The 48,237-nt window shown below is 73.4% G+C and carries 41 protein-coding genes, 1 tRNA gene and 2 riboswitches; of the genes, 22 read left to right on the top strand and 20 right to left on the bottom strand.

The window, feature by feature from the left end; all coding sequences use genetic code 11:
• Positions 1-18 precede the first annotated feature (18 nt).
• The 4 genes from ME121_RS22115 to ME121_RS22100 all read left to right on the top strand — a co-directional run bounded on the left by ME121_RS22115 (position 19) and on the right by ME121_RS22100 (position 4,124).
• Positions 19-95: transfer RNA gene (locus ME121_RS22115), tRNA-Met, on the top strand.
• A gap of 527 nt (positions 96-622) precedes the next feature.
• A complete protein-coding gene (locus ME121_RS22110; RefSeq protein WP_012318500.1) occupies positions 623-1,105 on the top strand; it encodes a Ros/MucR family transcriptional regulator in 483 nt (160 codons plus the stop codon).
• Between the two features lie 130 nt (positions 1,106-1,235).
• Positions 1,236-2,693, top strand: a complete 1,458-nt coding sequence (locus tag ME121_RS22105; RefSeq protein ID WP_024830494.1) for a Do family serine endopeptidase — start codon at positions 1,236-1,238, stop codon at positions 2,691-2,693.
• 87 nt (positions 2,694-2,780) lie between these two features.
• Positions 2,781-4,124, top strand: coding sequence for a replication-associated recombination protein A (locus tag ME121_RS22100; RefSeq protein ID WP_012318502.1), 1,344 nt, complete (start codon positions 2,781-2,783; stop codon positions 4,122-4,124).
• A gap of 6 nt (positions 4,125-4,130) precedes the next feature.
• Here the strand turns inward: ME121_RS22100 and ME121_RS22095 are convergent, their stop codons facing one another.
• Positions 4,131-4,595 carry an Lrp/AsnC family transcriptional regulator gene (locus tag ME121_RS22095; protein ID WP_041372296.1) on the bottom strand — a complete coding sequence of 155 codons (465 nt, stop codon included), beginning with the start codon at positions 4,593-4,595 and terminating at the stop codon, positions 4,131-4,133.
• Positions 4,596-4,796: 201 nt separating this feature from the next.
• Between ME121_RS22095 and ME121_RS22090 the strand changes: the two genes are divergently transcribed.
• Positions 4,797-5,807 (top strand): 1-aminocyclopropane-1-carboxylate deaminase, encoded by a 1,011-nt coding sequence (locus tag ME121_RS22090; RefSeq protein ID WP_012318504.1) that lies wholly within the window; start codon positions 4,797-4,799, stop codon positions 5,805-5,807.
• Positions 5,808-6,027: 220 nt separating this feature from the next.
• Positions 6,028-7,797 (top strand): gamma-glutamyltransferase, encoded by a 1,770-nt coding sequence (gene ggt, locus ME121_RS22085; RefSeq protein ID WP_059409595.1) that lies wholly within the window; start codon positions 6,028-6,030, stop codon positions 7,795-7,797.
• A 122-nt stretch (positions 7,798-7,919) separates the two neighbouring features.
• Here ggt and purD read toward each other — a convergent pair whose 3' ends face one another.
• From purD to ME121_RS22070, 3 genes are all read right to left on the bottom strand, one after another.
• Entirely contained in the window at positions 7,920-9,194 is a 1,275-nt protein-coding gene (purD, locus tag ME121_RS22080) for a phosphoribosylamine--glycine ligase (RefSeq protein WP_012318506.1), read from the bottom strand.
• 109 nt (positions 9,195-9,303) lie between these two features.
• Complete coding sequence (locus ME121_RS22075; protein WP_024830490.1) at positions 9,304-9,630, bottom strand: hypothetical protein; 327 nt, start codon at positions 9,628-9,630, stop codon at positions 9,304-9,306.
• 86 nt (positions 9,631-9,716) lie between these two features.
• Positions 9,717-10,943, bottom strand: coding sequence for an oxalate decarboxylase family bicupin (locus ME121_RS22070; protein ID WP_012318508.1), 1,227 nt, complete (start codon positions 10,941-10,943; stop codon positions 9,717-9,719).
• A gap of 204 nt (positions 10,944-11,147) precedes the next feature.
• Between ME121_RS22070 and ME121_RS22065 the strand changes: the two genes are divergently transcribed.
• Positions 11,148-12,419, top strand: coding sequence for an efflux RND transporter periplasmic adaptor subunit (locus tag ME121_RS22065; protein ID WP_012318509.1), 1,272 nt, complete (start codon positions 11,148-11,150; stop codon positions 12,417-12,419).
• Positions 12,420-12,596: 177 nt separating this feature from the next.
• Positions 12,597-15,026 carry a membrane-bound PQQ-dependent dehydrogenase, glucose/quinate/shikimate family gene (locus tag ME121_RS22060; protein WP_059409594.1) on the top strand — a complete coding sequence of 810 codons (2,430 nt, stop codon included), beginning with the start codon at positions 12,597-12,599 and terminating at the stop codon, positions 15,024-15,026.
• Positions 15,027-15,108: 82 nt separating this feature from the next.
• On the opposite strand, the gene ME121_RS22055 is transcribed toward ME121_RS22060, so the two are convergent.
• The 6 genes from ME121_RS22055 to ME121_RS22030 form a co-directional block, all read right to left on the bottom strand.
• Complete coding sequence (locus ME121_RS22055; RefSeq protein ID WP_012318511.1) at positions 15,109-16,044, bottom strand: dihydrodipicolinate synthase family protein; 936 nt, start codon at positions 16,042-16,044, stop codon at positions 15,109-15,111.
• A gap of 148 nt (positions 16,045-16,192) precedes the next feature.
• A complete protein-coding gene (locus ME121_RS22050; RefSeq protein WP_089231052.1) occupies positions 16,193-18,469 on the bottom strand; it encodes a xanthine dehydrogenase family protein molybdopterin-binding subunit in 2,277 nt (758 codons plus the stop codon).
• 166 nt (positions 18,470-18,635) lie between these two features.
• Complete coding sequence (locus tag ME121_RS22045) at positions 18,636-19,679, bottom strand: FAD binding domain-containing protein (RefSeq protein WP_012318513.1); 1,044 nt, start codon at positions 19,677-19,679, stop codon at positions 18,636-18,638.
• Positions 19,676-20,170 (bottom strand): (2Fe-2S)-binding protein, encoded by a 495-nt coding sequence (locus tag ME121_RS22040; RefSeq protein ID WP_012318514.1) that lies wholly within the window; start codon positions 20,168-20,170, stop codon positions 19,676-19,678. The genes ME121_RS22045 and ME121_RS22040 overlap by 4 nt, the downstream gene beginning before the upstream one ends.
• Positions 20,171-20,286: 116 nt before the next feature.
• Positions 20,287-20,517: a hypervirulence associated TUDOR domain-containing protein gene (locus ME121_RS22035; RefSeq protein WP_029360789.1), complete on the bottom strand. Its 231-nt coding sequence runs from the start codon at positions 20,515-20,517 to the stop codon at positions 20,287-20,289.
• 78 nt (positions 20,518-20,595) lie between these two features.
• Positions 20,596-20,859, bottom strand: a complete 264-nt coding sequence (locus ME121_RS22030) for a hypothetical protein (protein WP_012318516.1) — start codon at positions 20,857-20,859, stop codon at positions 20,596-20,598.
• Between the two features lie 171 nt (positions 20,860-21,030).
• Here ME121_RS22030 and ME121_RS22025 point away from each other — a divergent pair, with 171 nt between their 5' ends.
• From ME121_RS22025 to ME121_RS22015, 3 genes are all read left to right on the top strand, one after another.
• On the top strand, positions 21,031-22,275 hold the full coding sequence (locus ME121_RS22025; protein WP_012318517.1) for a sensor histidine kinase: 1,245 nt from the start codon (positions 21,031-21,033) through the stop codon (positions 22,273-22,275).
• A 94-nt stretch (positions 22,276-22,369) separates the two neighbouring features.
• Complete coding sequence (locus tag ME121_RS22020) at positions 22,370-23,503, top strand: hypothetical protein (protein WP_024830483.1); 1,134 nt, start codon at positions 22,370-22,372, stop codon at positions 23,501-23,503.
• Positions 23,504-23,593: 90 nt separating this feature from the next.
• A complete protein-coding gene (locus ME121_RS22015; protein ID WP_012318519.1) occupies positions 23,594-24,538 on the top strand; it encodes an alpha/beta hydrolase in 945 nt (314 codons plus the stop codon).
• 824 nt (positions 24,539-25,362) lie between these two features.
• Here the strand turns inward: ME121_RS22015 and ME121_RS22010 are convergent.
• The 6 genes from ME121_RS22010 to ME121_RS21985 form a co-directional block, all read right to left on the bottom strand.
• Complete coding sequence (locus ME121_RS22010; RefSeq protein ID WP_012318520.1) at positions 25,363-27,072, bottom strand: DEAD/DEAH box helicase; 1,710 nt, start codon at positions 27,070-27,072, stop codon at positions 25,363-25,365.
• Positions 27,073-27,081: 9 nt separating this feature from the next.
• Positions 27,082-27,870 (bottom strand): precorrin-6A synthase (deacetylating), encoded by a 789-nt coding sequence (gene cobF, locus ME121_RS22005; protein ID WP_012318521.1) that lies wholly within the window; start codon positions 27,868-27,870, stop codon positions 27,082-27,084.
• Positions 27,871-27,912: 42 nt separating this feature from the next.
• Complete coding sequence (locus ME121_RS22000; RefSeq protein ID WP_053622101.1) at positions 27,913-28,851, bottom strand: ornithine cyclodeaminase family protein; 939 nt, start codon at positions 28,849-28,851, stop codon at positions 27,913-27,915.
• A 144-nt stretch (positions 28,852-28,995) separates the two neighbouring features.
• Complete coding sequence (locus tag ME121_RS21995; RefSeq protein WP_012318523.1) at positions 28,996-30,117, bottom strand: DSD1 family PLP-dependent enzyme; 1,122 nt, start codon at positions 30,115-30,117, stop codon at positions 28,996-28,998.
• 44 nt (positions 30,118-30,161) lie between these two features.
• A complete protein-coding gene (locus tag ME121_RS21990; RefSeq protein ID WP_053622102.1) occupies positions 30,162-31,301 on the bottom strand; it encodes a pyridoxal-phosphate dependent enzyme in 1,140 nt (379 codons plus the stop codon).
• A gap of 156 nt (positions 31,302-31,457) precedes the next feature.
• Complete coding sequence (locus ME121_RS21985; protein ID WP_012318525.1) at positions 31,458-32,720, bottom strand: D-amino acid dehydrogenase; 1,263 nt, start codon at positions 32,718-32,720, stop codon at positions 31,458-31,460.
• A 65-nt stretch (positions 32,721-32,785) separates the two neighbouring features.
• Positions 32,786-32,896: riboswitch (glycine riboswitch) on the bottom strand.
• 3 nt (positions 32,897-32,899) lie between these two features.
• A riboswitch (glycine riboswitch) is annotated at positions 32,900-33,002 on the bottom strand.
• 206 nt (positions 33,003-33,208) lie between these two features.
• On the opposite strand from ME121_RS21985, the gene ME121_RS21980 reads away from it, so the two are divergent.
• From ME121_RS21980 to ME121_RS21970, 3 genes are all read left to right on the top strand, one after another.
• Positions 33,209-33,544 (top strand): ethyl tert-butyl ether degradation protein, encoded by a 336-nt coding sequence (locus ME121_RS21980; protein WP_012318526.1) that lies wholly within the window; start codon positions 33,209-33,211, stop codon positions 33,542-33,544.
• A 190-nt stretch (positions 33,545-33,734) separates the two neighbouring features.
• Positions 33,735-33,992: a hypothetical protein gene (locus tag ME121_RS21975; protein ID WP_012318527.1), complete on the top strand. Its 258-nt coding sequence runs from the start codon at positions 33,735-33,737 to the stop codon at positions 33,990-33,992.
• Between the two features lie 96 nt (positions 33,993-34,088).
• On the top strand, positions 34,089-34,694 hold the full coding sequence (locus ME121_RS21970) for a glutathione S-transferase (RefSeq protein ID WP_012318528.1): 606 nt from the start codon (positions 34,089-34,091) through the stop codon (positions 34,692-34,694).
• Positions 34,695-34,717: 23 nt separating this feature from the next.
• Here ME121_RS21970 and ME121_RS21965 read toward each other — a convergent pair whose 3' ends face one another.
• Entirely contained in the window at positions 34,718-35,191 is a 474-nt protein-coding gene (locus ME121_RS21965; RefSeq protein WP_012318529.1) for a DoxX family membrane protein, read from the bottom strand.
• A gap of 481 nt (positions 35,192-35,672) precedes the next feature.
• On the opposite strand from ME121_RS21965, the gene ME121_RS21960 reads away from it, so the two are divergent.
• Complete coding sequence (locus ME121_RS21960; protein WP_012318530.1) at positions 35,673-36,470, top strand: glycosyltransferase family 2 protein; 798 nt, start codon at positions 35,673-35,675, stop codon at positions 36,468-36,470.
• A gap of 63 nt (positions 36,471-36,533) precedes the next feature.
• On the opposite strand, the gene argE is transcribed toward ME121_RS21960, so the two are convergent.
• On the bottom strand, positions 36,534-37,766 hold the full coding sequence (gene argE / locus ME121_RS21955) for an acetylornithine deacetylase (protein WP_053622226.1): 1,233 nt from the start codon (positions 37,764-37,766) through the stop codon (positions 36,534-36,536).
• Between the two features lie 254 nt (positions 37,767-38,020).
• Here argE and ME121_RS21950 point away from each other — a divergent pair, with 254 nt between their 5' ends.
• The 7 genes from ME121_RS21950 to ME121_RS21920 all read left to right on the top strand — a co-directional run bounded on the left by ME121_RS21950 (position 38,021) and on the right by ME121_RS21920 (position 45,274).
• Positions 38,021-38,341 carry a hypothetical protein gene (locus ME121_RS21950; protein WP_012318532.1) on the top strand — a complete coding sequence of 107 codons (321 nt, stop codon included), beginning with the start codon at positions 38,021-38,023 and terminating at the stop codon, positions 38,339-38,341.
• Between the two features lie 67 nt (positions 38,342-38,408).
• Positions 38,409-39,275: an alpha/beta hydrolase gene (locus ME121_RS21945; protein ID WP_083461098.1), complete on the top strand. Its 867-nt coding sequence runs from the start codon at positions 38,409-38,411 to the stop codon at positions 39,273-39,275.
• A 193-nt stretch (positions 39,276-39,468) separates the two neighbouring features.
• Entirely contained in the window at positions 39,469-41,424 is a 1,956-nt protein-coding gene (locus ME121_RS21940) for a sensor histidine kinase (RefSeq protein WP_024830475.1), read from the top strand.
• A gap of 323 nt (positions 41,425-41,747) precedes the next feature.
• On the top strand, positions 41,748-42,089 hold the full coding sequence (locus ME121_RS21935) for a hypothetical protein (RefSeq protein WP_043073518.1): 342 nt from the start codon (positions 41,748-41,750) through the stop codon (positions 42,087-42,089).
• Between the two features lie 209 nt (positions 42,090-42,298).
• Complete coding sequence (locus tag ME121_RS21930; protein ID WP_012318536.1) at positions 42,299-42,976, top strand: carbonic anhydrase; 678 nt, start codon at positions 42,299-42,301, stop codon at positions 42,974-42,976.
• Between the two features lie 2 nt (positions 42,977-42,978).
• Entirely contained in the window at positions 42,979-44,547 is a 1,569-nt protein-coding gene (locus ME121_RS21925) for a SulP family inorganic anion transporter (RefSeq protein WP_059409593.1), read from the top strand.
• 352 nt (positions 44,548-44,899) lie between these two features.
• Positions 44,900-45,274, top strand: a complete 375-nt coding sequence (locus ME121_RS21920; protein WP_053622227.1) for a hypothetical protein — start codon at positions 44,900-44,902, stop codon at positions 45,272-45,274.
• Between the two features lie 262 nt (positions 45,275-45,536).
• Here the strand turns inward: ME121_RS21920 and ME121_RS21910 are convergent, their stop codons facing one another.
• Both ME121_RS21910 and ME121_RS21905 read right to left on the bottom strand, forming a co-directional pair.
• On the bottom strand, positions 45,537-46,187 hold the full coding sequence (locus ME121_RS21910) for a hypothetical protein (RefSeq protein WP_053622229.1): 651 nt from the start codon (positions 46,185-46,187) through the stop codon (positions 45,537-45,539).
• A gap of 117 nt (positions 46,188-46,304) precedes the next feature.
• Positions 46,305-47,399: a replication protein RepA gene (locus ME121_RS21905; protein ID WP_012318541.1), complete on the bottom strand. Its 1,095-nt coding sequence runs from the start codon at positions 47,397-47,399 to the stop codon at positions 46,305-46,307.
• Positions 47,400-48,237 lie beyond the last annotated feature (838 nt).

The raw sequence follows: 48,237 nt of genomic DNA, 5'->3' as shown, positions 1-48,237 counted from the left end.
CCAGCCGCACACACTTGGCGCGGGGTGGAGCAGCCCGGTAGCTCGTCAGGCTCATAACCTGAAGGTCACAGGTTCAAATCCTGTCCCCGCAACCAAATCCCGACACACAGAACCCGCCGCGCCCCCAAGCGCGGCGGGTTCTGCGTTTGTCCGCACCCGGACCGGGCCGGAACGCCTCATCCGGTTCGCCGTCGGTCCCCTTCCAGATTCTCCGTCGCTCGCCGCGCAGGTCCGATCGCCGACAGGCTCTCTGAGGTTGTCCTCTCGCCCTTGAGGTATCGACCGGCGACGCCCTCCGAATGCACAATCGACGGGCAGAAACGGACTCGGAAGCTCTATAGCCTGCGCCGCATCGCACCTTCGGCTGTAGAGCGAGGACCCTTCCCGATCGTAAGGACAATCTGGCAATATCGATTGCGCACAAGCGAGAATCTGGCAGGCATTATTCCTTGAGGTTGAGCGATCAAGATCACTCTTCTTACGCTATTTGGGACCGTATACCCCAATTCCGAATTTAAGACTTGACCCATCTTCCAGATGCGATTGTATCAGGCGTCCGAATCGCGACGCAGTGCTTGCGTTCTGGCGAGTTTCGTCATCACGAGAAGGCAACGCACACGACATGGCCCAGTCGAACGGCGGCTCTCTCCGCTTCGTCACGCTCGCCTCCGAGATCGTCTCGGCCTATGTGAGCCACAATCACGTGCAGAGCGCGGATCTGCCCGGCCTCCTCAACGAGGTGCACGCGGCGATCCGGGGGATCTGCGACGCCGGCCAGAGCCAGCCGATCGCCAAGGCGACGGCGCAGGAGATCCGGCGCTCGATCAATCCGGATTTCCTGATCTCGTTCGAGGACGGGAAGCCCTACAAGACGCTGCGCCGGCACCTCACCCTGCGCGGCCTGACCCCGGAGGCCTACCGCGCCAAGTGGGGCCTCGCCTCGGACTACCCGATGACGGCCCAGAGCTATTCCGAGCAGCGCTCGCAGCTCGCCCGCTCCCTGGGCCTCGGTCAGCCGCGCGCCGCCGCGGCGGCCGCGCCCGAGAACGAGCCCGCGCCGCAGCCCGCCGGGAAGCGGCGGGCGCGCAGCAAGGAAGCCGTCTGACGGCGACCGCCCCCCCTGCGGCGAAGGTGTCGTCGACCTGCCGCAATCGACCCCGATAGCGTGAGGCCGCACGGTGCGCCTGCCTTCTCTCGGCCTGGACGGCGCGCCCGCCCAGACGCCGGAGCCCTGCATGCTGACCCGCCTCACCCTGCCCGCCCTCGTCGCAGCCCTGCTGGCCGCCAGCCCGGCCGCGGCGCAGATGGCGCGGACGGAGACCCGGGAGCCTGCGAAGGACGGCACCGCGAAGGTCGTGCCGCTCAGCAAGGCCGACGTGCAGCTCTCCTTCGCACCCGTGGTGAAGCGGGCCGCGCCGTCGGTGGTGAACGTCTACGCCTCCCACGTGGACAAGCGCTCCAGCGCGCGCACCAGCGCCATGGAGGAGTTCATGCGCCGCTTCTTCGGCGAGCCGGAGGGCGGTCGCGGTCCCCGGGGTGACCGGGCGCAGCGGTCCCTGGGCTCGGGCGTCCTGGTCGATGCCGACGGGCTCGTGATCACCAACAACCACGTCATCGACAACATGAACGAGGTCCGGATCGCCCTGGCGGATCGCCGCGAGTTCGAGGCCACGATCGTGATGCGCGACACCCGCACCGACCTCGCGGTGCTCAAGATCAAGGAGCCGCCGAAGGGCCTCGTGCCGATGCCGTTCGGCGATGCCGACGCCCTGGAGGTCGGCGACTTCGTGATGGCGATCGGCAACCCGTTCGGCGTCGGCCAGACGGTGACGCAGGGCATCGTCTCGGCCCTGGCGCGCACGCAGGTCGGCTCGGCGGACTATCAGTACTTCATCCAGACCGACGCGGCGATCAACCCGGGCAATTCCGGCGGCGCGCTGGTGGACCTGCGCGGCCAGCTCGTCGGCATCAACACCGCGATCTACTCGCAATCGGGCGGCAGCCACGGCATCGGCTTCGCGATCCCGGTGGGCATGGTCAAGGCGGTGGTCGACGCCGCCCGCGACGGGGCGAGCGTGGTGCGCCGGCCCTGGCTCGGGGCGCGGATCCAGAGCGTGACCCCCGACATCGCCGACAGCATGGGTCTCGACCACCCGACCGGCGTGCTGGTGGCGAGCCTCCAGCCCAAGAGCCCGGCCGAGGAGGCGGGCCTGAAGCGCGGCGACCTGATCCTCACGGTCGACGGCCAGGAGGTGGCCGACCCGGAGGCCTTCGGCTACCGCTTCGCCCTGAAGGGCGTGCAGGGCCACGCCCGGTTCGGGATCCTGCGCGGCACGGCCCGGCAGACGGTCTCGGTCAAGCTCGCCCCGGCTCCCGAGACGCGCCCGCGGGACGTGCTCAAGGTGAAGACCCGCTCGCCGTTCGTCGGCGCGACCCTCGTCAACACCTCGCCGGCGGTGGCCGAGGAGATGCAGGTGGACTTCCCGGCTGAGGGCGTGGCCGTGCAGGCGGTGGACGAGAACTCCATCGCGGCCCGGGTCGGGCTGCAGAAGGGCGACGTGATCGTGGCGGTCAACGGCGTGCCGATGTCGACCACCAAGGATCTCGACCGGGTCACCCGCAACAGCCTCAATTCGTGGGAGGTCGCGATCAACCGCAACGGCGAGATCCTGACCTCGGTGTTCGGCGGCTGATCCCGTCCGGGGGCGCCAGGTCCGTGGCCGTGGGCAAGCCCCGGCTCCCGGCTTGCGCCCCCGGCCGCGCCCGGTGTTGATGCGCGGATGTCCGACCTGTTCGCCTCCGCGGAACCGCCTCCCGCGCCGGATCCCGGCCGCGCCCCCGGTGCCGAGGCCGCCCGCCCGCTGGCGGACCGGCTGCGCCCGCAGACCCTCGCCGAGGTCGTCGGCCAGGAACACCTGACCGGGGAGGGCGGGGCGCTCACGCGCCTGCTGCGGGGACGGACGCTCGGCTCGCTGATCTTCTGGGGACCGCCCGGCACCGGCAAGACCACGGTGGCGCGGCTGCTCGCCCAGGGCACGGACCTGCATTTCGAGCAGATCTCGGCGATCTTCTCCGGCGTGCCCGACCTGCGGAAGGTGTTCGAGGCCGCCCGCAAGCGCCGGGCGACCGGGCAGGGGACCCTGCTGTTCGTCGACGAGATCCACCGGTTCAACCGGGCGCAGCTCGACGCCTTCCTGCCGGTGATGGAGGACGGGACCGTCACGCTGGTGGGCGCGACGACGGAGAATCCGTCCTTCGAGCTCAACGCCGCGCTCCTGTCCCGCGCCCGGGTGCTGCTGTTCCGGGCGCTCGACCCGGGCGCCGTCGCGCGGCTCCTGGTCCGGGCCGAGGCGCTGACGGGCCAGGCCCTGCCGCTCACCGAGGAGGCCCGGGGCGTGCTGGTCCGCATGGCCGACGGGGACGGTCGGGCGGCCCTGACGCTGGCGGAGGAGGTCTGGCGCTCGGCCCGACCCGGCGAGACCCTCGACGCCGAGGCGCTTCAAGAGATCGTGCAGCGGCGCGCGCCGATCTACGACAAGGCGCAGGAGGGCCACTACAACCTGATCTCGGCGCTCCACAAGACCGTCCGCGGCTCGGACCCGGACGCGGCGCTCTACTATCTCTGCCGGATGCTCGATGCCGGCGAGGACCGGCTGTTCATCGCCCGCCGGCTGGTGCGCATGGCGGTGGAGGATATCGGGCTCGCCGACCCGCAGGCGCTGGTGGTGGCCAACGCCGCCAAGGACGCCTTCGACTTCCTCGGCAGCCCCGAGGGCGAGCTGGCCCTCGCCCAGGCGGCGATCTACCTCGCCTGCGCGCCGAAATCGAACGCCGTCTACACCGCCTACAAGGCCGCGACGCGCCTCGCCAAGGAGGCGGGCTCCCTGCCGCCGCCGCGCACCATCCTCAACGCGCCGACCAAGCTGATGAAGCGGATCGGCTACGGCGAGGGCTACCGCTACGACCACGACGAGCCCGACGCCTTCTCGGGCCAGGATTACTGGCCCGACGCGCTGGGGCGCCAGCACCTCTATCAGCCGACCGAACGGGGCTACGAGAACCGCATCGCCGAGCGGCTCGACCGCTGGGAGGCGTTGCGGAAGGAACGGCGCGGGGAGGGGTAGGCGGCCTCACAGATCGAGGGGCGCGTTGTCGATCACCTCCTTCATCACGAAGAAGGTCCGGGTCTGGCGCACCCCCGGCAGGCCGATCAGCGTGGCGCTGTGGAGGCGGTTGAAGTCGGCCATGTCGGAGACCCGGATCTTCAGCATGTAGTCGAAGTCGCCGGCCACGAGGTGGCAGTCGAGGAGCGCGGGAATCGCCCGCACGGCCGCCTCGAATTCCGAGAAACTCTCGGGGGTCGAGCGGTCGAGCACGACGCCGACGAAGACCAGGGTGCCGCGTCCGACCCGCATCGGATCGATCAGCGCCCGGACCGCCCGCACGAACCCGTCCGCGAACAGGCGCTGGATCCGGCGATGGCAGGTGGCCGCGCTGGTGCCGACCCGCTCGGCGATCTCGGCATTGGCCATGCGCCCGTCCGCCTGGAGGAGGCGGAGGATCTTCTGGTCGATCCGGTCGAGCCCTGCGGACATGGACGATTCTTTCAGGGTCACAGCTCAATCCGGAATTCTCTGCAGCTGAGGCGCCCAGCAACGCAAGTGGCGGGATGTCTGAGCTGAAAGATCGAGAGCACCTTTCATCGCGGATCGGGTAGTTTTCCCCGCGCCTCGAAGACGGAGCCGGGCCTCGCGCCGGGCCGTCCCCGGCCGCGCCCCGAGACCCAGAGAGACCCGATGCTGGACAAATTCGAGCGCTATCCCCTGACCTTCGGCCCGACGCCGATCGAGCCGCTCAAGCGCCTGACCGCGCATCTCGGCGGGGAGGTCGAGCTCTACGCCAAGCGCGAGGATTGCAATTCCGGCCTCGCCTACGGCGGCAACAAGCTGCGCAAGCTCGAGTACATCGTGCCGGACGCCATCGCGAGCGGCGCCGACACGCTGGTGTCGATCGGCGGCGTGCAGTCGAACCACACCCGCATGGTCGCGGCGGTCGCCGCCAAGATCGGGATGAAGTGCCGGCTGATCCAGGAGGCCTGGGTGCCGCACGAGGACGCGGTCTACGACCGGGTCGGCAACATCCTCCTGTCGCGGATCATGGGCGCGCAGACGCAGCTCGTCGATGACGGGTTCGACATCGGCATCCGCGATTCGTGGAAGCGGGCGCTCGCCGAGGTCGAGGCCGAGGGCGGCAAGCCCTACGCGATCCCGGCCGGCGCCTCCGTGCACAAGTACGGCGGGCTCGGCTACGTCGGCTTCGCGGAGGAGGTCCGCAAGCAGGAGGCCGAGATGGGCCTGCGCTTCGACTACGTGGTGGTCTGCACGGTGACGGGCTCGACCCATGCCGGCATGCTGGTGGGCTTCTCGGCCGACGGGCGCGCCCGCAACGTCATCGGCATCGACGCCTCCTGCACACCGGCCCAGACCAAGGCCCAGGTCCTCGACATCGCCCAGAACACCGCCGCCCTGGTCGGCGCGGGCGACATCGTGGCCGACGACGTGGTGCTCAACGAGGATTACGCCTACCCGGTCTACGGCGTGCCCTCCAAGGAGACCGTGGAGGCGATCCGGCTCTCGGCCCGGCTCGAGGGGATGATCACCGACCCGGTCTACGAGGGGAAGTCGATGCAGGGCATGATCGACCTCGTGAAGAAGGGCTTCTTCCCGAAGGGCTCGAAGGTGCTCTACGCCCATCTCGGCGGCGCACCGGCGCTGAACGGCTACAGCTACACGTTCCGCAACGGCTGAGGCGGGATCGGAAGGCCTGCCCGGCCTCTCCCTTCCACCCGCCCCTGTCCTGAGGTGCGGCGAAGCCGCCCCGAAGGAGCCCTCCTTCGGGGCCTGCGCTCCGGCGCCTCAGGACGGGGTCGCGCGTGGGACCGGTCGGCCGGCACCCGCGTCGTCCCACCTGCCCTATATGGCGGCCTGCGCCAGCAACGGCGCGGGACCCGAACCGGAGAGGGCAAGGATGATCGCACCGGCACGCGCATTGCTCCTGACGGCCCTGCTCGCCCTGGGCGCGCCCGCCGCGCGGGCCGCCTCGGGACCGGCCGTGGAGGCCGAGAACGGGATGGTGGTCTCGTCCCAGCGCCTCGCCTCGCAGGTGGGCGCCGACATCCTGAGGGCCGGCGGCAACGCCGTCGACGCCGCGGTGGCGGTGGCCTACGCCGAGGCGGTGGTGAACCCCTGCTGCGGCAATCTCGGCGGCGGCGGCTTCCTGGTGCTCCACAGCGCCGACGGGCGCAGCCGATTCATCAACTTCCGCGAGACGGCTCCGGCGGCCGCGACCCGAGACATGTATCTCGACGCCGCCGGCAACGTCGTGAAGGGCGCGAGCCTGCGCGGCTGGAAGGCGGCCGGCGTGCCCGGGACGGTGCTCGGCCTCAACACCGCGCTCGCCGCGTACGGGACCCTGCCGCTGGCCCAGGTGATGGCGCCGGCGATCGCGCTCGCCCGGGACGGGTTCGTGCTGACCCGGGGCGATACCGACATCCTCGAATCCGGCACGAAGGTGTTCGCGGGCCAAGCGAACGTCGCCCGGATCTTCCTGCGCCCGGACGGCAGCCCCTGGCGGCCCGGGGACCGGCTGGTCCAGGCCGACCTCGCCCGCACCCTCCAGGCCATCGCCGACCGCGGCGCGGACGCGTTCTACAGGGGCGCGATCCCGGCCGCCGTGGAGGCGGCCTCCCGGGCGGGCGGCGGCCTGCTGACGGCGTCCGACTTCGCCGCCTACACGGTGACGCAGTCCGAGCCGCTCACCTGCCGCTACCGGGGCGCGACGATCCTGTCGGCGCCCCCGCCCTCGTCGGGCGGGACCACGCTCTGCGAGATCCTCACCGTCCTCGACGGCTACGACCTGCGGGCCGCCGGGTTCAACTCGGCCCGGACCGTGCACCTGATGGTCGAGGCGATGCGGCGCGCCTACGCGGACCGCAACCTGCTGCTCGGCGACCCGGCCTTCGTGGAGAACCCGGTCGACCGGCTGCTGTCGCCGGCCTACGCGGAGACGCTCCGGGCCTCGATCCGCCCGGACCGGGCGACCCCGTCGGCGGAGATCCGGCCGGATCCCGGCCCGGAGACGCGGGAACGGCCCGAGACCACCCACATCTCGGTGATGGACAGGGCCGGCAACGCGGTCGCGCTGACCTACACGATCAACGGCTATTTCGGCGCCGGGGTGATCGCCGGCGACACCGGGTTCTTCCTCAACGACGAGATGGACGACTTCACGGTCAAGACCGGGGTGCCGAACCTGTTCGGCCTCGTGCAGGGGACGAAGAACGCGATCCAGCCGGGCAAGCGCCCGCTCTCGTCCATGGCGCCCACGATCGTGCTGCGCGACGGCAGGGTCGCGCTGGTGGCGGGCTCGCCGGGGGGCTCGCGGATCATCACGATCAACGCGCAGACGCTGATCAACATGCTCGACTTCGGCATGGAGCCGCAGGAGGCGGTGGACGCCCCGCGCATCCACCACCAGTGGCTGCCCGACACGATCTACGCCGAGCCCTTCGCGCTCTCGGCGGACACGCAGGTCCTCCTGCGGGGCATGGGCCACACGATCGTCGAGCAGAAGCCCTGGGGCGCACAGGAACTCATCGCGGTCCGCGCCGCGGCGCCCGCCCTGCCGGAGGCCGCGTCGTCGGGCAACGACGCCTCGCGCACGGAGCGGATGCGGCCGGGCCTGCTCTACGGCGCCAACGACAACCGCCGGCCGGCCGGCGCGGCTGTGGGGGAGTAGGGGAGGGTCCCGGAGGCCGCGCGGCACCGCGCGGGCTCGGGTCCCGGATCAGCCTCCGCGGCGACCCGGGCGTCCGGGGCAGGGGGCGCACGGCCCGCCGCGGCGTCGAACACGGGCGCCGCTCAGCCCTCTCCCGCCTCCCGCGCCACGGCGCGGAACCCGATGTCGCGCCGGCAGAAACCCTCCGGCCAGTCGATCCGGGCCACCGCCGCGTAGGCGCGGGCCTTGGCGTCGGTGACGCTGTCGCCGAGGGCCGTCACCGCCAGGACCCGGCCGCCGTCGGCGAGCAGCTGCCCGTCCTCGGCGCGGGTGCCGGCCTGGAACACGTGGACCCCGTCGCCCTCAGCGGCGTCGACGCCCCGGATCACCGAGCCCCGGACCACGGCGCCCGGGTAGCCGGCCGCCGCCATCACCACGGTGAGGGCCGCCCGGTGGGGATCGAATTCCAGGCCCACGCCGGACAGGTCGCCGTCGCAGGCCGAGAGCAGGGCCGGCACGAGGTCGGAGGCGAGGCGCGGCATCAGCACCTGCGCCTCGGGGTCGCCGAAGCGGGTGTTGTACTCGATCAGCTTGGGGCCGTCGGCGGTGAGCATCAGGCCGGCGTACAGGATGCCGGTGAACGGGCAGCCGCGGGCCCGCATGCCGGCGAGCGTCGGCGCGATGATCTCGGCCATGACCCGGGCCTCGATCTCCGGGGTGACCACCCGGGCCGGGGAATAGGCGCCCATGCCGCCGGTATTGGGACCGCGGTCGCCGTCGAAGACCCGCTTGTGGTCCTGGGCGGTGCCGAGGGGGATCGCCCGCGTGCCGTCGCACAGGGCGAAGAAGCTCGCCTCCTCGCCGAACAGGCACTCCTCGACCACCACCTCGGCGCCGGGCTCGGCGAAGAGGGCGGTCAGCGCGTCCTCGGCCTGGTCGACGGTTTCGGCCACGGTGACGCCCTTGCCGGCGGCGAGGCCGTCGGCCTTCACGACGATCGGGGCCCCCTGCTGGCGGACATAGGCCAGCGCCGGCTCCAGTTCGGTGAAGCGCGCGAAGGCGGCGGTGGGGATGTTGCAGGCGGCGCAGAGATCCTTGGTGAAGCCCTTCGAGCCCTCGAGCCGGGCGGCGTCGCGGGTCGGCCCGAAGGCGCGGATCCCGGCGGCCTTCAGGTCGTCCACCAGGCCGGCGACGAGGGGCGCCTCGGGCCCGACCACCACGAGGCCGATCGACTCCGCCGCGCAGAAGGCGGCCACGGCCGCGTGGTCCGTGACCTTGAGGTCCGGTCGGTTGGTCCCGTGGCGGGCCGTGCCGGGATTGCCCGGCGCCGTGAACAGGCGGGTGCAGAGCGGGCTCTGGGCCAGTCGCCAGGCCAGGGCGTGCTCGCGGCCGCCGGAGCCGATCAGCAGGATGTTCATGCGCACGCCACCATGGGCCCAGCTTCTGGGGGAAGCGTGCCCGCGGGAAAAGGTTTTTTTCGGGCTTTCCCCGCTCTGCGCGGATATCCCGGCGGCTCGGAGGCCGATGTCAGCAGCCGATGCAGACGCTCGTGTTGAGGCCGCCCCCCCGCCGCACGACCCCGTTGCGGCCGATATGGCGGCCCCGGTACACGTCCCCGCGGACGCCCCGATAGGGCAGGTAGGGCCCGAAGGAGTCGGCCTGGACGTTGCGCTGGATCGTCTGGTTCAGCGTGTTGAAGTCCGAGACCCGCTGCTGGTTGAGCGACCGGATCTGGCCCTGCAGGGCAAACGAGGCGTTGGCGGCGTTCGGGTCGTTCTGCTGCACCTGCGCCCGGGCGGAGCTCGCCGGGAGGGCGAGCGCCAGGACGAGGAGCGCGCGGGACGCGGCGCGCATGGGTCCCTCCGTGGGAGATTCGAGCGGTCTTCGGAAACGCTTGTCCGAAGTCGACGCGCCAGGATCGGTCCGGGTTCCCGGGCGCGTCAACCCGGCACGACGGGGGATTTCGTCTCCGGCAGGGCCTCGACGAGCTTGGGATCCAGACCGGTATGGGCCTGGACCAGGGGGTGCGGTGTGAGGGCCAGCCACTGCGTCAGGGAGATGTCGGCGTAGCGCGGGCTCTTGAACATCTCCAGGAAGGTCAGGGTCGTGTCGCCGGTATTCTCGATATAGTGCCCCATGGCGAAGGGCACGTAGCCGACGTCGCCGGCCCGGTAGTCGAAGGTGCGGGCCTTCGATTCCGAGCCGAACACCGTCATCCGGCCCTGGCCGGAGAGGTAGTACTGCCACTCGTCGCTGTTCGGGTGCCAGTGCAGCTCGCGCAGCCCTCCGGGCTCGACCTCGACCAGCGCCGCCGCGATCGTCACGGAGGCCGGGAACACCGTGGAATCGGTGACGCGCACGCTGCCGCCCCGGGTGCGGACCGGCTCCTGCGCCAGCATCCGGTGGCTGAAGGTCTTCGGCACCGGCCCGGAGCCGCCCATCTTGTCGGCCGCGAGCGGTCCCGGCTTGGGACCGGGGAAGATGTAGAGTTCCTTCTGCGGAACCTCGGCGAAGGCGGCCTCGGGCAGGCCGAAGTTCTTGGCGAGCACGTCCGTCGGCGTGTGCGCCAGCCAGTCGGTCAGCAGGAAGGTGGAATCCTCCGAGAAGCCGCCGTCGTCGAACACGAGCAGGAACTCGCAGCCGTCGACCCCGTCGGCGGCGAGCCCCTGGATCGAGTGCGGGATGCCGCCCGGGAAGTACCAGAGATCGCCCGCGCCGACGTCGTCCGCGAAGGTGCGCCCGTCCTGGTCGACCGCGGTGATCCGGGCCTTGCCCTTGATCATGTAGGCCCACTCGGATTCCTTGTGCCAGTGCATCTCGCGGACCGCGCCGGCCTTGAGCCGCATGTTGACCCCCGCCATGGCCTTGGAGACCGGCAGCTCGCGGATCGTGGTCTGGCGCGCCCAGCCGCCCTCCTCCAGCCGCATGTGGCTGTCCGCGAAGGACCATTTCAGGTTCGGCATCGTGCCGTGATCGGTGGCGGGCGGCGCCAGGGTGAACGGCTCCTCGGCGGCGCGAGGCCTGTTCTGCGGGCCCAGGATGTCGGCCCCCTTGCCGCCGCGCTCGGGACGGGGCGCGGAGGGCCCGGCGGATTGCGCCGCGGCGGAGGATGCCGCCATCGCGCCGCCGGCGGCTGCGATGACGGCGCGCCTGGAGATCTCGGTCATCGTGGATCGGTCCCTGCGTCAGTGGCAGGGAAACCGGTCGCGTGCTCGGAGGATCCGCGGACGGGCCGCACTGTGCGCTGCGGCATCTCGCCCGGAGACCGCGCGCGGTCTATGCATTGCGTACGGCGCATTGGATACGGCACCGGACGCGTCCCGACCGGGCGCCGATGCGGCGGTTCAGGCGCGGCGCGACCCGAGGGCAGGATGGCGGACCGGGACAGTTCAGCCGCGGACGGAACCGTCCCGCCCGCCCGCGGCGGCCGCCGGTGGCTCGCCCTGCTGGCGCTGGCGGGCCTCGGTGCCCTCGGATACCGCCTGTGGCCGGAAGCGTCCCGCGCGGCGAGTCCGCCCGCCGCCGCCGAGGCGAAGCCGCCGACCGTGCGGGTCGCCGCCGCGGCCCGGGCCTCCGACACCCTGAGCCTGACCCAGACGGGCACCACCCAGGCGTTCGACATCGCGAACCTCTACCCGCGGGCGACCGGCTACATCGTCGAGCGCAAGGTCGATATCGGCTCGCACGTGAAGGCGGGCGACCTGCTGTTCCGGATCAGCGCGCCCGACCTCGACCAGCAGCTGGTTCAGGCCCAGTCGCAGGTGCTGCAGCTCCAGGCGGCGCTGATCCAGGCGCGGGCGATGGTGGACCAGGCCGAGGCCAACCGCCACCTCGCCGACGTCACCAACCGGCGGACCTCGACACTGGCCGGCACCGGGGTCGAGACCCGGCAGAACGCCGACACGTCCCAGGCCGGGGTGCTGGCGCAGACCGCCAACGTCGACGCCGCCAGGGCCGCCGTGAAGGTCGCGGAGGCGAACATCGCCGCCCAGGAGGCGCAGGTCGCCCGGCTCAAGGTCCTGACCGGGTTCGAGGAGATCCGCGCGCCCTTCGACGGGGTGGTGACGGCCCGCAACAACGACGTCGGCGACGCGGTCACGGCGGACACCAATACGGGGGCGCCGCTCCTCACGCTGAACCGCGACGACGTGCTGCGCATGGCGGTGAACGTGCCGCTCTACGCCGCCGACGGCGTCCGCGACGGGCTGGCCGCCAAGGTCGAGGTGGCGCAGATCCCGGGCCGGATCTTCCCCGGCACGGTCTCGCGCTCGTCGACGACGCTGCTCTCGGCCGCGCGCACGCTGGTCACGCAGGTCGACATCCCCAATCCCGACGGCGCGCTGCGGCCGGGGCTCTACATCACCATCACGCTGGAGATCCCGCGCGTCTCGCCCGCCGTGACGGTGCCGAACGACGCCCTGATCTTCGACCAGCACGGGACCCGCGTGGCCGTGGTCGAGGCGGCCGGGGAGGGGGGCGGCGTGGTGCGGATGCGCCCGGTCACGATCTTCCGGCAGACCCGCACGCTGCTGGAACTGCGCGACGGCCTGAGCGGCGGCGAGCGCGTCGTCGTGGGCCCGCCGGCCTCGCTGCGCGACGGCGACAGGGTCACCCTGCGTCCGGAGGACCGGGCCGGGGCGTGAGCCGCGCTGTGGGCGGCGGCCGTACGCGCGGCACGGGACGGGCGCCCGCCGTCCGGCCGCCGTGTCCAGCCCTGGGACAGCTCCGGCGGCGATAAGCGCCGGGCACGCGGCGGCCGACGCGGGGTCAGACCCCGGCGCCGCCGTGACCGGCCGGCTCAGGAAGCGGATCTCACCGCCGTGGCACTCGGAACGATAGCGCTGTCGATCGCGCTGCTTGGGCTCGCCCTGGCGATCCTCGGGCTGACACTGGCCCTCGCGGGGGGGACCTGGTTCTACGTCGCCCTGGGCGTGGGCGTGCTGGCCTCCGGCGTCGAGCTGGCCCGGCGGCGGCAGCGCGGCCTCGGGATCTACGCGCTGGTGCTGGCCGCGGCCTTCGCCTGGACGGTCGGCGAGGTCGGGCTCGACAAGTGGCAATGGATCCCGCGCGGGGCCCTGCTCCTCCTCGTCGGACTCGTGCTCTGCCTGCCCCCCGTGGTGCGGCGCCTGCGCGACGCGCCGGAGCGGCCCTGGAAGCCTGGCCTCGGGAACGGCCCGCTCGCCCTCCGGGTCGTCGTGCTGCTGATCGCGGCCTCGGGTGCCGCGTCCTGGTTCTTCGATCCGGTCGAGACGCGGGGCAGCCTGCCGAAGGTCGCGGGGGCGGGGCCCGCCGCCGTCGATCCGAGCGGCGTTCCCTATCCGGCCGACGATTGGGTCGCCTACGGCGGCACCAATCTCGGCCAGCGCTACTCGGCGCTGGCGGATATCGGCACCGCCAATGTCCGGGGCCTCGCCGTGGCCTGGGAGCACCATACCGGCGACCTGCGCGGCGACAGCCGGGCGGATCCGAAGGAATTCACCTTCGAGGCCACGCCCATCAAGGTGAACGGGCTGCTCTACCTCTGCACGCCGCACAACATCGTCCAGGCCCTGGAGCCCGAAACCGGCCGGCTGGTCTGGGCCTTCGACCCGAAGATGGCGCGGGACGGCCAGTACCAGCACCAGACCTGCCGCGGCGTGTCCTACAACGACTCGACCGGCTACGCGCCGCCCGCCGAGGCCGATGCGGACAGGGCCGCCGCCGTCGTGGCCGCGGTCGCCGAATGTCCGCGCCGGATCATCGCGGCCTCGGTCGACGCGCGCCTCTACGCGCTGAACGCCGAGACCGGCGCCCTGTGCCGGACCTTCGGGGCGGACGGGTTCGTCGATCTGAAGGCGCAGATGCCGAACCTCCGGCGCGCCGCCTATCAGCAGACCTCGGCACCGCTGGTGACCCGGAACCTCATCGTCCTCGGCAGCGCCATCGCCGACAATTACTACGCGGACAACCCCTCGGGCGTGATCCGCGCCTTCGACGTGCGCACCGGCGCGATCGTCTGGAAGTTCGACGCCGGCAAGCCCGACGCGACCGCGCCGCTGCGGCCCGGCGACAAGTACGAGCCCAACTCGGCGGTGGCCTGGACGCAGTTCTCGGCCGACGAGGCCCTGGGGCTCGTCTACGTGCCGTTCGGCAACCGGGCGCCCGATCAGGTGGGCGTGGCCCGGTCGAAGACGGACGAGGACCTCATCGACGCCCTGGCGGCGCTGGATCTGGAGACGGGCACGCTGCGCTGGGCGTTCCGGACCACGTATCACGACCTCTGGGACCGCGATAACCCGTCCCAGCCGGTCCTCCTCACCCTGCCGCAGGGCGAGGGGACGGTGCCGGCGATCCTGATCCCCACCAAGGTCGGCAACGTCTGGGTCCTCGACCGCCGCACCGGCGCCCCGATCCGGCCGGTCTCCGAGGTCCCGGTCTCGACCCGGACCGACATCCCGGGGGAGACGCCGTCCCCGGTCCAGCCGATGTCGTCCCTCCGCTTCACGCCGGCGCCGCTGACGGAGGCCGGCATGTGGGGCGTCACGCCCTTCGACCAGATTCAGTGCCGCCTCGCCTTCCGGTCGAACCGCTACGACGGCAACCCGTTCACACCGCCCCAGGCGTCGGAGGGCGCGATCGTCTGGCCCGGCAATATCGGGGTGTTCAACTGGGGGTCGGTAGCGGTCGATCCGGTCCATCACTGGATGATCGCGACGCCGCAATACCTGCCCTACATCTACCGCCTGCTCCCGCGCCCGCCGGGCGAGCCGGAACGGCGCCTCGTCGGCGCCGATCCCGAGGCGAGCCCGGTCAACGAGAATCTCGGCGGCCCCTACGCGGTCTCCATCGCGCACATGCGCTCCGCCCTCGGCATCCCCTGCAGCGCGCCGCCCTGGGGCGTGCGGGTCGGCGTGAATCTCGCCGACGGCACGCTCGCCTGGAAGCGCCGCAACGGCACGGTCGCGGGGCAGAAGGTCGGCGGCCTGGCGGTCCCGCTCCCCCTGGAGATGGGCATGCTGGCCCACGGCGGCACCCTGACCACGGCGGGCGGCGTCGCGTTCACGGCCGCCACGCTCGACGACCGCATGCGCGGCTACGACATGCGGACCGGTGAGGTCCTGTGGTCCACGACGTTGCCGGCCGGCGGCCAGGCCACGCCGATGACCTATCGCGGCCGCGACGGCCGGCAGTACGTGGTGATCGCGGCGGGCGGGCACGGCGCCCTCGGCACCACGCTGGGCGACTCGGTCATCGCCTTCAGGCTGGAGTGAGCCGTCGCGCGCCGGCCGGCCGCCGAAGCGGGCGCTGCGGCGGCTTCGGCGAGGCCCCGGCCCTTCCGGCCGGGGCGGCGTTCTAGGCCGCGAGCCGGGCCCGCGCGTCGGTGCGGGCGAGGCGGGCCAGCAGGTACTCGACCTCGGCCTTCGCCTGCGCGGTCAGAGCCTGCGACGGCTTGCGCTGCGCGTCGGACGCGAAGATCCCCCGGCGCATGAACACGTATTTGCGCACCGCGAGCCCCAGCGGGCCCTGCTGCTGCTCGTAGCGGAGATAGGGGAGGTGGGCGTCGAACAGGTCGTGGGCAGCGTCGCGCTGCCCCGCCCGGCCGAGGCGGACCACGTCGACCAGCATCTCCGGGAAGGCGTAGCCGGTATTGGCCCCGTCGGCGCCGCGCTCGGTCTCGAAGTCGAGGAACAGGCCGCCATTGCCCACGAGGATGGAGATGTGGCGCATCGAGCCGTCCGCCTCGAAGCCGCGCAGCGTGGAGATCTTCTCCAGGCCCGGCCAGTCCTCGTGCTTGAGCATCACGCAGGAGGGGTTCTCGGACACGATCCGGCGGATCACCCCGGGGGTCATCTGGACCGAGAAGGTGAGGGGATAGTCCTGAAGCACGAAGGGCACGTCCGGGCCCACGGCCTCGGCGGCATTCCGAAAATAGCCGACCACCTGGTCGTCGGTGCGGAGCGTGTTGGGCGGCGCGATCATCACGCCGGCCGCGCCCAGCTCCATCACCTCCCGGGCGAGCGCCCGCATGGCCGCGAAGCCCGGGGCCGTGACGCCGACGATCACCGGCAGCCGGGTGCGCCCGAGGACGCGCCGCGCCACCGCGATCCCCTCCGCGTGGTCGAGCTTGCCGGCCTCGCCGAGCTGGCCGAGGATCGTCAGGCCGTCGACGCCGGCCGCCCCGAAGAAGTCGGTCATCCGGTCGAGGGAGACCTCGTCGATCCGGCCGTCCGGATGGAACGGCGTCGGCGCGATCGGGACGACGCCGCCGATGTCGCTGGTGAGAGGCATGCCGGTCTCCGCGCTGCTGCTGCGGCGGCCGCCGGCCGCCGGGTGGCATGCCCCATACTAAAAAATCCCGGGCGACGCGACGCGCCCGGGACGGGATCGGGCGCTGGACGGGATCGGACCGCGTTCGGCGCGCGACCGACCCGCTCGGTCAGCCCAGCAGCTTGTCGAGGGTGATCGGCATCTCGCGGACCCGCACGCCGGTGGCGTGCCAGACCGCGTTGGCGATGGCGCCCACCGTGCCGGTGATGCCGATCTCGCCGACCCCCTTCACGCCGAGGTTGTTCACCACCGCGTCGTCCTCGTGGACCAGGATCGCCTCCATGGCGGGCACGTCGGCGTTCACCGGCACGTGGTACTCGGCGAGGTTGTCGTTGAGGAACCGGCCGGTGCGCGGGTCCATCTCGGCCCGCTCGTGCAGGGCGAAGGACAGGCCCCAGATCATCCCGCCGTAATACTGGCTCCGGACGAGGCGCGGGTTGATCACCCGTCCGGCCGCGAAGGCGCCGACGAGGCGGCTCACGCGGATCTGGCCGAGATCGGGGTCGACCTTCACCTCGGCGAAGACCGCGCCGTGGGCGTGCATGGCGTAGGAGGCCTGCGCCGCCGGGTCGGCGCCGGCCTTGCCCTGGCCCTCGATCCTCGACCGGCCGGCCCGCCTGAGGATGTCGGTGAAGGACTCGCTCCGACCCGGGTCGTCGCGCCGGGTCAGACGCCCGTCCGCGGCGGTCACGCCGGCGTTGCCGGCGCCATAGAGCGGGGAGGCGGGATCGTTGGTGGCGAGCTCGGCCAGCTGCCGGATCACGTCGCCGGCCGCCGCGTGGACCGCGCCGCCCGCGGTGGCGGTGTGGCCCGAGCCGCCCGCGATGCCGGCATTCGGCAGGTCGGACGAGCCCATCCGGAAGGTGAGGGCGTCCATCCCGATCCCGAGCCCGTCGGCGGCGATCTGGGCCAGCGCCGTCCACGAGCCCTGGCCCATGTCGATCGCCCCGAGCTCCACCGTGCCGGTGCCGTCGGCGCGGATCTCGGCCCGGGCCATGCCCTCGAAGATCAGCGCCGGGAAGGTGGCGGTGCCCATGCCGGTGCCGACCAGGAAACCGTCCTTGTCGCGCGTCTGCCGGGGCTGGAGCGGGCGCCCGGCCCAGCCGAACGCCTCGGCGCCGCGGCGGTAGCAGTCCCGCAGGGCCTTGGAGGAGAACGGCTTGCCGGTGATCGGCTCGACCTCGGCGTAGTTGGCGAGGCGGAACTCCAGCGGGTCCATGCCGAGTTCGTGGGCCATCTCGTCCAGCGCGCTCTCCAGGGCGACGCTGCCGGTGGCCTCGCCGGGCGCGCGCATGAACAGCGGCGTGCCGGTGTCGAGGCGCACGGCCTCGTGCCGGATGGCGATGGCGGGGCTCGCGTAGAGGGTGCTGGTCGCCCGGCCCGCCGGCTCGAAGAAGTCGTCGAAGCTCGACGAGGCGGTGCGGATGTGGTGGTCGAGGGCCGTCAGCTTGCCGGACGCGTCGGCGCCGAGCCGGAGGGTCTGCCGGGTCGGCCCGCGATGGCCCATCGGGCCGTACATCTGCGTGCGGGTCGGGACGAGCTTCACCGGCCTGCCGACGAGCTTCGCCGCCATGCAGGCGAGCACCTGCGGCCCGGCGGGGACGCCCTTCGAGCCGAAGCCGCCGCCGAGATAGGGGCTCTCGATGTGGATGTCGTCGGGGCTGATGCCGAAGAGCCCGGCGAGCCGGGCCTGCGACATGGCGAGCGCCTGGGTCGGCATGAACAGCGTCAGCCGGTTCCCGTCCCAGCTCGCCACCGCCGCGTGGGGCTCCATGGCGTTGTGGTACTGGGCCGGCGTCTCGTAGGTCGCGGCGATCGTCCTGGACGCGGCCGCGAGTCCGGCCTCGACGTCGCCGTCCGTCTCGACGGGCGGGGCGCCGACGCCGACCGAATCCGGCGTGAAGGCCGCGCCGGCATCGAGCCCGATCCGCGGCGTCTCGGCCGCGTAGGTCGGGGCGAGCAGCCGGGCGCCCTCGGTGGCCGCCTCCAGGGTCTCGGCGATCACCACGGCGATGGGCTGGTTGGCGTAGCGGACGCGGTCGTTCTGCAGGAGGTCGAGGCGGAACGTGAACGGCCCGTCCTTGGCGTCCGGGTCCTTGGCGAGCGCCGGGGCGTGCCCCGGCCGCATCACCGCCACGACGCCGGGATGCGCCTCGGCGGCGGCCACGTCGAGGCCGGTGACGCGGCCGCGGGCGATCCGGGCGACGCAGAGCGCCGCGTGGAGGGTGCCGGGAGGCAGGTTGTCGGCGGAGAAGCGGGCCTGGCCCGTCACCTTGAGGGGGCCGTCGCGCCGGGTCAGCGGCTGGCCGATGCTGGAGCCGTGGCGGATCGCGCCGGCGGGGAGGTTCGAGGCGGGCATGTTCGATGGCTTGGAGGTCGCGGTCATGCGGGTCTCCTCAAAGGGGTCCGGTTGAAGCCTTCGGTTGCGGCGACCCGCTCCGTCATCGCGAGCGGAGCGAAGTGACCCAGGGCAGCGCGACGTCGGGCATCGTGGCGCCGCCCGGCTCGCTCCGCCCGCGATGACGGCGCCGAGCCGCCGACCGGGGGCGGGGTCAGACGATGCCGAACGGGGAGGCGGGGAGCGCCGGGATCCGGGCGGGCGTGCCCGCGGCGGCCTGGGTCAGCGCGCGGATCGCCACCCGGCGGGCGAGCTCGATCTTGAAGGCGTTGGCTTCGCCGGTGGGCCTGGCGCCGGACAGCGCCGCGTCGGCGGCCTTCGCGAAGGCCTCGGCGGAGGGTGCCTGTCCGGCGAGCGCCGCCTCGGCCTCCGCCACCCGCCAGGGCTTGAGCGCCAGCCCGCCCAGGGCGAGCCGGGCCTGCCCGATCCGGCCGCCAGCCTCCAGGGTGAGGGCGGCCGCCGCCGAGACGACCGCGAAGGCGTAGGAGGTGCGGTCGCGGACCTTGAGGTAGCGGGCGTTGCCCCGGAAGGACGCCGCCTCCGGGGGCAGGCGCAGGGCGGTGATCAGCTCGCCGGGCCGCAGGTCGGTCTCCCGCTCCGGGTGGTCGCCGGGGAGGTGGTGGAACGCGGTGAGCGGCACCTCCCGGGCGCCGTCCGGCCCGGTGATCTCCACCACCGCGTCGAGGGCGGCGAGCGGCACGCAGAAGTCGGACGGGTGGGTGGCGATGCAGTGCTCGCTCCAGCCCTGGACCGCGTGGATGCGGGTGGCGTGCCCCAGGGCCGCGCAGCCGGAGCCGGGCGCGCGCTTGTTGCAGGGCGAGACCGCGTCGGTGAAGAACTGGCAGCGGGTGCGCTGCATCAGGTTGCCGCCGACCGTGGCGGCGTTGCGCAGCTGCGCCGAGGCGCCGGCCAGCAGGGCCTCGGCCACCATCGGGTAGGCCTCGGCGAAGGCCGAATCGTGGGCGAGGTCGCTGTTGCGCACCAGGGCGCCGACCCGGGCGGTGCCGTCCGGCAGCCGCTCGATGGCCGAGAGGCCGGGGAGGCGGGTGATGTCGACGACCCGCTCCGGCGTGGCGACGCCGCCCTTCATCAGGTCGACGAGGTTGGTGCCGGCGGCGAGGTAGGCCGTGCCCGGAAGCTGGCCGGCCGCCACGGCCTCGGGCACGCTCGCGGGGCGGATGTAGTCGAAGGTCCTCACGCCGCGTCCTCCCGCTGCTCCGAGGTCCGGGCCGCCGCGTCCTGCACGGCGTCCAGGATGCCCGCGTAGGCGCCGCAGCGGCAGAGATTGCCGCTCATGCCCTCGCGGATGCGCTCCGGATCGGTGCCGGCATGACCCTCGCGGATCAGGCCGACCGCGCTCATGATCTGGCCGGGGGTGCAGAAGCCGCACTGGAAGCCGTCATGGGCGATGAAGGCCGCCTGGACCGGGTGCAGCCGGTCGCCCTCGGCGAGCCCCTCGATGGTCAGGATCTCGGCGCCGTCGAGGCTCGCGGCGAGGGTCAGGCAGCTGTTGATGCGCCGCCCGTTCACCAGGACCGTGCAGGCGCCGCACTGGCCGCGGTCGCAGCCCTTCTTGGCGCCCGTCAGGCCGAGGCGCTCGCGCAGGAGATCGAGGAGGGTGACGCGCGGATCGTCGAGGGCGATCTCGCGCGGCTGCCCGTTCAGGGTGAGCCTGAGGGGAATGGTCATGCGGGGGTCCCGGCTTTTGAGGCTGGAACCGTTACAGATAGCCGCCGCCGCGCCCTCGGCGAGACCTTATGCAGAAAGCGATGTGCGCAAGATCACAGCACGCGAAGGTTGCGCGTTCACGCTGACTTGACCGTGACCTCCGAGGCGGATTTCAGCGCCGTCTTGCCCTTGGCGGTCTTGATCTCCACCGCCGGCTTCGCCTTCGAAGCCTCGCGCTTCACCGTGTTGCCCTGGATGGTCTTCTCGACGTCCTGGGTGTGGACCTTGGTCACCTCGCCCGAGACGGTGCCCTTGCCCCATTTGTAGGTGACGTCGTCGCCGGTCTTCACCTTGGCCTTGGCAGTCATCTGATCCTCCGTCGTGGCTGCGGGACAAGGCGCCGGGAGCGGGTGCGTTCCCGGCTCTCCACGGCCGGGATGCCGCACTCAGCGCCCGACCTCCCGGCGCAGGGCCGCGACCATCGTCTCGACCGCCGCCTGCGCGGTCTCACCGAGGTCGATGTCGGTCTCGCCGGCGGTGACGAGGCCGCGCGCCTCCAGTTCCTCCACGCCCTCCGGGTCGGCCTCGTGGCCGGCGCCGTCCCGGCGGATCACCGAGGTGACCCTCTCGCCGCTGACGAGGCGGTGGTAGGCCGCGAAGGCGAAGATCGAGAGGGCCTTGTCGGAGAGTCCGTTCAGGTCGTCGGCCATGCGTGCGCTCCTCGCGTCGGGTTCGTCGGACGAACGCCGTACGGGCCTGAGGGGTCCGGACGGACGCCAGGGTGCGACGACACGCGCGGCGACAGGTGCGACGACAGGCGCGCCCGCCGGAGCGGCGCCGCTTCGCGCCGGGCCCGGCTTGCTGCTAATCTGCCGCTCTCCATGACCCAGCACACCGATCAGACCGAAGTGGAACCGAGCCCCGAGACGCGCCCCGCGCCCGCGCCGCCCGATCTCGACTATCGCCTGCGCCAGCAGGCGATCCTGTCCGAGTTCGGCGTCGAGGCTCTGCGCGGCACCGATGTCGATCACCTGCTGCAGCGGGCCGCGGAACTGTGCGCGCAGGGCATGGGCGCGGAGTTCTGCAAGGCCCTGGAATATCAGCGCGGCGCCGACACCCTGCTGGTCCGGGCCGGCGTCGGCTGGGGACCCGACGTGATCGGGAAGGCCCGGATCGGGGCGGACCTCGCCTCCCCCGCGGGCTTCGCCCTCAAGACCGGCCGGCCGGTGATCTCCAACCACCTCGCCGACGAGACCCGGTTCCGCACGCCGCAGCTCATGGCCGAGCACGGCATTCGCCGGGCGATCAACGTGCTGATCGAGAACCGGGACGGCGCCTTCGGGGTGCTGGAGGTGGACGACACCCGCGAGGGCATGTTCGCGGAGGCCGACATCGCCTTCATGCAGGGCTTCGCCAACCTGCTCGGGGGCGCCATCGAGCGCCAGCGGACCGAGAGCCTGCTGCGGGCCGCCCTCGCCCGGCAGGACCTGCTCGCCCGCGAGATGAGCCACCGGGTCAAGAACAGCCTCGCCATCGTGGCGAGCCTCCTCGCCCTGCAGGCCCGGGCCGCCGAGGACCCGGCCGTGCAGACGGCCCTGGCGGACGCGCGCAGCCGCGTCGAGGCGATCGCGGGCGTCCACGACCAGCTCTGGCGGCAGGGTGACAAGGCGGAGGGGGAGGGGGAGGGGGTGCCGGGCGAGCTCGACCTCGCGCCCTTCCTCGAGAAGCTCGTGGCCAACCTCGCCAGCGGCGTGCCGGGCCAGCGGCTCGCCTGCGCGGCCTGCCCGCAGCGGATCTCGGCCGATCGGGCGATCCCCATCGGCCTGCTGGTCAACGAACTCGTCACCAACGCGCTCAAATACGCCTACCCCCCCGAGACGCACCCGGCAGGCGGCGAGATCCGGGTCCGCGCCGAGCGCCGGCCCGAGGGGCTCGTGGTCGAGGTGGCCGACGACGGGATCGGCCTGCCGGCGGGATTCGAGATCGGGCGTAACTCGAGGAGCCTCGGGATGCGGGTGGTCGGCAGCCTCACGCGCCAGCTCGGCGGCAGCCTGACGATTCCGGCCCGGGAGAAGGGCACCTGCTTCCGCCTGGAGGTGCCCCTGGAGATGCCCCCGGCCGGCTGAGCGCGGCGTGCTCCCCGACCGGGCGGGGACTGGACAGAGGCCCTGCCCCGCCGCGATCTGGGCGCGACGGGTTCGGCGAGACAGAGCGGATGCAGTGACCGGAGACAGGACGACGGCGGCGCTCCTCGCCGAACGGCTCCACGCCTTTCGGAGCCTCGGCGACAATTGCGAGTTCGGGTTCGTGCAGCGCTACGGCGGGGTCGAGCCCTCCGGCCTGCTGCGCTTCTCCTACACGCCCATGGAGGACCTGATCCGCGGCCTGCGCTGCGGCTTCGCGGATTTCGGCGTGCCGGGCGACCTGCGGCTCTCCGTGAGTTCCGGCGGCACCTATTACTGCCACAGCGTCGCCTACAACATCTGGGCGAACACCGGGCACCCGGCCGGCTCGATCGAGCCGGAGGTGCTGCTGGAGCGGGAATACGGCCGGCTGGCCCATCTCAAGCGCAAGCTGCTCGACGAACTCGCGGACGGCTCGAAGATCCTGGTGCGCAAGGTCGGCCGCGACGAGACCGAGGCCGACTTCGCCCGCCTGGTCGAGGCGGTCCGGGCGCACGGGCCCTCGACGCTGCTGCGCGTGACCGAGGCCGGACCGGACTGGGTTCCCGAACCGGCCCGGCGCGTCGCCGACCGGCTGATCGCGGGACAAGTCCGCCGGTTCGCGCCGGTGGAGCAGGCCTGGGAGGTCGATCTCGAACCCTGGATGCACCTCGTGGACAGCGCCTACGCGCTGGAGCGCGGCGCGGCGCCGACCCGCCTCGACGCCGCCGCCTTCCCGGAGGCGCTGGCGCTGCCGGGACGCCTGCGCCGGCATGTCGGCCGGCACCGGGCGACGGCCTTGAGCGCCTACACGCGGGCGGTGGATCCGGCCGGCTTCCGCGCCGACACGGTCCACGTGTTCTCGAGCTGGGTGTGGATCCCGGAGGACTTCGCCGGGGACCGGGTCTTCGCGGCGGCCGGCTACGCGCGGCTCGGCTGGCGGGACGCCGACCTGTCGCGGCGCCGGTGCTGGCAGCGCGTCTGGGCGGCGGGACGGCTGCGCCCCGACGCGGCGCGGGAGCCCGTCGGGCTCGGCATGATCGGCACGCGGCGGGACGGGTTCTGGTCCGCCGGGGCCCGCTTCGCCGAGGGGCCGATCCCCGGCGATGAGCCGGCGCCGGAGCTGCGGATGCCGCCGGCCCGGTTCCCGGGCCGGGATCTCCTCGGCCGGCTGCTGCCGCGGGTCCTGTAGACCCCGGACCGGCACCCGACCGGGAACCGATCCGGCACGGCGGTCTTGCCTACCGGGCCGCACGGGACAGCGCCCGTCGCGAGGGAGCCCATGCCCGGTTCCGTGCCCGACCGCCGCTCTCTGCTCCTCACCCTGGCCGCGGGGTCGGCGCTCCTGTCGACGCGGGGCGCCGACGCCGTCGGGGCGCCGGAGCGGATCCCGCTCTGGCCGGGGCAGCCGCCGGGCGGCGGCGGTCCGCAGGGTCCGCCGGTCCGCGACGACAGCGGCGCCGTGAAGAACGTCGCCGTGCCGGTCTTGGAGGTGTACGCCCCGGAGACGCCGACCGGCGTGGCGGTCCTCGTCGCCGGCGGCGGCGGCTACGCGCGGATCGGGATAGTCAAGGAGGCGCTCCCCGCCGCGCTCTGGCTCGCCGCGCAGGGCATCACGGCCTTCGTGCTCACCTACCGCCTGCCGGGCGAGGGCTGGGCGGCGGGCCCCCTGGCGCCGCTCCAGGACGGGCAGCGGGCCCTGCGCCTGATCCGCGCCGCTTCCGGGCGCTTCCGGATCGACCCGGCCCGCGTCGGCGTGCTCGGCTTCTCCGCCGGCGGCCACCTCGGCGGCCTGATCGCCGCGCGCTCCGCGTTCCGGGCCTACGAACCCGTGGACGCGGCCGACGACCTGTCGGCGCGGCCCGATTTCGCGACGCTGATCTACCCCGTGGTGAGCCTGGAGCCGCCCCACGACCGCACGACCACCCGGCGCTCCCTGGTCGGCGAGGCCCCGAGCCCGGAGGCGAGCCGGGACTGGTCGCTCCAGACCCATATCCGGTCCGGCTGCCCGACGCTGTTCCTCGTGCAGGCGGACGACGACCCGGTCATCAGCCCGGAGCACAGCCGCATCTTGGACGCGGCCTGCCGCGCGGCGGGCGTGCCGGTCGAGTACCACCGCTTCGCGGTCGGCGGCCACGGTTTCGGGATCGGCCGGTCGGAGGCGCCGGTCGCCCTCTGGCCGAGGCTCTGCCGGCTCTGGCTGACCAGCGTGTCGGTGATGCGCTGACGCGGCGCGCACCGCCTGCCTGCGGCGACCCTGTCGGGTCGCTCATCCGGCCCGGGAGCCGTCAGGCAGGGCAGGGGGCCGGTGAGCCCCGGGCCGGCGCGCAGGGGGCCCTCGCCCGCGCGGACGGGACCCGCGCGGGCGCGCCGGAGATCGCCGCCGCCGGGGTCGCGGGCGGTCACGCCCGGAGAGCCGGACCGCCGCTCCAGCCGCCGCCGCGAGCGACGCCGGGCGGTCGGGTCAGCGCCGCGGCGATCGGCCGGACGTCGTCCCGGTCCACCCGTCGCGGGGAGGGGCCTCCGCCCCCCTGACCCGACCGCCCTGCCCGGGAGCGCCGGTGTCGGCGCCCGTCAGCCGCTTCGTCATCGCGCCCGTTGCGACCGCGCCTCGCCGCGCGCGACGACGGGCGCGCGGCGGCCCGGGTCGGAGCCGAGCGTGTCCGGCGGCGGCGCGCGGCCTCCCATCCCCGTGGCCTCGACCTCCCGCCCGATCAGCGGCCTTCATCCAGCCGCATCCAGTCGCATCCAGCCCCGTGCCGCCGTCGGGCGGCCTTCGGGCGGCGACGCCGGGACACGGGACGATCCGGTCCCACGAACCTCTCCCCGTTGTTCGCATAAGATATATTATGGAATGCAAAGGGCGTCCCAGGTCGGGTGAGGGGCGGTCGCTCCGCCGGCCGGCGCGCCCAGATGGGATCCCGCCTCGCGCCGCCTCCGATCCGGGCGGTGCGGCCCCGGCGTCGGGTCCCGTCCGGCCGGGCGGCTTCCGGATCGGGCGAGGGCGGTCCGAGCCCCCTCCCCGCGGCGCGGCGTGCCGCCCGCGCGCCCTCACGCGGCGCGCCCGGCCGTGCGGCGGACGTCGCCGAGGATCCGGCCGTCCCGCGTCCGGCAGTCGATATGCTCCGACAGACGGCCGGTCCGGATCCGGATCGATGCCGGCCGGGCCAGGAGCGCGGCGCGCTCCAAGAATTCCGCGGCGCTCATCGGCGCGTCCCGGCCGCCGCCGAGGCCGCGCCACCAGGACACCGCCTTATCCCGCTCGTAGCCGCTGCGCTCGGGCCGCAGGCGGACGCGCCACGCCGCCTCGGCGGGGCCGTCCCGCCAGCCGAGGACGAGGTCGAGCCCGTCGGGCGCGGCCTCCAGCTTCAGGGCCGTGACTGGATGCCACGCGGCCTCCTGCCAGCCGGCCTCCGCCGCCGGGGCAGGGCCCGCCGGCTCGGGACCGGGCAGCCCGGGATCCGCCGAGAGGATCGCCAGCTCGTCGTCGGCGGCGGCCTCGTGCGGCGCCTCGGCGTCCGGGTCCGCCTCCGGCTCGGTCCAGCACGCCTCGCAGGTGGAGGCGTTCAGCGCGATCAGGGCGCCGCAGCCGGGGCAGGGCTTGGCGCGCGAGGCCCCTGCCCCGCCCAATCCCTGTGTGGCGCTCCGGACCGTCACGGCGTCGACGGGCCCGTGCATCCGCACCAGACCGGCATAGTCCAGGATCAGCGCGTCGGCCTTTCCGGGCGCGCAGCGCAGCGCCCGGCCGACCTGCTGCACGTAGAGGCCGGTGCTGCGGGTCGGGCGCAGCAGCGCCACCAGATCGACCTCGGGCACGTTGAAGCCGGTCCCGAGCACGCCCACCGAGGTCAGGCAGCGGATCTGCCCGGCCCGGAACGCCGCGACGATGCGGTCGCGCTCCCGGCGGGGCGTCTCGCCCGAGACGCTCTCGCAGGAATACCCTTCCGCCCGCACCGCGTCGCGCACGGCCTCCGCGTGGGCGAGGCCGGCGCAGAAGGCGAGCCAGGCCCGGCGGGCGCGCCCGTACTCCGCGAGCTCCGCGACCGCCGCGCGGGTGATCCAGTCGCGGTTGACCGCCGCCTCCAGCTCGCCCGGGATGTAGTCGCCCCCGCGCCGGCCGACGCCCGAGACGTCGAGCTGGGTGAGCGTCGCCTTGGAGACGAGGGGCGCCAGGAAGCCGCGCCGGATCAGCGTGAACGTGTCGGCCTCGTAGGCGATGCCGGAGAAGAGCCGGTGCTCGCCTTCGTCGAGGCGGCCCGAATCGAGCCGGTAGGGCGTGGCGGTGAAGCCCGCCACACGCAGCCCGGGGGTCCGCGCGCGCAGGCCCGCCAGGAAGCGGCCGTAGCGGGTGTCGGCGGCGCGGGGGATCAGGTGGGCCTCGTCGACGATCACGAGGTCGCGCGGACCGATCGCGTCGAGCCGGTCGGCCACCGACTGGATGCCGCAGACCAGCACCTGCGCCCCGGCCTCCCGCCGCCGGAGCCCGGCCGAGAAGATGCCGGCCGGCGCCCCCGGCCAGGACCGGGTCAGCTCGGAGAAATTCTGGGCGACCAGCTCGCGGCTGTGGGTGACGATCGCCACCCGGGCGAGGGGATTCTCGTCCAGGGTCTCCCGGGCGAGGGCCGCGATCACGAGCGCCTTGCCGGCCCCGGTGGGCAGGACGATCAGGTGGCCGGGCGCCGCGTCGTCCGCCCCTCCCCGCGCCCAGGCGGCCGAGAGCGCGTCGAGGCTGGCGCGCTGGTAGTCCCGCAGGCGCAGCATGGCGGCGGTCTAGCCGGCCGCGCCGGCCCTGTCCGTGGCGGCGCGGTCACGGCGCAGCAGGTAGATGTCCATGATCCAGCCGTGCCGGGCCCGGGCCTCGGCGCGGACCCGGCGGATCTCGGCGCCCGCGTCGCCCAACCGGCCGGAGATCAGGATCTCGTCCGGGCTGCCGAGATAGGCGCCCCAGTGGATCGTCAGGTCCGGGTCGAGATGCGCGAAGGACGGGTCGCCGTCGAGCATCACCACGACGCTCTCCGCCTCCGCCGGCCACCCCGCGGCGAGGCGGCGGCCGGTGGTGATCAGCACCGACCCGCCGATGCCGTTCAGCGGCACGCCGTGGCGGGCAGCGAGGACCTGCACGCTGGACAGACCGGGCACGACGCGGCGCCGGAACGGCACGCGTCCGCGGGCCAGGATGTGGTCGAGGATGCGCAGGACGCTGTCGTAGAGGGCCGGGTCCCCCCAGGCCAGGATCGCCCCCACCTCCCCGGGCCCGAGATGGGCCGCGAAGGCCGCCTCCAGCCGCTCGGCCCGGGCCGCGTGCCAGGCCTCGACGGTGCGCCCGTAATCGGCCGGGCGGCGCTCCCGGGGCGGGTCCTCGACGGTGACGACCCGGTGGGGTTTTCGGATATGGGCCGCGCAGATCCGGCGGCGGATCTCGACGAGGTCGGCGGTCTCGGCGCGCTTGTCGAGGACGAACACCGCGTCGACGTCGGCGAGCGCCCGCACCGCCTGGAGGGTCAGGTGCTCGGGATCGCCCGTGCCGATGCCGATGACCCGGATCTGCCTGTCCTGCATGCCGTCCTCCGCCGGGGCGGGGAGGGCCGGCGCCGGCCTCCCCTACAAGCGCGCGTCGGCTTTGGCGAGGATCGCCCGGGCGATGGTCAGGTCCTGCAGGGCGATGCCGGAGGAATCGAACACGGTGATCTGGTCCCGGTCCGTCCGGCCCCCCTCCCCGCGCCGCAGCACGTCGCCCAGCGCCGTGAGGCCGCCTTGAGCCTGCGCGGAGGCGTGCTGGAACTCGCCGATGGTGCGCGACTGCTCCGGCAGGTCGCAGAACAGGGCCGCCCGCTCCAGCAGGGCGGGGGGCAGCTCCTGCTTGCCCTTCGCGTCCGCCCCCATGGCGGCGACATGCGTGCCGGGGCGGACCCAGCCGGCCTCGAACAGCGGCGCGCGGGCGGGCGTCGCCGTGACGATCACGTCGGCAGCCGCGCAGGCCTCCTGGGCAGAGGCCGCCCGCACGTCGAGCCCGGAGGCCCCCTGCCCCGCCAGGCGCTCACTGAGCCCCGCGACCTTGGCGGCGTCCCGGGCGACCACCAGCACCGTCCGGATCGGGAGGATCCGGGCGAGCGCCGCGCACTCGAACTCGGCCTGGTTGCCGGCCCCGAACACCGCCAGCACCGCGGAATCCGGCCTGGCCAGCACGCTCGCCGCCACGGCATCGGCAGCGGCGGTCCGGTAGGCGTTGACGCGGCCCGCCTCGATCACCGTGTCGACCCGGCCGACAGCCTGGTCGAACAGCAGGATCACCGAATTGTGCCGCGGCAGGCCCCGGTCCGGGTTGCCGGGCCAGAACGAGCCGACCTTCAGGCCGGCATAGTCGACCGTCGAGCCCGACTTGATCGAGAACCGGTTGGCCGGCTCCGAGCCGTGGCCGAGCACCGCCGGGAACAGGGTGGTACCCGGCGCCACCGCGGCGATCAGCGCCTCGCGGGCGGCGTCGAACGCCATGGCGTGATCGACCAACGAGGCCGATTCCTCCTCCGAGATGAAGCGCATGGGTTCACGGACCTCCAGAATCATGGTTTCGAAAGGTCCGAGACCTTTCGCGGGTGCAGGGCAGAGCCCTGCCCTCGGGCGGAGCCCGATGTCGGGGCGCCGCCCCGACAACCCCGCCGAAGGGCCTCGGCCCCTCGGAATCCCCTACAGGGTCATGCCGCGTGCGGTGACCGGCCAGATCGCCTCGACGCGGCCGTTCCGCACGCCGACATACCAGTCGTAGACGTTGACCGTCGGGTCGCAATGGCCGGGGATCAGCTTCAGGCGCTCGTTGAGCGTCAGCACGTTGCCGGGATCGCTGATCACCCCGTGCTCGTCCGAGCACTTGATGTACTCCACGTCGTCCCGGCCGAACACCACCGGCAGGCCGCTGTCGATACTCTGCGCCTTGAGGCCGGCATCGCAGATGGCGACGTCCGCCTTCGCCTTGCTCATGATCGCCGTGTAGATGAACAGGCTGTTCTCGAACTCCGCGATCGGCCGGCCCTCGGCGTCCTTCACCCGCTGGTAGTCCGCGTCCATGAAGACGTAGGAGCCGCATTGCAGCTCGTTGTAGACGCCGCTGCCGCCCTCCATGGCGAAGCTGCCGGTGCCGGCCCCCGCCACGATGGCGCAGTCGAGGCCCACTCCCTTCAGCAGGTCGACGGTGCGCTTCGTCTCATCGATCGCCGTCTGGATCAGGGCCTTGCGCTCGCCGTAGTCGCGCACGTGCTGGGCCTTGCCCTGGTAGGCCTGCAGGCCCGCGAAGCTCAGGCCCGGCGCCGCCGCGATCTTCTGCGCGATCGCCACGGCGGGCTCGCCCGGCGCGACGCCGCAGCGGCCGGCGCCGACGTCGATCTCCACGAGGCATTCGAGGGTGACGCCGTACTTGACCGCCGCCGCCGAGAGGTCGTCGACGTTGCCGAGGTCGTCGACGCAGACCAGCACCCGCGCCCGGGTGGCGAGCGCGGCGAGGCGCTCGATCTTCTTCGGCGCGACCACCTGGTTGGAGACCAGCACGTCGCGGATGCCGGCGCTCACCAGCGCCTCGGCCTCGCTGACCTTCTGGCAGCAGACGCCGCAGGCGCCGCCCCGCTCGATCTGCAGGACCGTGATGTCGGACGACTTGTGGGTCTTGGCGTGCGCCCGGTGGCGCAGGCCGTGCGCCTTCATGAAGCGGCCGAGCTTGTCGACGTTGCGCTCGAGGGCGTCGAGGTCGACCAGCAGGCAGGGGGTGTCCACCTCCTCGACCGGCATCCCGACGGTGGCGGGGATGTTGTTGCGCATGGTGTGTCCTCCTGATCGCGTGCGGATCTCGTGGCGGGGCCCGGTTACGGGGCGAGGCCCAGAAGCTCGGCGATGCGCGGCGTCGCCTTGATGCCGGTGCCGGTGAGCACCACCACGGTGGTGTCCTCGGGCCGGATCGCGCCGCGCGCGGTGAGATCGGTGAGCGCCGCCGCCGCCATGGCGCAGGTCGGCTCGACGTAGAGGCCCGAGCGGGCGAGCTCCATCAGCGCCGCCTCGATGGCTGCCTCGGAGACCGCCACGGTGCCGCCGCCGGAGCGGCGGAGCGCCGCCAGCACCGCCCGGCCGCGGACCGGCTGGGCGATCGAGGCGCCCTCGGCCAGCGTCGGGCGCGGGGTGACCGGCACGAAATCCGCCGCGCCGGCCTCGAAGCCCGCGTGCAGGGGCGCGCAGTGGGCCGGCTGGACCGCGTGGAGCCGCGGCAGACGGGCGATCGCGCCCCGGCGCAGCAGCTCCGAGAAGCCGATGTCGCAGCCGAGGATGTTGCTGCCCGCGCCGCAGGGGATGATGACATGGTCGGGCGCGGCGAAACCCAGATCCTCCCACAGCTCGTAGGCCAGCGTCTTGGTGCCCTGGAGGAAGTGGGCCTGCCAGTTGTGGCTGGCGTAGAAGATCGAGTCCGCCTGGGCGACGGCCGCGTCGGCGGTGTCCTGGCGGGTGCCGGGGATCAGCTCGACCTCCGCGCCGACGGCGCGCATCTGCACGGTCTTGGCCGGCGAGGTCGAGGCCGGGACCAGGATCTTGGCCCGCATCCCGGCCGCCGCGGCGTAGGTCGCCACCGCGGCCCCGCCATTGCCGGAGGAATCCTCCAGCACCGCATCGATCCCCTGCTGGCGCAGGATCGACAGCATCACGGAGGCGCCCCGGTCCTTGAAGCTGCCCGAGGGCGCGAACCATTCGAGCTTGAAATGCGCGTGGCCGCCCCGCCAGGGCCGGCGCACAAGCGGCGTGCAGCCCTCCCCGAGCGTGACCGGGTCGGCCACCGCCACCGGCAAGGCGGCGGCGTAGCGCCAGAGGGAGCGCTGGCCCGTGTCGATCTCGCCGCGCCCGATCCCCGGCAGGTCGGTGATCATCAGCGGATCGCCCGTCTCCGAGCGCCAGCGCGGCGTCTCGATCGGGTAGGTCGCCCCGGTGGCGGGGTCGAGATAGGCGGCGGACGGAGGCATCGCGGCTCGGTTTCCGGGGTGGTTCGGAAAAGAGAATACAAAATAATCTGCGACGGCGCGCCCCCCAGTTCGGGGATGGGACAGCGCGCCGTGCTGCGCGTCGGGGCTCCGCCCCGACAACCCGCCGAAGGGCCTCGGGCCCCCTAAAAACCCGGGTCAGGCCGCGAGCGGCAGAACCGTCGGCTCCGGGGCGTGCTCGGCGGCGATCGCCCCGGCGACGAGCTCGGCGGTGGCGCCCGAGAGGGTCCAGCCGAGATGGCCGTGCCCGGTGTTGTAGAACACGCCCGGCCGGCGGCCCCGGCCGACCTTGGGCAGCATGTTCGGCAGCATCGGCCGCAGGCCGCTCCAGGCCACCACCCGGTCGGTGTCGACCAGGGGGAACTGCTCCCGGGTCCAGTCGACCAGGGGCTGGATCCGGTCGTGGCGGATGTCGCGGTTGAAGCCGTTGAACTCCGCCGTGCCGGCGACCCGCAGGCGCTCGTCGCCGAGCCGGCTCGTGACGATCTTGGCCGCCTCGTCGAGGATGCTCACCTCGGGCGCCGCCTTCTGGGCCTCCGGCGTCAGCAGGTTCACGGTGATCGAGTAGCCCTTCACCGGGTAGACGTTGACCCGGTCGCCGAGCATCGCCGCGAAGTGCCGGCTGGCGCAGCCCGCGCAGATCACCACCGCGTCGGCCCGCAGGACCCGCGCGTCGCCGGCCGGCTGGCCCGCGTCACGCCAGCGAACCGCGTAGCCCCCCTCCCCCGGCGCGATCGTCTCGACGCTGGCGTCCTGGACGAAGCGGACGCCCCTGCGCGCGCAGGCGGCCGCGAGGCCGCGGGTGAATTTGTGAATGTCGCCGGTGGCGTCGGAGGGCGTGAAGAAGCCGCCGTGATAGCGCCCGGCCAGCGTCGGCTCGATGGCGCGGATCTCCTCCGGGGTCACGGCGTAGCGCTCGAGGCCCCCCTCCCGCAGCAGGGCGTTGACGGCGGTGGCCTTCTCGAAGCTCGCCCGGTCCCGGTAGAAGTGCAGGATGCCGCGGGTCTTCAGGTCGAAGTCGATCCCCTCGGCCTCGGCCATGGCGAACAGCGCCTCCCGGGCCTTCAGGGCCAGCCGCACCGTCTCCACGGTGTTCTCCCGGTAATGGGCGATCTCGCGGACGAATTCGGCCATCCAGGACAGCTTGTGCCAGGAGAGCTTGGGATTCATCAGCAGCGGCGCGTCGCGCCGCGTCATCCAGCGCAGGCCCTGCATCACCGTGGAGAGCTTGTTCCAGACCTCGGCGTTGCAGGCCGAGAGCTGGCCGCCATTGGCGAAGGAGGTCTCCATGGCGGCGTAGCGCTGCCGGTCGAGGACGGTGACGCGGTAGCCGCGCTGGGCGAGCGCGTAGGCGGTCGTCACGCCGGTGATGCCGGCGCCGATCACGGCGATGTGGGTCATGGGCTTGGACTCCGGGACTGGACGCGTGGAGGCCGCCCGCGAGCGGTCGGCCGGTTGCGCGCCCCATCTGTCCCGGTGCCTGAGAGCTTGATCCGCGACCGGCCCTGGCGAGGCTTTTCGCGGACGTCCCCTTCGGCGGGTGCCCACGGGCTCGCCCGCTGCACCGCTCTCCAGATCGCCCTGACGACACGGTTCCGGTGCCTGAGAGTTTCCGGGGCGGTTGCTCCGTCGGCGCCGGGTCCCCTCTGCTGGGAAGATCCCGGTCTCTCCCGCATCGTCACGATGGGCCGGTCCCGGATACGCCGATCGGCCGCGGGGGAGAAGCCCGCCCGCCCCGCCGGCGGCCGATTCCGCCGACAGCCGGTGCGCGTTGTCACCGCCGGGTCGCCGCCGGGTCACCCCGGAGTCACCGCAGAGTCACCGCGGGAGCGATCCCGGCCGCCGGCGGTTGATCCGGCGGTTGGACGGGGAATTCCGGAGGACGGCCGATGCTGACCAGGACCGCGATCTACGAGGGCACGGTGCGCGACGGCCGGGAGGAGGAGTTCTTCCGCCGGGTCCGGGACGAGCTCGAGCCGTTCTGGCGGCGGTTCCCGGGCGTCACCGCCGTGCGGGTCCAGCGCCTCGTCTCCAAGGACGACGACGCGCGGCCGATCGCCATGATCCTGGAGATGGACTTCCCCGATCAGGCGGCCCTGGACGCCTGCCTCGCCTCGCCGATCCGACCGGAATCGCACGCCGCCACCGAGGCGGTGATGCAGATGTTCGACGGCCGCTTCTACCATCTGGTCAGCGCCGGCCGGACCTTGTCGCTGGCGGATTAGGATCCGGCCGCGGGACGGCAATCACCGCCTATATTCATCGCCGTATTTACCGCAAATAAACCTAGATCGACAGATACGTATCCTCTAAAGGTGAAATTATTCGCTGACACACCAGTCGAACCAACACTCTTAAGGGTCTCGGTGCAGGGTGTGCACGAACGACACCCTTCTTGTTCCGGCGGACGGCGCGATGGCGAAGTGGATTCCTGGCGCGGCCGTCTTCGGTCTCCTGTGCCTGATGATCATCCCGGCCCCCGGGATCTGGGGCGTCCTGATCGGGGCCGCCTGCGTGCTCGCCATCGTCGGCAGCCTGTGCATGCTCGCCCTCGATCGGGTGGCGAGCGCCATCCTCGTCTGGCGCGCGCGGATGCGGGCGCGACGCCCGAGCCCGAGCCGGAGCCGGAGCCGGGTGGTCCATGCCGGCGCCCGGATGACCCGGAAGGTCTGAGCCTCCGGCGGGGCGCCGGGGACTGGATTCCCCGCGGCATCGGTGCAAGGTCCCGACGCCGCGATCACGGCGCCTAAGATCACCCGGGACGGTCCGATGAAGCTCCTCTACTCCCCCGCCTCCCCCTATGCCCGCAAGGTGCTGGTCCTCGCCCACGAGACGGGACTGATCGACCGGATCGCCGTCACCGTCGCGGGGGCCTCGCCGACGGGCCCCTCCGCGGAGGTCGCCGCCCACAACCCGCTGGGCAAGATCCCCGCCCTTGTGCTGGAGGACGGTACCGCCCTCTACGACAGCCGGGTGATCTGCGAGTACCTCGACGGCCTCTCGTCCGGGCCGCACCTGTTCCCCGAGGGGGCCGCCCGCTGGGACGCGCTGACCCGGCAGGCGCTCGCCGACGGCCTGCTCGATGCGGCGCTGCTCACCCGCTACGAGCGGGTGCTGCGCCCCGAATCCCAGCGCTGGGACGCCTGGGAGGCCGGTCAGGTCGGCAAGATCCGCGCGGCGCTGGACCGCTTCGAGAGCCTGGTCGGCGGGATGCCGGCGCTGGATATCGGCACGGTCGCGCTGGGCTGCGCGCTCGGCTACCTGGATCTGCGCTTCCCCGATCTCGCGTGGCGGGAGGGCCGCCCGGCGGTCGCCGCCTGGTACGCGGAGTTCGAGCGCCGCCCGTCCATGGAAGCCACCGTGCCGAAGGGCTGAGGGCCCCGCCGCGCCGGGCCTCGCTACGGCCGGGCCCGGTCGGCGATCGCGTAGGGATGGGTCGATCCGAGCGGGTCGGCGAGGAAGTCCTGGACCGTCCCGGCGCCCGTGCCGAAGGTGATGAGCAGGAAGCCGCCCGCCAGCGCGAAGTTCTTGAGGAAGTCCCAGAACAGCTCGCGGCCCTTGCCCCCGGCCCAGAAATCCCCCGGCACCCAGAACTGCTTCCACAGCAGCGCCGTCACCCCGCAATAGCCGGCGAGCACGAAGGCGGCGGCCCGGTCGGCGGTCCCGGTCAGGATGCAGAGCGACATCCCGATCTCGACGCAGAGCCCGATCACGATCAGCGCCACCGCGGGCGCGGTGGCGTGCACGGCCTGCCGCGCCTGCCCGACCGCACCCCTGAAGTTCAGGATCTTGTCGAGGGCGCTGAACGGCAGGAACAGCAGCACGAGGAGCAGGCGGACGCCGAACGCGATCGCGACGCTGAGGCTGGCCATGCGCTGAACGGTCTCCCTCAACCCGGCCCGGTGCGCCGATCCGAGGCACCGGTCCAAGGCGCTGATCCAAGGCGCTGATCCAAGCCGCGAGCGGCCCAAAGGTTTCCTTGGCCACGCGCCGGTGCCGCCCGGCCAGGATGGGCGGCACCGCCCGGAATGGCGCGCTTCCTCGATCGAGGGTGGCATGGCGGCAACAATGGTTCAATCCGCTTCGCGCAGATGGTCGAGTTCCGGATCCTTCTGAAAATTACGACCCATCCTTCAATCGATGATAGATATCGGCCTAGACACCGTCTCGGCAATTTCGTGATCATTATTCGAAATCATCTCAGATCATTCGCCCAAATCTTGACAGGCACGCTCACTTCACGGCTCGATTTCTCGACGTTTCCCCCGGTCGACGCGCGGCGATGATTGCCGAGGCGCCGGCCCGGGGGAACCACGCGCCGATCAGTGTCCGTGAGAGTGTCGAATCTTGACCATGCGCATCGCGATCATCACGCCGTCGCGGCTCAAGCCCTCGACCCTGGTCGGAAAGGCCGGTCAGTACTTCCTGGAACACGCGATCGAGAGCGCCAACGCCCAGGAGCTCGACCGGCCGGCGACGATCCACTTCTTCGTCGGGACCGATCCGGAGACCGAGATCCCGGCGCGGCTCGCCGCGCACCCGCAGGTCACCTTCGCGCGCGGCGCGCGCAAGGGGCAGATCCCCGCGCTGAACGCGGCCATCGGCGCCGTCGACGACAGCTGGGACCTCGTCGGCTTCCTCGAGGACGACGATCGCTGGCTGCCGCCCTATCTGGGCGTCGCCGTCCGAGCCCTGGACAGCTTCGATTTCGTCTCCTCGACGCAGCTCGAGGTGGACGAGGCCGGCGAGGTGGTCCGGATCAACGACTTCGCGACGCCGTCGGGCTGGCTGATGCGGCGGGCCACCTTCGCGCAGGTCGGCGCGATCAGCCCGGCCTCGAAGTGGCACTACGACAACGAGTGGCTCGGCCGCCTCGCCGAGACCGGCCTGCGCCGCGCCCACCTCGTCGAGGCGACGGCGCCGGTCACGCTGCAGGACGCGATCCTGGTCCGCCCGTGGCTCGCCAACGTCCTCCAGCTCGGCGGCCCCAGCATATCCCTCGCGCGCCACGGCTTCGTCCTGCCGCTGGTGTGCCGCCTCGTGCATCCGGGCTCCGGGAGCTCGGATGTCGGCCAGGGCGGGACGTCGCGAGCCGAGAGCGAGGCCGAGTACCGGCGGCTGGTCGACCGCTTCGGCCGCATCCCCTGGTGAGATCGCGCCGCGCGGCGGACGCTCGGCGGACCGGCGCCTCTCGCGACCGACGCGGAGGCCGGTTCAGCCGGGGATCACCCCTCGGGACGCTGACGCGGGGCCGGTCACGCAGGCGCCGATCAGCCGCCGCACGAAGCCCGCGCAGGCCTCGAGTTCGTCCCGGGTGACGTACTCGTCCGCCCTGTGGGCGCGCGCGATCGAGCCCGGCCCGATCACCACGGCCGGCACGCCGCCGAGCCGCTCGAACAGCCCGCCCTCCGTGCCGTACGAGACCTTGGCGTGGCCGTTGCGGCCCGCGAGGCGCTTGGCCAGGGTCACGATCTCCGCCTCCGGATCGGTGTCGAGGCCCGGATAGTCGATCAGCGGCTCGACCGCGACGCCGCAGGCCGGATCGCCGGCCCGCATCAGCGGCGCCAGCGTCCCGGTGGCGTAGGCGATCGCGGACGCCGCCAGCGCGGCGGCATCGTCCGCGCCGATCGCCCGGTACTCGAACTCGACGCTGCAGGTGTCGGGCACGATGTTGAGCGCCGATCCGCCCCGGACCACGCTCGACAGGCCGGTGGTGTGGGGCACGTCGTAGAGCGGGTCGCGGGCCCCGTCCCGGGCGATGGCCTCCGCGGACAGGCGGACATGCTCGATGAAGCGGGCGGCGTACTCGACCGCGTTGACCCCCTGGGGCGCCAGGGCCGAGTGGCTGGCCTTGCCGCGGAAGGTGAGGCGGGCGGCCGCCTTGCCCTTGTGGCCGACCACCACGTCCATCCCGGTCGGCTCGCCCACGAAGCAGCCGAGCGGCCGCGGCACGCGCTCGAGCATCCGGGCGATCAGCGGGCGCACGCCGAGGCACCCGATCTCCTCGTCGTACGAGATCGCGAGGTGGATCGGGGTGGCGAGCTCCGCCGCCACCATCTCGGGCAGGAGCGCGAGGCAGACCGCGAGGAACCCCTTCATGTCGGAGGTGCCGCGCCCGTAGAGCCGCCCGCCCTCCTCCCGCAGGGCGAACGGGTCCGACGACCAGGGCTGGCCGTCGGTCGGCACCACGTCGCTGTGGCCGGAGAGCACGTAGCCGGGGCGGGTCTCGAACGGTCCGACGCTGACCAGCAGCGCCGCCTTCCGGCCCAACGGATCCGGCACCCGCTCGACCGCGGCGCCGTGGCCGCGGCAATAGGCCTCCGCCCAGTCGATCAGCGGCAGGTTCGAGCGGGCGCTCACCGTGTCGAAGGCGACGAGCGCGGCGAGCAGTGCCGCCGGATCGGGCGTGCCGGGGCGCGGCGAGGCGGTCTGTGCGGGCTCTGTCATGGATCCCATGGCGTGGCGAGGTCGTGGCGAGGTCGTGGCGAGGTCGTGACCGGATCTTGGCCGGATCTTGGCCGGGTCGCGGCCGGCGTGCCGACCCGCGCGAATCGGTCTCGAGGGCGCGCGGAGTCCTAGAGGGTTTTCGGCGCTTCCGGGATCCCGGGCAATGCCCGGCCGGCGGCGCCCCGGAACCGGGGCGGCGCTCGGGCGTAGCCGCCGGTGAAGCCCGTCAGGTCGCCCGTCCCGGAGCCCCGACCATGCGTCCCGGTCCCGCCCCGATCCTCGCCGCCCTCCTGCCGACGCTCCTGCTGCCGACGCTCCTGCTGCTGGCCGCCCCGGCCGAGGCCCGCCGGCAGGCCGCTCCCCCGGCCGGGCGACCGCATCACCGCGCGGCCTCCGACACGGACCTGACCCTCGCCCGCATGGCGGCGCGCGACCGGCCCCTCTGGCGGGTCTGGCAGCGGCCCCGGCCCCTCGCCCGGATGCTCCCCCCGTCGGCGCGCGAGCGGGTCGCGGCGCCGCCGCTCACGGGCTGGGGCTACGGCGGCACCGTCCCGGATGCCGCGCCCGGCTTCTGAACCGCCTCGACCCGGACCCGGCCGCCTGCCATGGTGCGGGCGAAAGCAGCGGCCCGAGACGGACACGATGGTGCTGGAGTTCCGCCTGGACGACCCGACCCCCGCGGATCCGCGCCGCCGCTGGGACACCCTGGCGCAGGAGGCGCGGGACGCCTGCTACGACAACACCCGCGCGGTGGCCGACAGCGCGTCCCAGGTGGCCGCCCGGGACGCGGCCTCGGCCGCCTACCGGGCCGCGCATCCGGCCGGCCTCGACGTGCCCTACGGCCCCGGCGCCCGCAACGCCCTCGACCTCTACCCGGCGCGGGACGCGGCGGCGCCCTGCCTGGTCTTCGTCCACGGCGGCTACTGGCAGCGGGGCGCCCGGGAGCTGTTCGCCTGCTTCGCGCAGGGCCCGAACGCCGCCGGCTGGTCGGTGGCGATGGTGGGCTACACCCTGGCGCCGGAGGCGAGCCTCGCCCGGATCGTGGCGGAGATCGGCGCGGCCCTCGACTGGCTGGCCGCCCACGGGGCCGCGCGCGGGATCCGCGGTCCCCTGGTCCTGTCGGGCTGGTCGGCGGGCGGGCTGCTCACCGCGATGCAGCTCGGCCATCCGGCGGTGGCGGCGGGCCTGGCGATCTCCGGCGTCTACGACCTCGCGCCGATCCGACAGACCGCCCTGGACGCCAAGCTGGGCCTCACCGACGGCGAGGTCGAGACCTTGTCGCCCCTGCGCCTCCCGGCGGTGGCGAAGCCGCTCTGCATCGCCTACGGCTCCCGCGAATTGCCGGCGCTGATCCACGACGCCCGCAACCTGCACGCCCTGCGGGCGGCGGCCCATGCCCCGGGATCCCTGCTCCCGGTCCCGGAGGCCGATCACTTCTCGGTGCTCGACGCCCTGCGCCGGCCCGGCGGGATCCTGGTCCGGGCGGCCCACGCCCTGCTCGAGGGCTGAGGCCCCGGCCGGGATCCCGCACCGGACCCGTGCCGACGCGGGGGGACGACCGCGTGCAGATTTGCAACTCCCGATAGAAATTCCGCATCGACGAGGCCGGTTTCCGTCTTGCTGAGGCTTGCCGCCCGTGCTGAGACGGGCTCGCGGGCACGATCTCCCCCTACCGGGAGCCGGCCGATCCCAGGGAGATCGGATGCAAGCGGTCGCGCGATCGGAACCCCCTGCGGCGGCGCCCTGCGCCGGCCCCGCGGACCGGGCCAGCCACCGCGGCGGACGGCGCGGCGGATGGCGCGCGCCGCGGCTGCGCGTCGTGCTGGCCCTGGGTTTCGGCACGCTCGGCTTCCTGACGACCCTGGCGCTCGCCGCCCTGGCGAGCCGGGAGGCGACCCGCCGGCTCGAGGCGGAGGTCGGCGGGCAGCTCGTCGAGATCGCCGGGCAGATGGCCCGGGGCCTCGATATCGGGATGTTCGAGCGCTGGCGCGACATCCAGATCGCCGCCGCCTCGGACAGTCTGCGCGATCCCGGAGCCGGAACGGCCGCCAAGCGCGCCGTGATGGAGCGGCTCCAGGCGACCTACCCGGCCTACTCGATCATCGGGCTGATCGACTCCGACGGGCGCGTCTCCGTCACCAGCACCGGCGCCCTGGAGGGCGCGGACGTCTCCGGTCGCGACTACTTCCGCGGCGGCCGCGCGGGCCCCTACGTGGGCGACGTGCACCCGGCCAAGCTCCTCGAGGCGCTGATGCCCCCGGACGAGGCCGCCGCGCGCGCGGCGGCGCGCGAGCCCCTGCGGCTCCTCGACGTCGCGGCCCCGGTCCGGGCGCCGGACGGCCGCGTCCTCGGGGTGCTGGCCGCGCATCTCGACTGGGCCTGGGCGCGCGACATGGCCCGCGTCCTCGAAGGCGCCCTCCGGGGCCACCGCCAGGGTGCCGAGATCCTGATCCTGTCCCGCGACGGCACCGTGCTCCTCGGTCCGCCCGCCCTGCAGGGCGCCCCCCTGCCCCGGTCGGTCCTGGCGGGCGGACGGCCCCTCGATCCGGAGGGCACGAGCCGGGTCGGCCCCTGGCCGGACGGCACCGCGTATCTCAGCGCCCGCGCGTCCACGGCCGGCCACCGCGACTATCCGGGCCTCGGCTGGCAGGTGGTGGTCCGGCAGGTGGCCGACCGGGCCCTGACCTCGGTGGCGGCCCTGCGCGGGAGCATCCTGGCGGCGGGCAGCGCGGTGGCCCTCGCGGCGGCGCTGCTCGCGTGGCTGCTGGCCGGCCTGATCGCCCGCCCCCTGCTGGATCTGGCGGCCGCTGCCGAGACCCTGGGCCGCGACCAGCCCCTGCCGCCGCTGCCCCGCTCCTTCGTGCGCGAGGGCGCGACGATCGCCGCCGCCCTGGCGGCGGCGGCGGACGAACGGGCCCGGCGCGCGGAGACCCACCGGCTGCTGATCGACGAACTCAATCACCGGGTGAAGAATACCCTCGCCACCGTGCAGGCGATGGCGGCGCAGAGCCTGAAGAATCTCGGCGCCGGCGCGGCGGCAGGGCGCGACGCCTTCGAGGCGCGGCTCCTCGCCCTGTCGCGCGCCCACGATATCCTGACCCGCGAGAGCTGGGCGAGCGCGGATCTGCGCGGCATCGCCGCCCAGGCGGTGCGGCCCTTCCTGGGTCCGGAACCCGCGGGCGGCGATCCGTCGAACCGGGATTCTTCCGGTCGGGAGACTTCGGACCGGGAGACTTCGGACCGGGACGCTCTGGGCGCGAACACCCCGCGCATCACCCTGGACGGCCCCGACCTGCGGCTGCCGCCCGAGGGAGCGCTCGCGCTCACGATGATCCTGCACGAATTGTGCACCAACGCGGTCAAGCACGGCGCCCTGTCGGTTCCGGCCGGGCGGGCCGCGCTGGCCTGGACGGTGGAGGCCGGTCCGGACACCGAGACCCTGCGGCTGACCTGGCGCGAGCGCGGCGGCCCGCCGGTCGTCTCCCCCTCGCGGAAGGGGTTCGGCACCCGCCTGCTCGAGCGGGGCTTCGCCGGGGGCAGGACCGCCAGCCTCACCTACGAGGCCGGCGGCCTCGTCTACGTGGCGGCCAATCCCCTGCCCGCCGCCGGCCGCGCGCCCGCACGGTCCGCGCCGCGTCCGAACGCCGGGCGGGCCTGATCCCGCCCCGACCCGGGCGACCGTCGTCCCCGCCTCGACCCGACATCGCGCGCCCCTCTGCGGCGGGGCGGCCGCGCAGCCCTGCGCGCCGGCGGGACAGGCTCCGCGCCGGCGAGGCCGGATTCTCCTTTAATCCCGGCCATGATTTCACGGCGCAACGAAGACGTGTGCGAGCGCACACGATAGTACATCTGCCGAGGATTAAAGTGTTCATCGATATAATGTGCCGATGCGCACACGCTATTCCGGAAATTTAGACTAGGTTCGACTTAGCGGCAGGGATGCGGTGTCCCGCGCCACAGGTTGAACAGCGAGGAAACGCCATGACCCAGTCCCGACCTCTCCCGGCTCGCGGCCGCACGGCCGGTCCCGCCTTCGGCCTCGCCCTGGGCCTCCTGACCGGAATCCTCGGCGCCCCCCTGGCGGCGCAGGCGGGCGAAGGCGGCGGTGGGAGCCGCCAGGCCGCCGGCGGCGGCCACATGAGCTCCTACATCAGCGACCCCCACCACGACCCGCGCTCGCTGCACTCGCAGCGTTCCGGGTCCGGGCAGCTCCTCGGGGCGCCGATGGTTCACGACAGGGCCGGGGCCAGCGTGGCGCGTGGCCAGGTCGTCGACCCGCACTGGGCCTCCGGAACCGCGGAGCGCCGCCGGGTCCGTCGCTGAGACTTCGGACGCCGAGACTTCGCACGCCGAGACTTCGGACGCGACACCCCGACACCGAGACTCACCGCCCGGCCCCTCCGGCCGGGCGGTCCCGACCCGACCGAACACCGCTCCGCGCTCCCGCGCAGCGCCGCCGTCCGGCAGGCGCGCTCCGGCGCATCGCCCTTCCCCGTTCCGCCTTCCGGCTCTCCCAGCTTCAGGGACCCTTCATGAACAACATCATCCAGGGCATCGCCAGCTTCCAGGGCAGCGTCTTTCCCGGCCAGCGGCAGATGTACCAGCAGCTGGTGCGCGACGGGCAGCACCCGAGCGCGCTGATCATCGCCTGCGCGGATTCCCGGGTCTCGCCCGAGCACATCACCCAGGCGGGGCCCGGGGACCTGTTCGTCTGCCGCAACGCCGGCAACATCGTGCCCCCGGCCTCCGACGTGGTCGGCGGCGTCTCCTCGGCGATCGAGTACGCCGTGGTGGCCCTCGGCGTGCGCGACATCGTGGTCTGCGGCCACTCGGATTGCGGCGCCATGAAGGGGCTGATGAACCGGGACCTGCTCAAGCGGATGCCCAGCGTCGCCGCCTGGCTGCGCCACGCCGAGGCCGCCGAGCGGATCGTCTGCGAGGCCTATCCCGAGGGGATGGACGCGCAGGCCCGCCACCACGCCCTGGCCCTGGAGAACGTGGTGGTCCAGCTCGCCAACCTGCGCACCCATCCGAGCGTCGCCGCCGCCCTGGCCAAGGGTTCCCTGCGGCTGCACGGCTGGTTCTTCGAGATCGAGACCGGGGCCCTCCTGGCCTATGACGGCGCGAGCGGGCGCTTCCGGCCGATCGCCGGGGCCGACATGCCCGTGGCGCAGGATTCCTCCGCCAGCAGCCGCCTGCAGGCGGCCTGATCATGCGCCCCCCCGGCCGCCTGACCACGACCCTGCAGAGCGCCCTCGCCCCGGGCGGCGCCGTCCGGGCGAGCCTCGCCCGGGACCTGCCCGCCTCCGTGGTGGTCTTCCTGGTGGCGCTGCCCCTGTGCATGGGCATCGCCATCGCGTCCGGCGTGCCGCCGGAGCGCGGCCTCATCACCGGCATCGTGGTCGGCCTCCTCGCCGGCTCGCCGCTCCAGGTCAGCGGGCCCGCCGCCGGGCTCGCCGTGATCGTCTACGGGTTCGTGCAGGCGCACGGTCTCGACGCCCTGGGCCCCGTCCTGGTGGTGGCGGGCCTCGTCCAGCTCGCCGCCGGCGCCCTGCGGGTCGGCGGCTGGTTCCGGGCGATCTCGCCGGCCGTGGTGCACGGCATGCTGGCCGGCATCGGGATCCTGATCGTGCTGGCCCAGATCCACGTCCTGACCGACGCCCTCCCCCGGGCGAGCGGCCTCGACAATCTCGTGGCGATCCCGGCCGCGTTCTTCAACTTCGTCACCGGCACGGGCGACCGCACCGGGGCCGTGATCGTCGGCGGGATCACCATCGCGGCGATGATCGCCTGGGAGCGGCTGCGCCCGGCGCGGCTCCGGCTCCTGCCCGGGGCGCTCGTCGGCGTGCTGGCGGGCAGCCTCGTGGCGGGGCTCGGGGATTTCGCCGTCAAGCGCGTGGCGGTGCCGGAGGCGCTGTTCTCCGGCCTCGCCCTGCCGGCCGCCGAGTCCTGGGCGCGCCTCGCCGAGGCCGAGATCCTGATCATGGCCCTGGTGATCGCGGTGATCGCCAGCGCCGAGAGCCTGCTCTCGGCGGCCGCCGTCGACCGGATGCACGACGGCCCCCGCACCCAGTTCGACCGGGAACTCGGCGCGCAGGGCATCGGCAACCTGATCTGCGGGCTCGTCGGCGCGCTGCCGATGACCGGGGTGATCGTGCGCTCCTCGGCCAACGTCCAGGCGGGCGCCGTGAGCCGCGCCGCCACGGTGATGCACGGGACCTGGATCCTGGCCTTCCTGCTCGCGCTGCCCTGGCTGCTGGCCCTGGTGCCGACCGCGAGCCTCGCCGGCATCCTGGTGGTCACCGGCTGGCGTCTGGCGAGCCCGGCCCACGCCCTGCACCTGCAGGCCCGCTACGGCTGGCTGACCGCGGCGATCTGGCTCGCCACGATGGCCACCGTGGTGGCGGTGGACCTGCTCACCGGGGTGCTGACCGGCCTCGCCCTGAGCCTGCTCCAGGCCCTGCCGAGCCTGCGCAAGGGACGGCTCCGGATCGAGCACGCGGCGGCCCCCGAAGTGCCGGGCGTGCCGGAGCTGCGCCTGTCGGGGGCGGCCACCTTCCTGCAGCTGCCGAGCCTCACGGCGGCCCTGGAGCGCACCCCGGCGGGCGGCGAGGTCCGCCTCGCCACCGACAACCTCGCGGCCATCGACCACACCTGCCTGGAGATGATCGGCGACTGGGCGAGCCGGCGCAGCGCCGGCGGCAGCCGGATCGCGGTGGTCGGCGGCTCGGGCGTCCCGCACGACCGGCTCGCCGCCGCGGTGGCGGCCCCGGCCCACTGAAGGGCCCCGCGCCCTCTGCCGGCGGCCGTCCCGGTCCGGCGGCGGGCGCCCGCAGCGCGGGCCGGGCGCCGAAGCCGCGGCCCGAGAAACAACGGCGCGGAGCCGTTCCCGCCGCCGGGGCGATCGGGAGCGGCTCCGCGCCGCGTCCGGCCACCGGCCCCGCTCTCCGGGCGGCGGCAGCCCGGCGCGCGGGCCGTCAAGGCTGTCCGGGTCCGGGGACCCGGCGATCTTCAAAACCGGTTAATCCTGAATCTTCGCGCCCCTTTAACGAGCGGAAGGCCAGACTCAGCCCCACGGCAGGCCCGCGCCGCGGGACCGGCCGGCGGAATGGTTCTCGTCAGGAGCTTCGTCGATGATCAGGTTCCTCGCGGCCCCGGCCGCCTGCCTGGTCCTGTGCGGCGCCGCGGCAGCGCAGGACATGCCCGGCCTCGCGACCCTGAGCCCGCCCGACCCGGTGCAGCCGGTGGCCGCGAGCCCCGCGCTCCCGGCGCCGGACAGGGCGGTCGCGCCGGGGTCGCGACCGGAGGCCGGCCCCGATCGGGCCGCGCTCCGGCCCGAGCCCGGCCGGGCGCCCCTCGGCAGCCTCACCCTCCGCGGCACCGCGGCCGACCCCGCGCAGACGACCGCCAGCCTGAGGGCCCCGGCGACCGGCTCCGGCGCGTCCAAGCCCTGGTGCGCGCAGGAGCGCCGGGTCGGCACCGGTCAGGGCTTCTGCCTGGTCAACTGAAGCGGCCCGACCGGCGCGGCCGGCGCCCGGCGGCCGGGCCAGGAGGCCGCGTAGACCGTGACCTCGTCGAAGGTCCCAACCCTCCGGCGCGTGGCCGCGGGAGGCGACGAGGAGCACCGGCACGGCCGCGCCGACCGCCGCGACGGCGAGCAGCCGCGTGATCAGATCCGCGTGGGCGCGGGCGGCCTGGGTCAGCGCGCGGCCGAGCGGATCGCCGGGCCCGGCGCGCGCCCAAGTGGGGAGACGGTGGCGGGGTCCGGCGTCACGTCTTCGTGACCGGCACCCCTCGGGCTGGGTCCGGCTCCGAAGATGCCAGGGCGTAGGTGGCCTCGGCGACCCGGTTCAGGGGGCCACCCGGCCCCGACCGCTTCCACAGGCGCGTGTTGAGGGCCGCCACCGGATCCCGGCCGGGCAGGGTGAAGCCCTGCCGGGCGAGCACCTCCAGGATCTCGGCCGCGTGCAGCGGCCGGCCCGCCCGCGCGATCGCCGCGCAGGCCGCCTGCACCACGGCCCGGCCGTAGCGGCGGGCGCCGGCGGCGTCCTCCGTGAAGGCGATCACCGGCGGGATCGGCCCGGCGGCGCCGGCGGGATCAGGCGCCCCCGCGGACCGCGCCGCCGGATCGACCCGCGCGCCCCGCCGTCCGCGGGCCGCGGGCTCCCCGTCGGCAGGCGCCCCGGGCCGGCCCTCCGGCACGTCCCGACCCCGCGGCGGCCCGTCGGCCGGGTCTCGGCGCAGCCCCGCCGCCGGATCGGGCTTCAGGGTCGGGTCCGGCCGCGCGTCCGCTCCGCCGGCCGCCAGCCGGCGACCGAGTTCCTGGTAGAGGACGAGATCGGCGATCTCCCGATCGAGCGCCTCGCGCTGGCGGCGCAGCGCGGCGAGCCGCGCCGCGATCTCGGAGTCCGACAGGCCCACGTCATGTTCCTTCCAAGCGGACGGAACATATACTCATTCCGATCGGCAGAGGGAATACGACCGACTCTCCATCCTGGCCCGTTTCATTCCGTGAGGGAATGAACCTCGCGCTCTGATCTATTCCTTCGCGCGCTTCCGTATTCCCTTGCCCGCAGGGCGGGGCGGCACGAGCAGCGTGCTGGGATCGGCCGGGTGCAGGGTCAGGCCGCCGTCGTCGAGCACCAGCGGCAGCCGCGGAAACACCTCGCGCAGGTGCGCGAGATCGGCCTTGAACGCCTGGCGGAAGCTGCGGATCGAGGCGTTCTCGGCCCCGAACTGCGCGTGGAGGTTCGCCCAGGTCAGGCGGAGCGGCCGCTGCAGGGACCGCAGGCGGTAGCCGGTCCAGAACAGCAGGTCGAGCTTGCGCGCCGAGCCCGAGAAGGCCCGGGCCGCCCGCACGTCCACCGGCAGGGCGTGCCGGATCAGGGTCTCGTAGAATTCGGGATCGAAGCGCACCGTGCGGCCGGCCTCGTCGTCCCCCTCCCCGGCGCGGGGGCGCCACAGCTCCAGGCTGCGGAACGGCGGGACGTTGAGGGTGGTGGCGCTGTCGCGCCCGTCCCAGAGGCCGATCTGCATGGAGCAGGCGGCCAGCCGGTTCAGCTGTTCCTTGAACTGGCGGATGGTGCCGCGCTCGCCCCCCGTGACCGCGAAGCCCATCTCGCGCATGAAGCCAGACAGGGTCTCGGCCACCTTCACGGTGGGGCTGCGCTGGCGCACGGCCTCGGTGCAGAGGTGGAGCAGGACCAGCCGGGCCTTCGGGCCGTAGGGCAGCCCCTGGGGCTCGAAGGCGCCGGTCTCCGGGTCCTTGATCCGGCCGGCGATCAGGTTGAGCGAGTTGCGGCCGTAGCTGCGGGAGAATTCCCGCACCGGCCCGGGATCGCGGTAGGGCAGGCCGCACAGAGCCAGGACCGAGTGGATGTGCTGGAGGCTCGACGGGAGGGCCGGCTCGTTCTCGATCACGAGGCGCACCGCGTCGCGGCGGCGCTGGTCGCGCGACAGCCCGGCCCGGCGGCTCTCCTCCTCCCCCAGGAGGGCGGCCCGGGCATCGCGCTCGCGCTGACGGTGCAGCACGTGCTCGACGATCTGCGCGAACAGGAAGCCGCCGCGCGCCGCCTCGATCTCGGCCCGCAGGTCCGGGTCATGGATCCCGGCGATCTTCTCCTCGATGCTCATCGCCCCTCGGCCCGCGCTGCACGGGCCGTCCGTCCGGCGGGCGGACGGACGGCCCGATCCTGCCATGCCACGATTCGCCCGCCGCGGCCCCCGTCCGGTCGGCCTTGTCCCGGCAATCCACGCTTCCCCGGTGCGGGATCACGCCCGCGAGCGGGCCGACGCCGGTCGCTTCACGGCCGGCGCCCGCCCCGGCGCGCAGAGTTCGATACGGGTCTTGTCGCCCGCCGATCCGACGCCGAGCCGACGCCGCGTCCGGCGCAGAGTCCGATACGCGCGGGTGCCCGGTGACCGTCCCCGTTATCCACCGATCCGGGGGCGAATCCGCGCCGAATCGGATACGCGGCCGCGCAGATTCCGATACGGCGGGGCGCGGCCCGGGCGCAGAATCGGATACGCCGCCGCGCAGAGTTCAATGCATCCCCGCGCAGAGTCGGATGCGCGAACGCGCGCCAAACCACTGGCACACATGCGGAATTCGCCACCCCATATAACCTGCTGAACTGACTCTCTGAAAGATTCATCCAGATAATCTTCCTACTGCGGACCAGCCCGTTCGTTCTGACGAACGACCGTGTCGCGCCGCACATGCACAGGGTGCGAAGGGAATATGAGCAGGTTTTCCACATTCCCACGGGGAACGACCGTCGCGGCTTGACGGAACGGCGAAGGAGTTCCGTGCCGTGCCGCCGCGCCCCGCCGACGACCGGGTGGCCTCCGGCATCGCACCGGGGTTCGGCCAGGGTCACGGTGTGATGGCGGCTTGACGCGGACGATGCGGCCCGGTTTCTCGGCTCCTTCCGAGAGGGCCCTCAGAGAAGAGCGCGCCAATGCCCCCCTT

This window comes from Methylobacterium sp. ME121 (assembly GCF_000974725.1).
Lineage (GTDB): Bacteria > Pseudomonadota > Alphaproteobacteria > Rhizobiales > Beijerinckiaceae > Methylobacterium > Methylobacterium radiotolerans.
Note: the sequence above shows the minus strand (reverse complement) of the source record. Positions and strands in the feature narration are given on the sequence as shown.

Bases quoted from the DNA above. Each gene is read 5' to 3' on its own strand.
- ME121_RS22030 (WP_012318516.1), bottom strand. From the start codon at position 20,859: ATGGCCGACGACCTGAACGGACTCTCCGACAAGGCCCTCTCGATCTTC.
- ME121_RS22105 (WP_024830494.1), top strand. From the start codon at position 1,236: ATGCTGACCCGCCTCACCCTGCCCGCCCTCGTCGCAGCCCTGCTGGCC.
- ME121_RS21905 (WP_012318541.1), bottom strand. From the start codon at position 47,399: ATGAGCATCGAGGAGAAGATCGCCGGGATCCATGACCCGGACCTGCGG.
- ME121_RS22010 (WP_012318520.1), bottom strand. From the start codon at position 27,072: ATGCTGCGCCTGCGGGACTACCAGCGCGCCAGCCTCGACGCGCTCTCG.
- ME121_RS22075 (WP_024830490.1), bottom strand. From the start codon at position 9,630: ATGCGCGCCGCGTCCCGCGCGCTCCTCGTCCTGGCGCTCGCCCTCCCG.
- ME121_RS22065 (WP_012318509.1), top strand. From the start codon at position 11,148: ATGGCGGACCGGGACAGTTCAGCCGCGGACGGAACCGTCCCGCCCGCC.
- ME121_RS21930 (WP_012318536.1), top strand. From the start codon at position 42,299: ATGAACAACATCATCCAGGGCATCGCCAGCTTCCAGGGCAGCGTCTTT.
- ME121_RS21985 (WP_012318525.1), bottom strand. From the start codon at position 32,720: ATGACCCACATCGCCGTGATCGGCGCCGGCATCACCGGCGTGACGACC.
- ME121_RS22035 (WP_029360789.1), bottom strand. From the start codon at position 20,517: ATGACTGCCAAGGCCAAGGTGAAGACCGGCGACGACGTCACCTACAAA.
- ME121_RS21940 (WP_024830475.1), top strand. From the start codon at position 39,469: ATGCAAGCGGTCGCGCGATCGGAACCCCCTGCGGCGGCGCCCTGCGCC.
- ME121_RS21920 (WP_053622227.1), top strand. From the start codon at position 44,900: ATGATCAGGTTCCTCGCGGCCCCGGCCGCCTGCCTGGTCCTGTGCGGC.
- ME121_RS22070 (WP_012318508.1), bottom strand. From the start codon at position 10,943: ATGACCGAGATCTCCAGGCGCGCCGTCATCGCAGCCGCCGGCGGCGCG.
- ME121_RS22015 (WP_012318519.1), top strand. From the start codon at position 23,594: ATGCCCGGTTCCGTGCCCGACCGCCGCTCTCTGCTCCTCACCCTGGCC.
- ME121_RS21995 (WP_012318523.1), bottom strand. From the start codon at position 30,117: ATGCGCAACAACATCCCCGCCACCGTCGGGATGCCGGTCGAGGAGGTG.
- ME121_RS21965 (WP_012318529.1), bottom strand. From the start codon at position 35,191: ATGGCCAGCCTCAGCGTCGCGATCGCGTTCGGCGTCCGCCTGCTCCTC.
- ME121_RS21950 (WP_012318532.1), top strand. From the start codon at position 38,021: ATGCGTCCCGGTCCCGCCCCGATCCTCGCCGCCCTCCTGCCGACGCTC.
- ME121_RS21990 (WP_053622102.1), bottom strand. From the start codon at position 31,301: ATGCCTCCGTCCGCCGCCTATCTCGACCCCGCCACCGGGGCGACCTAC.
- argE (WP_053622226.1), bottom strand. From the start codon at position 37,766: ATGACAGAGCCCGCACAGACCGCCTCGCCGCGCCCCGGCACGCCCGAT.
- ME121_RS22000 (WP_053622101.1), bottom strand. From the start codon at position 28,851: ATGCGCTTCATCTCGGAGGAGGAATCGGCCTCGTTGGTCGATCACGCC.
- ME121_RS21925 (WP_059409593.1), top strand. From the start codon at position 42,979: ATGCGCCCCCCCGGCCGCCTGACCACGACCCTGCAGAGCGCCCTCGCC.
- ME121_RS22110 (WP_012318500.1), top strand. From the start codon at position 623: ATGGCCCAGTCGAACGGCGGCTCTCTCCGCTTCGTCACGCTCGCCTCC.
- ME121_RS21960 (WP_012318530.1), top strand. From the start codon at position 35,673: ATGCGCATCGCGATCATCACGCCGTCGCGGCTCAAGCCCTCGACCCTG.
- ME121_RS22095 (WP_041372296.1), bottom strand. From the start codon at position 4,595: ATGTCCGCAGGGCTCGACCGGATCGACCAGAAGATCCTCCGCCTCCTC.
- ME121_RS21935 (WP_043073518.1), top strand. From the start codon at position 41,748: ATGACCCAGTCCCGACCTCTCCCGGCTCGCGGCCGCACGGCCGGTCCC.
- ME121_RS22055 (WP_012318511.1), bottom strand. From the start codon at position 16,044: ATGCCTCTCACCAGCGACATCGGCGGCGTCGTCCCGATCGCGCCGACG.
- ME121_RS22040 (WP_012318514.1), bottom strand. From the start codon at position 20,170: ATGACCATTCCCCTCAGGCTCACCCTGAACGGGCAGCCGCGCGAGATC.
- ME121_RS21980 (WP_012318526.1), top strand. From the start codon at position 33,209: ATGCTGACCAGGACCGCGATCTACGAGGGCACGGTGCGCGACGGCCGG.
- purD (WP_012318506.1), bottom strand. From the start codon at position 9,194: ATGAACATCCTGCTGATCGGCTCCGGCGGCCGCGAGCACGCCCTGGCC.
- ME121_RS22100 (WP_012318502.1), top strand. From the start codon at position 2,781: ATGTCCGACCTGTTCGCCTCCGCGGAACCGCCTCCCGCGCCGGATCCC.
- ME121_RS21975 (WP_012318527.1), top strand. From the start codon at position 33,735: ATGGCGAAGTGGATTCCTGGCGCGGCCGTCTTCGGTCTCCTGTGCCTG.
- ME121_RS21945 (WP_083461098.1), top strand. From the start codon at position 38,409: ATGGTGCTGGAGTTCCGCCTGGACGACCCGACCCCCGCGGATCCGCGC.
- ggt (WP_059409595.1), top strand. From the start codon at position 6,028: ATGATCGCACCGGCACGCGCATTGCTCCTGACGGCCCTGCTCGCCCTG.
- ME121_RS22090 (WP_012318504.1), top strand. From the start codon at position 4,797: ATGCTGGACAAATTCGAGCGCTATCCCCTGACCTTCGGCCCGACGCCG.
- cobF (WP_012318521.1), bottom strand. From the start codon at position 27,870: ATGCAGGACAGGCAGATCCGGGTCATCGGCATCGGCACGGGCGATCCC.
- ME121_RS22050 (WP_089231052.1), bottom strand. From the start codon at position 18,469: ATGACCGCGACCTCCAAGCCATCGAACATGCCCGCCTCGAACCTCCCC.
- ME121_RS22025 (WP_012318517.1), top strand. From the start codon at position 21,031: ATGACCCAGCACACCGATCAGACCGAAGTGGAACCGAGCCCCGAGACG.
- ME121_RS21970 (WP_012318528.1), top strand. From the start codon at position 34,089: ATGAAGCTCCTCTACTCCCCCGCCTCCCCCTATGCCCGCAAGGTGCTG.